Origin of the sequence: Bacillus sp. AFS077874, assembly GCF_002566505.1 — a bacterium.
Taxonomy (GTDB): Bacteria; Bacillota; Bacilli; order Bacillales; family Bacillaceae_G; genus Gottfriedia.
The window spans coordinates 28492-86162 of sequence record NZ_NUYF01000007.1; the positions used below are offsets into that span (position 1 = coordinate 28492).

At 33.5% G+C, this 57671-nt stretch carries 59 protein-coding genes, 1 pseudogene and 1 riboswitch (1 of these 61 running past the window's edge); of the genes and pseudogenes, 18 read left to right on the forward strand and 42 right to left on the reverse strand.

The features are described 5' to 3' along the window. Nucleotides 1-42: 42 nt before the first annotated feature. Nucleotides 43-492, reverse strand: a complete 450-nt coding sequence (locus tag COJ46_RS06240; protein ID WP_097976358.1) for a DUF86 domain-containing protein — start codon at nt 490-492, stop codon at nt 43-45. A 148-nt stretch (nt 493-640) separates the two neighbouring features. On the opposite strand from COJ46_RS06240, the pseudogene COJ46_RS25345 reads away from it, so the two are divergent. Both COJ46_RS25345 and COJ46_RS06245 read left to right on the forward strand, forming a co-directional pair. After that, a pseudogene (locus COJ46_RS25345) lies at nt 641-729 on the forward strand (fructose-bisphosphatase class II); the annotation flags it as partial. Between the two features lie 207 nt (nt 730-936). Further along, nucleotides 937-1206 carry a DUF3055 domain-containing protein gene (locus COJ46_RS06245; RefSeq protein ID WP_025672291.1) on the forward strand — a complete coding sequence of 90 codons (270 nt, stop codon included), beginning with the start codon at nt 937-939 and terminating at the stop codon, nt 1204-1206. A 419-nt stretch (nt 1207-1625) separates the two neighbouring features. Here COJ46_RS06245 and COJ46_RS06250 read toward each other — a convergent pair whose 3' ends face one another. Continuing rightward, complete coding sequence (locus COJ46_RS06250) at nt 1626-1901, reverse strand: YutD family protein (RefSeq protein WP_056468720.1); 276 nt, start codon at nt 1899-1901, stop codon at nt 1626-1628. A 91-nt stretch (nt 1902-1992) separates the two neighbouring features. Here COJ46_RS06250 and COJ46_RS06255 point away from each other — a divergent pair, with 91 nt between their 5' ends. Continuing rightward, nucleotides 1993-2604, forward strand: a complete 612-nt coding sequence (locus COJ46_RS06255) for a YhcN/YlaJ family sporulation lipoprotein (protein WP_097976356.1) — start codon at nt 1993-1995, stop codon at nt 2602-2604. 93 nt (nt 2605-2697) lie between these two features. Here the strand turns inward: COJ46_RS06255 and lipA are convergent, their stop codons facing one another. Then, the gene (gene lipA, locus COJ46_RS06260; protein WP_056468726.1) at nt 2698-3582 is read right to left on the reverse strand and encodes a lipoyl synthase; all 885 of its coding nucleotides are present in this window, start codon (nt 3580-3582) and stop codon (nt 2698-2700) included. 185 nt (nt 3583-3767) lie between these two features. Here lipA and COJ46_RS06265 point away from each other — a divergent pair, with 185 nt between their 5' ends. Beyond that, nucleotides 3768-4757 (forward strand): M23 family metallopeptidase, encoded by a 990-nt coding sequence (locus COJ46_RS06265; protein ID WP_097976354.1) that lies wholly within the window; start codon nt 3768-3770, stop codon nt 4755-4757. A gap of 81 nt (nt 4758-4838) precedes the next feature. Here the strand turns inward: COJ46_RS06265 and yunB are convergent, their stop codons facing one another. From yunB to sufC, 23 genes are all read right to left on the reverse strand, one after another. Then, nucleotides 4839-5663, reverse strand: coding sequence for a sporulation protein YunB (yunB, locus tag COJ46_RS06270; RefSeq protein WP_176522538.1), 825 nt, complete (start codon nt 5661-5663; stop codon nt 4839-4841). A gap of 113 nt (nt 5664-5776) precedes the next feature. Further along, entirely contained in the window at nt 5777-6880 is a 1104-nt protein-coding gene (locus tag COJ46_RS06275) for an HD-GYP domain-containing protein (RefSeq protein WP_176522537.1), read from the reverse strand. A 125-nt stretch (nt 6881-7005) separates the two neighbouring features. After that, nucleotides 7006-7308 (reverse strand): YunC family protein, encoded by a 303-nt coding sequence (locus COJ46_RS06280; RefSeq protein ID WP_069034827.1) that lies wholly within the window; start codon nt 7306-7308, stop codon nt 7006-7008. A 72-nt stretch (nt 7309-7380) separates the two neighbouring features. Further along, nucleotides 7381-8784: a bifunctional metallophosphatase/5'-nucleotidase gene (locus COJ46_RS06285; RefSeq protein ID WP_098565756.1), complete on the reverse strand. Its 1404-nt coding sequence runs from the start codon at nt 8782-8784 to the stop codon at nt 7381-7383. A gap of 17 nt (nt 8785-8801) precedes the next feature. Beyond that, on the reverse strand, nt 8802-9623 hold the full coding sequence (locus tag COJ46_RS06290) for a sulfite exporter TauE/SafE family protein (protein WP_097976391.1): 822 nt from the start codon (nt 9621-9623) through the stop codon (nt 8802-8804). A gap of 133 nt (nt 9624-9756) precedes the next feature. Continuing rightward, on the reverse strand, nt 9757-10278 hold the full coding sequence (locus tag COJ46_RS06295; RefSeq protein ID WP_097976346.1) for a DinB family protein: 522 nt from the start codon (nt 10276-10278) through the stop codon (nt 9757-9759). A 290-nt stretch (nt 10279-10568) separates the two neighbouring features. Continuing rightward, entirely contained in the window at nt 10569-11858 is a 1290-nt protein-coding gene (gene hisD, locus COJ46_RS06300; RefSeq protein ID WP_098565757.1) for a histidinol dehydrogenase, read from the reverse strand. Between the two features lie 241 nt (nt 11859-12099). Further along, nucleotides 12100-13107 (reverse strand): LacI family DNA-binding transcriptional regulator, encoded by a 1008-nt coding sequence (locus tag COJ46_RS06305; RefSeq protein WP_286145490.1) that lies wholly within the window; start codon nt 13105-13107, stop codon nt 12100-12102. Nucleotides 13108-13138: 31 nt separating this feature from the next. Beyond that, on the reverse strand, nt 13139-14113 hold the full coding sequence (locus COJ46_RS06310) for a 3-hydroxyacyl-CoA dehydrogenase family protein (protein ID WP_353652157.1): 975 nt from the start codon (nt 14111-14113) through the stop codon (nt 13139-13141). A gap of 10 nt (nt 14114-14123) precedes the next feature. Beyond that, a complete protein-coding gene (locus COJ46_RS06315; RefSeq protein ID WP_097976341.1) occupies nt 14124-14885 on the reverse strand; it encodes an SDR family NAD(P)-dependent oxidoreductase in 762 nt (253 codons plus the stop codon). Between the two features lie 53 nt (nt 14886-14938). Then, nucleotides 14939-16381, reverse strand: coding sequence for a GntP family permease (locus COJ46_RS06320; protein ID WP_097976339.1), 1443 nt, complete (start codon nt 16379-16381; stop codon nt 14939-14941). Nucleotides 16382-17135: 754 nt separating this feature from the next. Continuing rightward, nucleotides 17136-17543 carry a polysaccharide biosynthesis C-terminal domain-containing protein gene (locus tag COJ46_RS06325; protein ID WP_165347003.1) on the reverse strand — a complete coding sequence of 136 codons (408 nt, stop codon included), beginning with the start codon at nt 17541-17543 and terminating at the stop codon, nt 17136-17138. A 36-nt stretch (nt 17544-17579) separates the two neighbouring features. Then, nucleotides 17580-18551: an NAD-dependent epimerase/dehydratase family protein gene (locus COJ46_RS06330; RefSeq protein ID WP_235832825.1), complete on the reverse strand. Its 972-nt coding sequence runs from the start codon at nt 18549-18551 to the stop codon at nt 17580-17582. A 14-nt stretch (nt 18552-18565) separates the two neighbouring features. Then, nucleotides 18566-20164 (reverse strand): glycosyltransferase, encoded by a 1599-nt coding sequence (locus tag COJ46_RS06335; protein WP_098565758.1) that lies wholly within the window; start codon nt 20162-20164, stop codon nt 18566-18568. 63 nt (nt 20165-20227) lie between these two features. After that, on the reverse strand, nt 20228-21481 hold the full coding sequence (locus COJ46_RS06340; RefSeq protein WP_097976332.1) for a UDP-glucose dehydrogenase family protein: 1254 nt from the start codon (nt 21479-21481) through the stop codon (nt 20228-20230). Then, nucleotides 21478-22578 (reverse strand): NAD-dependent epimerase/dehydratase family protein, encoded by a 1101-nt coding sequence (locus COJ46_RS06345; protein ID WP_286145491.1) that lies wholly within the window; start codon nt 22576-22578, stop codon nt 21478-21480. Before COJ46_RS06345 ends, COJ46_RS06340 begins: the two co-directional genes overlap by 4 nt. A gap of 78 nt (nt 22579-22656) precedes the next feature. Next, nucleotides 22657-23445, reverse strand: coding sequence for a glucose-1-phosphate cytidylyltransferase (gene rfbF, locus COJ46_RS06350; RefSeq protein ID WP_097976330.1), 789 nt, complete (start codon nt 23443-23445; stop codon nt 22657-22659). Between the two features lie 233 nt (nt 23446-23678). Next, nucleotides 23679-24197 (reverse strand): P-loop nucleotide/nucleoside kinase family protein, encoded by a 519-nt coding sequence (locus COJ46_RS06355; protein ID WP_097976329.1) that lies wholly within the window; start codon nt 24195-24197, stop codon nt 23679-23681. A 189-nt stretch (nt 24198-24386) separates the two neighbouring features. Continuing rightward, on the reverse strand, nt 24387-25784 hold the full coding sequence (gene sufB / locus COJ46_RS06360) for a Fe-S cluster assembly protein SufB (protein WP_056468751.1): 1398 nt from the start codon (nt 25782-25784) through the stop codon (nt 24387-24389). Nucleotides 25785-25831: 47 nt separating this feature from the next. Beyond that, nucleotides 25832-26281 (reverse strand): Fe-S cluster assembly sulfur transfer protein SufU, encoded by a 450-nt coding sequence (gene sufU / locus COJ46_RS06365; protein WP_025671513.1) that lies wholly within the window; start codon nt 26279-26281, stop codon nt 25832-25834. After that, the gene (locus tag COJ46_RS06370) at nt 26271-27491 is read right to left on the reverse strand and encodes a cysteine desulfurase (RefSeq protein WP_098565759.1); all 1221 of its coding nucleotides are present in this window, start codon (nt 27489-27491) and stop codon (nt 26271-26273) included. Before COJ46_RS06370 ends, sufU begins: the two co-directional genes overlap by 11 nt. Beyond that, nucleotides 27491-28798, reverse strand: a complete 1308-nt coding sequence (gene sufD, locus COJ46_RS06375; RefSeq protein ID WP_097976324.1) for a Fe-S cluster assembly protein SufD — start codon at nt 28796-28798, stop codon at nt 27491-27493. The genes COJ46_RS06370 and sufD overlap by 1 nt, the downstream gene beginning before the upstream one ends. 19 nt (nt 28799-28817) lie before the next feature. Then, nucleotides 28818-29603 carry a Fe-S cluster assembly ATPase SufC gene (gene sufC, locus COJ46_RS06380; protein ID WP_091023520.1) on the reverse strand — a complete coding sequence of 262 codons (786 nt, stop codon included), beginning with the start codon at nt 29601-29603 and terminating at the stop codon, nt 28818-28820. 243 nt (nt 29604-29846) lie between these two features. Between sufC and COJ46_RS06385 the strand changes: the two genes are divergently transcribed. After that, complete coding sequence (locus COJ46_RS06385; protein WP_097976322.1) at nt 29847-30092, forward strand: DUF2164 domain-containing protein; 246 nt, start codon at nt 29847-29849, stop codon at nt 30090-30092. 767 nt (nt 30093-30859) lie between these two features. Here the strand turns inward: COJ46_RS06385 and COJ46_RS06390 are convergent. Together COJ46_RS06390 and COJ46_RS06395 are read right to left on the reverse strand one after the other, a co-directional pair. After that, nucleotides 30860-31576, reverse strand: a complete 717-nt coding sequence (locus tag COJ46_RS06390; protein ID WP_098565760.1) for a DUF3298 and DUF4163 domain-containing protein — start codon at nt 31574-31576, stop codon at nt 30860-30862. A 108-nt stretch (nt 31577-31684) separates the two neighbouring features. Beyond that, nucleotides 31685-32788: a serine hydrolase domain-containing protein gene (locus tag COJ46_RS06395; RefSeq protein WP_098565761.1), complete on the reverse strand. Its 1104-nt coding sequence runs from the start codon at nt 32786-32788 to the stop codon at nt 31685-31687. Nucleotides 32789-33131: 343 nt separating this feature from the next. Here COJ46_RS06395 and dltX point away from each other — a divergent pair, with 343 nt between their 5' ends. The 6 genes from dltX to COJ46_RS06425 all read left to right on the forward strand — a co-directional run bounded on the left by dltX (nt 33132) and on the right by COJ46_RS06425 (nt 38634). Beyond that, nucleotides 33132-33275 carry a teichoic acid D-Ala incorporation-associated protein DltX gene (dltX, locus tag COJ46_RS06400; protein WP_097976317.1) on the forward strand — a complete coding sequence of 48 codons (144 nt, stop codon included), beginning with the start codon at nt 33132-33134 and terminating at the stop codon, nt 33273-33275. An 11-nt stretch (nt 33276-33286) separates the two neighbouring features. Next, complete coding sequence (dltA, locus tag COJ46_RS06405; protein ID WP_098565762.1) at nt 33287-34801, forward strand: D-alanine--poly(phosphoribitol) ligase subunit DltA; 1515 nt, start codon at nt 33287-33289, stop codon at nt 34799-34801. Then, the gene (gene dltB / locus COJ46_RS06410) at nt 34798-35949 is read left to right on the forward strand and encodes a D-alanyl-lipoteichoic acid biosynthesis protein DltB (protein ID WP_098565763.1); all 1152 of its coding nucleotides are present in this window, start codon (nt 34798-34800) and stop codon (nt 35947-35949) included. Before dltA ends, dltB begins: the two co-directional genes overlap by 4 nt. Before the next feature lie 15 nt (nt 35950-35964). After that, nucleotides 35965-36204 carry a D-alanine--poly(phosphoribitol) ligase subunit 2 gene (dltC, locus tag COJ46_RS06415; protein WP_097976313.1) on the forward strand — a complete coding sequence of 80 codons (240 nt, stop codon included), beginning with the start codon at nt 35965-35967 and terminating at the stop codon, nt 36202-36204. Further along, nucleotides 36201-37418 (forward strand): D-alanyl-lipoteichoic acid biosynthesis protein DltD, encoded by a 1218-nt coding sequence (gene dltD, locus COJ46_RS06420; protein ID WP_098565764.1) that lies wholly within the window; start codon nt 36201-36203, stop codon nt 37416-37418. The genes dltC and dltD overlap by 4 nt, the downstream gene beginning before the upstream one ends. Nucleotides 37419-37662: 244 nt before the next feature. Then, the gene (locus COJ46_RS06425) at nt 37663-38634 is read left to right on the forward strand and encodes a 2-hydroxyacid dehydrogenase family protein (RefSeq protein WP_098565765.1); all 972 of its coding nucleotides are present in this window, start codon (nt 37663-37665) and stop codon (nt 38632-38634) included. A 441-nt stretch (nt 38635-39075) separates the two neighbouring features. On the opposite strand, the gene metQ is transcribed toward COJ46_RS06425, so the two are convergent. The 8 genes from metQ to COJ46_RS06465 all read right to left on the reverse strand — a co-directional run bounded on the left by metQ (nt 39076) and on the right by COJ46_RS06465 (nt 44178). After that, a complete protein-coding gene (metQ, locus tag COJ46_RS06430; RefSeq protein ID WP_098565766.1) occupies nt 39076-39897 on the reverse strand; it encodes a methionine ABC transporter substrate-binding lipoprotein MetQ in 822 nt (273 codons plus the stop codon). 22 nt (nt 39898-39919) lie between these two features. Further along, nucleotides 39920-40588, reverse strand: a complete 669-nt coding sequence (locus tag COJ46_RS06435; protein ID WP_098565767.1) for a methionine ABC transporter permease — start codon at nt 40586-40588, stop codon at nt 39920-39922. A 1-nt stretch (nt 40589) separates the two neighbouring features. Continuing rightward, a complete protein-coding gene (locus tag COJ46_RS06440) occupies nt 40590-41594 on the reverse strand; it encodes a methionine ABC transporter ATP-binding protein (RefSeq protein WP_098565768.1) in 1005 nt (334 codons plus the stop codon). Between the two features lie 139 nt (nt 41595-41733). Further along, nucleotides 41734-41844: riboswitch (SAM riboswitch) on the reverse strand. 78 nt (nt 41845-41922) lie between these two features. Further along, nucleotides 41923-42285 (reverse strand): hypothetical protein, encoded by a 363-nt coding sequence (locus COJ46_RS06445; protein ID WP_098565769.1) that lies wholly within the window; start codon nt 42283-42285, stop codon nt 41923-41925. Nucleotides 42286-42487: 202 nt separating this feature from the next. Beyond that, entirely contained in the window at nt 42488-42811 is a 324-nt protein-coding gene (locus tag COJ46_RS06450; RefSeq protein WP_056468789.1) for a thioredoxin family protein, read from the reverse strand. 15 nt (nt 42812-42826) lie between these two features. Further along, nucleotides 42827-43177 carry a ribonuclease M5 gene (locus COJ46_RS06455; RefSeq protein WP_098565838.1) on the reverse strand — a complete coding sequence of 117 codons (351 nt, stop codon included), beginning with the start codon at nt 43175-43177 and terminating at the stop codon, nt 42827-42829. Between the two features lie 214 nt (nt 43178-43391). Further along, entirely contained in the window at nt 43392-43775 is a 384-nt protein-coding gene (gene gcvH, locus COJ46_RS06460; protein ID WP_097976298.1) for a glycine cleavage system protein GcvH, read from the reverse strand. 46 nt (nt 43776-43821) lie between these two features. Continuing rightward, nucleotides 43822-44178 carry an arsenate reductase family protein gene (locus tag COJ46_RS06465; protein WP_097976296.1) on the reverse strand — a complete coding sequence of 119 codons (357 nt, stop codon included), beginning with the start codon at nt 44176-44178 and terminating at the stop codon, nt 43822-43824. Nucleotides 44179-44697: 519 nt separating this feature from the next. Here COJ46_RS06465 and COJ46_RS06470 point away from each other — a divergent pair. Both COJ46_RS06470 and COJ46_RS06475 read left to right on the forward strand, forming a co-directional pair. Next, entirely contained in the window at nt 44698-45021 is a 324-nt protein-coding gene (locus tag COJ46_RS06470) for a helix-turn-helix domain-containing protein (protein ID WP_098565770.1), read from the forward strand. Then, nucleotides 45015-45443: a hypothetical protein gene (locus tag COJ46_RS06475; protein WP_098565771.1), complete on the forward strand. Its 429-nt coding sequence runs from the start codon at nt 45015-45017 to the stop codon at nt 45441-45443. Before COJ46_RS06470 ends, COJ46_RS06475 begins: the two co-directional genes overlap by 7 nt. Before the next feature lie 67 nt (nt 45444-45510). On the opposite strand, the gene COJ46_RS06480 is transcribed toward COJ46_RS06475, so the two are convergent. The 3 genes from COJ46_RS06480 to COJ46_RS06490 all read right to left on the reverse strand — a co-directional run bounded on the left by COJ46_RS06480 (nt 45511) and on the right by COJ46_RS06490 (nt 50944). Further along, nucleotides 45511-47295 (reverse strand): acyl-CoA dehydrogenase family protein, encoded by a 1785-nt coding sequence (locus COJ46_RS06480; RefSeq protein ID WP_098565772.1) that lies wholly within the window; start codon nt 47293-47295, stop codon nt 45511-45513. Between the two features lie 70 nt (nt 47296-47365). After that, nucleotides 47366-48541 (reverse strand): acetyl-CoA C-acetyltransferase, encoded by a 1176-nt coding sequence (locus COJ46_RS06485; RefSeq protein ID WP_097976291.1) that lies wholly within the window; start codon nt 48539-48541, stop codon nt 47366-47368. Between the two features lie 21 nt (nt 48542-48562). After that, nucleotides 48563-50944: a 3-hydroxyacyl-CoA dehydrogenase/enoyl-CoA hydratase family protein gene (locus tag COJ46_RS06490; protein WP_098565839.1), complete on the reverse strand. Its 2382-nt coding sequence runs from the start codon at nt 50942-50944 to the stop codon at nt 48563-48565. 248 nt (nt 50945-51192) lie between these two features. Here COJ46_RS06490 and COJ46_RS06495 point away from each other — a divergent pair, with 248 nt between their 5' ends. Next, nucleotides 51193-51333 carry a YuzL family protein gene (locus COJ46_RS06495; RefSeq protein ID WP_091023494.1) on the forward strand — a complete coding sequence of 47 codons (141 nt, stop codon included), beginning with the start codon at nt 51193-51195 and terminating at the stop codon, nt 51331-51333. A gap of 175 nt (nt 51334-51508) precedes the next feature. Here the strand turns inward: COJ46_RS06495 and COJ46_RS06500 are convergent, their stop codons facing one another. Together COJ46_RS06500 and COJ46_RS06505 are read right to left on the reverse strand one after the other, a co-directional pair. Next, complete coding sequence (locus tag COJ46_RS06500; RefSeq protein WP_097976289.1) at nt 51509-52426, reverse strand: proline dehydrogenase family protein; 918 nt, start codon at nt 52424-52426, stop codon at nt 51509-51511. Between the two features lie 188 nt (nt 52427-52614). Beyond that, nucleotides 52615-52878, reverse strand: coding sequence for a DUF2573 family protein (locus COJ46_RS06505; RefSeq protein ID WP_097976287.1), 264 nt, complete (start codon nt 52876-52878; stop codon nt 52615-52617). A 263-nt stretch (nt 52879-53141) separates the two neighbouring features. On the opposite strand from COJ46_RS06505, the gene COJ46_RS06510 reads away from it, so the two are divergent. The 4 genes from COJ46_RS06510 (at nt 53142) to COJ46_RS06525 (ending at nt 56773) form a co-directional block, all read left to right on the forward strand. Then, nucleotides 53142-53945: a formate/nitrite transporter family protein gene (locus COJ46_RS06510; RefSeq protein WP_098565773.1), complete on the forward strand. Its 804-nt coding sequence runs from the start codon at nt 53142-53144 to the stop codon at nt 53943-53945. A gap of 144 nt (nt 53946-54089) precedes the next feature. Beyond that, a complete protein-coding gene (locus COJ46_RS06515; protein ID WP_098565840.1) occupies nt 54090-54878 on the forward strand; it encodes a GDSL-type esterase/lipase family protein in 789 nt (262 codons plus the stop codon). Then, nucleotides 54871-55788: an ABC transporter ATP-binding protein gene (locus COJ46_RS06520; protein WP_098565774.1), complete on the forward strand. Its 918-nt coding sequence runs from the start codon at nt 54871-54873 to the stop codon at nt 55786-55788. Before COJ46_RS06515 ends, COJ46_RS06520 begins: the two co-directional genes overlap by 8 nt. A gap of 25 nt (nt 55789-55813) precedes the next feature. Then, complete coding sequence (locus COJ46_RS06525) at nt 55814-56773, forward strand: ABC transporter permease (RefSeq protein ID WP_286133564.1); 960 nt, start codon at nt 55814-55816, stop codon at nt 56771-56773. Between the two features lie 61 nt (nt 56774-56834). On the opposite strand, the gene COJ46_RS06530 is transcribed toward COJ46_RS06525, so the two are convergent. After that, a protein-coding gene (locus COJ46_RS06530; protein WP_097976382.1) for a cation diffusion facilitator family transporter crosses the window boundary here: on the reverse strand, nt 56835-57671 show its 3' portion. It continues 48 nt past the right edge of the window; the window shows 837 of its 885 coding nt (coding positions 49-885); its start codon lies off the right edge, out of view — the gene reads right to left on this strand; the stop codon is at nt 56835-56837.

Consider the following 57671-nt stretch of genomic DNA (forward strand, 5'->3'; position numbering starts at 1 on the left):
AGCAACGAAGAAAGCGAGCGTTTGTCAACAGTCTGAAATAGATTATTTTTCCTCATCACTACTAAAAGCATTAATTACTCCTAGTTCCTTATCAAGAAAAGCTTGAACCGCAACCGGGAATTCCTTATATGCTTCTATATTTTCGCTTAATGTCGTCACTATTTTTTCTGTAATTGAAGATGTGTAATCTTGTAATAAATGTTTTCGAATTGGAATTAATTTTTTTATCGATTCCCCAGTTGATGCAGTAATAACTTTTTCATCCATTAGAATATCAACAATGTCATCATAACTTCCTGGGTCCCTCATTATAAAGCCATCAATCATTGTATTTCCAATATCTAACATACTGTCAATCAAAAGATGTGTCATTCTTTCCAAAGCTAATTCTTCTATTTTATTTTTTGGATGGCTGTTTGACTCATAAAATTCAAGCATTGAATTCAAAATTTCAATTCGATCTAATATGTTTTGACGATTTACAAAGTACATATGTACACTTCCTTCTCAATTCTATCTTCTACATTTTATGGACTTATATTTATTTTATAGCTAAATTCGAAAAAAATCGACAAATGAAAGCGTTTCTTACCGATTTTTGTTATATTATATAGGTGAATATTTTTCTGGGGTTGAACTTTTGGAGCGTGAACTAGCACTTAGATTGTAAGAGTTACTAAAGCAGCTGCCCTTACCTCTGCTCATTGGATGGGACGTGGTAAGAAAAATGTGCTAAAACCCAAGACAATTATTAACATTAAATGATTTAGTAAAAGGTGACGATGCAATTTTTGCTACTACAGGCGTTACTTTCTTAGGTGGAGACTTAGTCGAAACTCATTTAAATGTAACGAGAAAACTGTGTGACATATTAAAGCACATCACCATTTAAGATATAAGCCAAATCTTATTTTAGTATAATGGAGGAATTAAAAAATGTCAGAACGTTTTTTCTTATATGATGACACTATTCAAGCAAAGACTCGTTTTGTAAGCTTTATGGGAGAAGAGCAAAGACATGATCTTGCTTTAGTATATTCTGATCGCCATTATGGCAAAGTTATGATTATGGATATGCAAAGTAATCGATTTGCAATTATTGGTTCAGATGATTTAAAAGAAGAAGGTTACTTAGAATTTGCTTTCGGAATTTCTGAGGAAAAGGCTGCTGAATTATTAGATTTTCTTAGTGAAATTATTTTCTAATTTTTCAAACCTGTGGATAAATAATTTATTTTTACTAAATAATCTGAAAAATAGTGGATAACTAAAAAGTTGTCCACTATTTTTGTGATTAAGTCTTCAGTTATTCACATTTTTGTTGAAAGATTCAAACTTATCCACAAGGTTTTTATTCTTTCAAAAAATCAAAAAATATTTTATCCACAAAATTTGTTTATGTAATTTACGTAAAATAAAAAATGATGGGTTTTCCCATCATTTCAGTGTATAGACAAAGTTCTTTAAACCTGAATTTCAGACTGATTGCAAGCGTTTTTCTTTCGAGCCGCGAAGCCTGGTAAGGAGCGGAATTACCCTAGACGGTAATGAGCACCACAGACAGGCGAAGTAACGAAGAAAGCGAGCGTTTGACAACAGTCTGAAAAGATGGGTTTCCCCATCATTTAATTTTTTACTTTCTTAACCACAAAATATTTACATCCAAAATTACAATATTCATAAATATATTCACGTAATGTACTTATTTTTGAATCATATGGAACATTTTTTTGAGAATCGTCAAAAAATCCTCTAAGTCTTAGTTGCTCATAGCCCCAATCCCCAACAATGTAATCATACTTTGAAAGGATCTCTGCATATCTCGCTTTAAAAGCTTCTTCATTGAATCCTTCACGGTAATCTTCAACAACTTCATAGCAAATATTCTGTATGCAAACCAATTTGTATTCTCCTTCCTTTTACTCCCATAAATATGTAACTAATATTTTGGCATACTAATTTTACAATGATTATTAAAAGGTGGTATTTAATATGCGGAAATATTTAGTTTGTTTATTAACCTTATTTTTATTAACAGGATGTTCATTCGGTCCAAGTCATTCCAGACAATTCGATTATGAGGACGTAACATATAAAAATGAACATCGAACAAATCCAACACCTAAACAATTAAATACAAAGCCGATGGATTTAGGCGATGTAAATGCTAAAATGTCAAATAACTCTTACAAAGATTATGGCTTTTCTAGACTACAAAAGCAAGATGTTTTAGGTAAAGATGGTGATTATACTTTAACTATCGATAAACAAGAAGTGTCAAAATTCATTTCTTATTTAGTTGTAAAGCTTCCTGATATAGACGATGCAGCTACACTAGTTACAGACCAAGAAGTATTGATTGCTTATCGATCAGATGGTGATAAAAAACTAGCTAGAAAGCAAGTTGAAAAAACTGCTCAATCAGCGCTTCCTAGTTATTATCATATCTTTACTTCGAATTCAATAAAAAATATTAATAATATTGAGGACCTAAATAAATATGGTCAGCTTAATGATGGCCAATTAGAGCAACAAATAAAAGATTTAGCTTCAGGTTTTGATGTGGATAAACAAAGCATGCATTTTGACCAGATTTCAAAGTAAAAAATAAAAGCACTAGCATGGGCTAGTGCTTTTACAATGTAAAAATAATTTGATTTTCAGTCTGAAAACATTAGCTTAAGCTAGTGCTTTTTATTATGCTTGTTTAGCAGCTTCTACTTGTTCGTCAGCATGGTATGATGAACGAACTAGTGGACCAGCCTCACAGTGTGAGAATCCTTTTCCTAAAGCAACTTCTTTTAGAGCTGCAAACTCGTCAGGAGTATAGTATTTTTTTACAGATAAATGAGTTTTCGTTGGTTGTAAATATTGACCTAATGTAATGATATTTACACCTGCAGCACGTAAATCATCCATTGCTTCGTAAATTTGTTCATTTGTTTCACCTAAACCAAGCATGATGCTTGATTTTGTAGGGATGCTAGGGTTAATTTCTTTTGCTCTACGTAAAAATTCAAGTGATCTTTCATACGTAGCTCTTGCACGAACACGTGGAGTTAACTCTCTAACTGTTTCAATATTATGGTTCATAATATCTGGTTTTGCATCCATTAACATTTTAAGGTTTTCAAATTTCCCACCCATATCAGATGGTAAAACTTCAATTGTAGTAAATGGATTTGCTTTTCTAACTTCTCTAACAGTTTCTGCAAATACAGCTGCTCCACCGTCTCTTAAGTCATCACGAGCAACTGCTGTAATTACTACGTGTTTAAGGTTCATTTGTGTTACAGATTCAGCAACTCGAACTGGTTCTTGTAGATCAAGTTCAGTTGGTAAACCAGTTTTAACTGCACAAAAACGACATGCACGAGTACAAACCGCACCTAGGATCATAAATGTAGCTGTTTTTCTAACTGCCCAACATTCATGGATATTTGGACAACGAGCTTCTTCACAAACAGTGTGAAGATTTTTAGATCGCATCATTTTCTTTAATTCTGTGTAAGATTCATTTGTGTTTAATTTTATTTTTAGCCACTCGGGCTTTCTCAAATATTCTTCTTTTTTTGATGCCATTTGAAATTCCTCCAACGTTTATTCGTTTACGACATATTTCATTTTTTCTTCCAATAGTTTATATATTACTACATTTTTCGCGGATATGAAAAACTTTCGTTTGATTATTCCTATTATCCTATAATTTCCATTTATGAAAGTCGCTCCTTTAACCAAACTATAGATGTAAATCAATTTAAAGGATGATGGTTTTGAAAAAAATAATTGTACTTTTTTGTATGGTGGTTATCTTCATAATGCCATCATTTACAAATGCAGAAGAAATTGATCAAGCTCAGCTTAATAAAGAACGAATGGCCTTATATAAAAAAGGTGAAACACTAACCTTTATCCCTTGGTATTACTTTGCGGCTATAGATACTTATGAACGAAATGTACGTAGTGTTAGGAACGATATACCAAAACGCGAAAATGGGGTCCTTTCGATCTATATTAAACCAGAGGATTGGAGTGGCCTAACAAATCCCGTTAAGAAAGACACATACGCTCCTACTATCCATTTATTTAGCGGCATTGGTTTAGATGGAAATAATGACGGAAAAGCTTCATTAGAAGATGATGAGGATATTCTGTACACTTTCATTCATCGATTGCATTTCTATGGCCCATCCAGGCAATATATTCGAATGATGCTATGGGATTACTACCAAAGAGCAATAACTGTTGATATTATCGATGAATACGCTAGTTTGTATCGATATTACGGAAAATTAAATATAGAAGGTAATGCCTTCCCATTACCAATTCGCAGTACACATAGTTATCGTAGTACGTGGGGTGCACCTCGAAGCTTTGGCGGACGAAGAGTTCATGAAGGTACTGATATTTTTGCAAATTACGGTACTCCTGTAAGGTCTACTTGCTATGGAGTTATTGAGACAAAGGGCTGGAATCGAATTGGAGGATGGAGAATCGGAATTCGAGACTTATATAATAATTATCATTACTACGCTCATCTAGGTGGCTTTAACAAAGACCTTCAAAGAGGGCAAGTAGTCGAGCCAGGAACACTGATTGGCTATGTTGGAAGTACTGGATATGGACCTCCAGGGACATCTGGAAAATTCCCTCCACATTTGCACTATGGTATTTACAAAGACAATGGTTATTCAGAGTGGTCATTTGATCCTTATCCAAAATTACGTCTTTGGGAGCGTCAGGATCGAAGCAAATAAAGAAGGTAATTTAAAACCATTAGTCAGAAAAAGCAGACTAACTTTTCCTAATGTACTAAGTTAGTCTGCTCTATATTAAATTTATTTTTTTCCTTTTGTTGTTGATGGGATTTGTTGAGTATTTGGAGTAAATGGAATATAACTTGGAACTTCCCCATCGATAATTTCAGTAGCAATTGGGACTTCTACTTTCACCTTTGTTGATTTTGTACTAAACGGGATGATTACATTCATATTTACTTCTACATTCATAATAATTTCGACTACAGAATTATCAAATCCAAATGGCTTAACTTCTTGTGTAACATTAGCCACTGCATCACCGACTACAGAAAAGCGAACTGGTATAGTAGGTCCAAGCTTACCTAAAAGTACTGTATTTGTAACGACCCCAATCGGTACTTTTAAATAAAGCCCCTCATTATCCGCCTTCATTTTCTTCATTTCTGCTTTTGATAAAGATAAAAATGATAAATCCCCATTTTCAACTCTACGTATATTCTCTTCAACATGCTGAGTAGTAGAACCAATTATTTTATTGATCAAATATGTATTGGTACTTATTATCGCCTTCCCATTCTCATCAACATCCCGAATGATAATATCCTGCCCTTGCAGTTCCTTAGATGCCGATTCATACGCTTCATTGATCACTAATGAAGCAATTCGTCTTGTTTGTTTCTCAGAATATTTTAAGATCGTTGGGGTGAAAATTTTATCAATTTCCCAAAAAGCATATAATGAAAAAAATAATAGAACAATACAACTAACTACATATTTATTTGGAAATATATTACGAATTGTTTGGGTTATTTGAGCTGAATTAGTTTTAAATCCGTCAAAAGATTTTCTTTTTGAAACAAAAAATTTATTTTTTGGAACACGTCTGTACTTAAACCTCTTCATCGGATCCATGCCCCCTTTCTAATGGGTATGCATGTCAATGCCTGTTCATTCTTAATGGATTTGTACAAAAACAATAAAAAAGATGCTCCAGTCATTTCTCTGAAACATCCCATTTAATAATAAATGCTTTTTATTGTTTGATCACATTCGATAATCTCTAATTTTAACTCATTATAGAGATTCACTTCATAAGGAATACTTAACTTTCTTCCGTTTTCTTCAATTATCAGCACAACTGGACGATCTGTAGAAGCATCATTTTGACTAAAAACAATTCCTTGTCTACCATCACTCAATTTTACGTGTAATCCCGTTGGATAAACGGTTAGTAGATCGCTAAATATGCTGATTAATTTAGCATCATAAAATTTATCACTTCCATTAATTAATAATGTTAATCCTTCATGCGGGAGCATTGCTTTTCGATATACTCGATTTGAAGTAACAGCATCAAAAAAGTCAGCAATCCCAATGATCTTTGAGAACAGATGCATTTCCTCACAAACTAAACCTTTTGGATAGCCGCTCCCATTGATCCTTTCATGATGCTGTAAGGCACAGTCCGCAACAATTGGATGAATAGAAGATACTTGTCGTAGCATATCGTATCCAGCAATTGTATGTTGTTTCATGAACGCATATTCATCTTCAGTTAAACGGTCCCGTTTATTTAAAATCTTTTTTGGTATAGCCATCTTCCCGACATCATGTAAAAGTGCACCTAATCCAAGTAAATTAAGCTCGATTTTACTTAAATCTAATGCGGTTCCAATTCCTAAAGAATACATAGCTACATGTAGAGAATGGGTAAAGAGATACTCATCATATAGGAATACGTCAACCAATAAAGATAAAGCATCCTTCTGTTGCCATAATTCGTTTTGCAGTGATTTTATAATTTCTTTAAGCCTCAATGAGTTTTTTTCTAAAGATAGCCCCCTTAAATAAACATCTTCGCTAATTAATTTAACAAAAGTATCTTCTATTTTTTGTGTGATATCAGTGCGAAGTTCGTCTGAAATAATTGTCTTACCATTTAAATGTTCTGATGATTGAGCATGTACTAAAACAAATTGAATAGCTAATTTATGTATTTGATTAATCATCTCTTCTGTTAAAGGAATATTTGCATTAACGATCATTTTTCCATGTTCATTATAAACCGACTTTCTTAAGATCGTACCTGGGACAAGTGTGGATGCTTCAACAACTCTCATTGTTTTCTCCTTGAACAATTTTTTATTAAATATATGGCTCTTCATAACAGTTAATACGCTGTAAAAATCAATTTTTTTGTACTTCGTTTACACAAGAAGCCACTAAAAAAATTTAGTGGCTTTTTTTATATCATCTTTAATAATGCGTCCCTTCCAATCATTCCTTTTTGAATACCTAACTTTTCTGCTTCAACAGTAATGGATTCTAAAGGCGCATTTAATAATTCTTCTATTGTTTTCACACCAACTGCTCGGCCTGCGATAATTTGACGATCGCGCAATCTTTCATTTAATAAAGCTACATCTAATGCTCCGCACATAATATATCCGTTATCATTCATAACGACCAATAATGTAGTTTTTGGAAGTAAAACCGTAACAGCATTAAATGTATGATTATCTATTTTAATTGGGCTTAAATTGATCAAGTTCAACGCTCCTTTCTCATTCTAAAATATGAGAAAAAAACAAAAGTGTAACCTGTCTAATCTTGATAAATTTTAAACATCTTTTAAAGCCGAAAATAATACATCACGAATAAATTCAGGCATAAAAAATCTTTTATGACTAGCATCACGAATTGTAGGAATAAAATGGCCAAACGTAAATAAATCCAAAGTTCCGATCTCATACGTTCGATTTAAATCTAACATTTCTCCATTAATAAATAATTCTTCTTGATAAAAACGCCTTTTCTTATCCCTATTAACAATAGTGATTCCATCGTAAACCATTTTTCCGATTACTTTTCCTCTAAATCCAAAACCTTTCATCTTCAAATGAGTCAATTCTTTATCTTCACAACGATTTAAAACATCTAGCAATTCCTTGCCAGACAAATTAACGACACAAGGATTAATAGGATGTGGGCATATTCGATGAATGTCACCCTTTGTAACAAGTCCATGCGTTAAGCCGTCAAGTAAAATACCCGAATTTAGTATACTGATATCTGATTTTGTCCATTGGCGAAGTGCATTTGCTAATAATTTCGGCAATGGACTTTCTTTAAACCAATTCACACTCATGTTACTCGGTAGTTGAGTCACCGGTTCACTTAAAATTTCTTCACTTAGTCTCATTAAATTAGCCAGCATGAGTTTCGTTACTTCATCTTGGTAATATTTAGGAATTGTATGTACTTCAGTAACTGAAGCTTCGGTATTTATTATAATTTTCGTTTCTTTATTTACAGTAATTAAAACCTCGCCTAAATAGTTACCATGTTTACCTGTTCCACAAAGTAAAGTTTCACCAGCATACTCTCCATTTGGAAATAAATGATGAGTATGTGCGCCTAAGATAATATCGACTCCTGAAAATTGTTCAGCGATTCTCTGATCATCTCTCATACCTAAATGAGAAAGTATAATGACAATGTCTGATTGTGCTTTGACAATTGGCAATATGTTATTTAACATTTCAAACGGATCTCTTATTCTCCATCCTAAAGTTTCATAAAACACAGGATAAGCGACTGTTAAACCGATTATGCCTAGCTTTACTCCATTTTTTTCATATATTTCAAAAGGCTTGCTGAAATTCTCGGTACCTTCATCTGAAATGTTTAAATTACCAACTAATACATCAAACTTTGCATCTTCGTAAAGGTTTAACAACTCATCTTTTGATAAGGTAATTCCTTCATTATTTCCTATTGTAATTGCATCAAACTTTGCATCATTTAAAAGTTCCACATTACCTTTTCCCAAAGTGGCCTCCGAAATTGGATGAAATCGATCAACGAAATCTCCAATATCAAAAGTAAGTGTGGCCTCACCTTTTTCTTTAGCTAACTCTCTTTTAGACTTCAACAAACCGACAATTGTTGGCCACGTTTCAAAATGGCTATGAATGTCATTTGTATGGAACAACCGAATATTTAACGTTTGATTTGTTTCCATTGTTCCACCATCCTTTTTTAAATATTTTCTATAATTAATTTTATGCCATAAAATAACACAACTAACCTTAAAATTAATGCGATTGTTTCAGTTTTTAATTTTTGATTAATATATGCCCCAATTTTTCCACCAAACCATGCACCAGGGATAAGTAGAAGAATGTAATAGAAATTTACTTCTCCTAATGTTATGTATGAAATCGAGCTTCCAAGAGTCGTAAACATAACGACAAACATTGAAGTCGCAACAGCTAACTGAGGTGGAAAACCAAATAAAAACGCCATCATTGGTACTAACAATATTCCTCCACCAATTCCAAATAACCCTGAGATGATCCCGATACAAATGGACAAAGAAATCGCTAATGGAAGACTATAGCTATATGTATATGCATTGCCCTCATCATTTGTATATGTTCGTATAATCCCTTTATGTACTTCCTTTGATTTTCTATTTAATTTTGAAGAAACAAATAGAAAGACTGATATACAGATTAAAAATATACCAAAAAATAAAGTAAACCGCTCTGTATTTAAAAGCGAATTGATGTATGTACCTAGTAAGCTACCCGGAACACTACCTATTAAAAATAAAATACCACTCTTATAATCGATTCGTTTTTGCTTATGATACGAAAGGGTGGATGAAAGCGATGAAAACACAATTGTAATCAGTGAAGTTCCAACTGCAACATGAATTGGTACAGCCGAAAAAGCGGATAAAAAGTGATCAATATTAAGCAGCATTGGAACAATAATAATTCCTCCGCCTAAACCAATCAATGATCCGACTGTTCCTGCAGCAAGCCCTATACTGATGAGTATAAGAATTTGTAGAATGATATCCAACCTAAATTTCTCTCCTTTTTATTACACTAAAAATCTATTTTCTCTTTAGTTTAAATAGTATTTTAACATAAAAAAACTCGGAATTCTCCGAGTATAATTAATACCTTTTTATAAACACTGGCTATTATTTTAATATACTTAAATTTGCAATCCAAGGTCCTACGTCAGTTTTGTATCTTTTTGCCATCACTCTTGTAATTTGAGTTATATGGGTTAGATCATGTACGACGAAAGTAGATAGTAACTCTCTTAATTTAACTGTTCCAAGATCTGGGTGAATCCCTTCTAATTCTAAGTGTAATTCAGGATCAACCAATGATTGTAGTTTTGTAATATTTTCCGCTCTTAGATTCTTGAATTCAATCAATCTTTCTTCTACTGATTTTTTATGTTTTTCATTTAAATGCGAAAAACGATCGAATGGCGGAAAATGGTTACTTCCTTCTTTGTTAAGCATGCAGTTCAACCTGGGAATCCAATTTGTTTTTTCACACTCAATTAGATGGTCGATTACTTCAGAAGCATTCCAAGTTCCTTCACCTTCATTGCACTGTAACCAAGATTCTGATAAACCCGATAACAAGGACTCTAATGATTTCGGCGTTCTTTCTAAAATTTCGATAGCTTCTTTAAGATTAAAATTCATAAAAAAACCTCCCCTTTGATACAAAACTGAACTTACAAGTTAAATTCTACCATAAATAACTTAACAGCATAAAAAGCATGCTTATTTTGATTGATAGAAAAAAGCATGGCAAGAAGCCATGCTTTTAAGTAGTAGGTCCTATAATAGGGATTTATTCTTATTTCATTTTCTCTAACTCTGCTTTTACTTTTTCTAATGTTAAACCTTTATATTTTAATTTCGGATTTGGAGCATTTGTCATTGATGGATTTCTTAACTTGTAAAATGTTTTTTTTGTAGTGCCCATTTATTCATTGTTTTACAGCAACTTTGCTATATCGACGAACACGTAAGTTAGCTTGTTCTGCATGGCCAGCAAAATTTTCAAGGTTGCATAGACGTGAGCAATATTCACCAATCATTGCAGTTGCTTCTGGTGCAACTTTTTGGTATGTACAAGTTTTAATAAATTTACCAACCCATAATCCACCAGTATAACGAGCTGCGCCTTTAGTAGGTAGAGTATGGTTCGTGCCAATTACTTTATCGCCATATGCCACATTTGTTTCTTTTCCAAGGAACAATGCGCCGAAGTTTGATAGATTTTGACGGAAGTATTCAGGATCTTCTGTAAGGATTTGAACATGCTCGTAAGCTAGTTTATCTCCTTCAACAACTGCTTCTTCTAAACTATCAACTAAGATAATGATTCCATTGTCCTCCCATGCAACACGTGCAATTTCACCAGTAGGAAGAAGTTTCAATTGACGTTCGATTTCTACTAAAGTTTCTTGTGCTAATTTTTCCGATGTAGTGATTAACGCACAAGGTGAAGTAGGCCCGTGCTCCGCTTGTCCTAAAAGGTCTGTAGCAATCATTTCTGCATCAGCCGTTTCATCGGCAATAACAAGTGTTTCTGTTGGCCCTGCTAAAAGGTCTATCCCTACACGTCCAAACAATTGTCGTTTTGCTTCGGCAACAAATGCATTTCCTGGTCCTACTAACATATCAACTGGTGCAATCGACTCTGTTCCAATAGCCATAGCAGCCATTGCTTGAACGCCTCCTAATAGATAAATCTCATCTGCACCAGCTAATGCCATAGCTGTAATCGTATGCGCTGGAGTTTCTCCGTTAATTGGTGGTGTACATGCGATCACTCGTTTAACACCAGCAACTTTTGCAGTTAATACACTCATATGAGCCGAAGCAAGCATTGGGTAAAGTCCCCCAGGAATGTAGCAACCTACACTATTAACTGGAATATTTTTATGTCCTAAAATAACCCCTGGCAATGTTTCCAGTTCAAGGTCTAATAATGTTGATTTTTGTGCTTCCGCAAATCGGCGAATATTTGCTTGTGCAAATTTAATATCTTCAATATCACGCTCAGGAACACTTGCGATAATTTCATCAATTTGCTCTTGTGTTAAGCGGAAACTTTCTGGAGACCATTTATCAAATTTTGCGGAAAGTTCACGTACTGCCTCATCTCCGCGTTTTTCAACATCTTCGAGAATCTTTTGCACAGTTTCACGTACTTGTGCTTCTGCTTGTGCAATTTCTGCTTTACTTTTACCGCTTTTTAAAATTTTTGCCATGATGGCGCCTCCCCGTAAACCCTTAATTTGAATACGTATGCAAAGATAAGTAAAAAAATATTTGAATATTTAATATTGAAAGTTTTGCATAGGTATTCATTACTCTTTAATGTTAAAATTCTTAAACTCTATTGTCAAGCGCTTTCAAAATAAAAATTAAAATACTTGATGAAGAATGATATTGGGTAAGAAAAAAAATAAACGGGTGCCACTCAGGATAGCCCCGTCTTTTCTCGTTTTATTATTTTGTACGATCACAAACCGTACTTCTTTCGACTAATTTACCTTGAATGGATTTATTCTGTGGCTTACTATTTGATTCCTTCTGATCGATATCATTTAGCAATAGATTAATCGTTGCTTCAATCATTTCATTTACAGGTTGCTTCCATGTAGTTAGTGAATAAGCTGTCCATTCTGCTAAACTAATATCATCAAACCCAACAATTGAAACATCTTCAGGAATGCACACGCCTAATTTCTTCGCAGCATCAATTACCCCAAGTGCCATTATATCATTTGCACAAAAAATTGCGTCTGGGGGGTGGTTACTAGCTAGAAGTCGTAAAGCAGCTGCGTTTGCTCCCTCATAAGTGTAATCTCCATCATCCGTAATGAGGTTATAGCCACTTTCCACCAAAGCTTTACGAAAGCCTTTTTCTCGGTCCTTACTCGTGGACGTATTTTGTGTCCCCGAAATAAATGCAAACTTACGGTGTCCTTTTTCAATCAAGTATCTACCAATCTGGTAACCACCATCAACATTATCACAAGAAACCGCGTGAAATAGAGAATCTTGATTGTAACGGTTGAACATTACGATTGGGATCTGATTTTCCTTTAGGTAAGATGCAACAGATGATGGTAAACTTGCATCTGTGACTACAGCACCTTCCACATTGTATTCTAAAAACTGATTGACCTCATCACTGCTTAGCTTTTCATTCTCAGCATTTACAAATAAAACATGATAGCCCTTTTTGCTTAATTCTTTTGAAAACTTACTAAGAACATCAGGATAAAATGGGTTTCTTATATCGCCCATTACAATCCCAATAATATTGCTTTTTCTTGTGATCAAACTCCTTGCCAAAGCATTAGGTCGATAGCCCAATTCATTTGCAGCTTGGAGCACCTTTTTCCTTGTTTCTTCAGATACGCTTGCTCCCGGTGTAAATACTCGAGACACAGTTGACTGCGACATACCTAAAGACTTTGCGACATCTGAAGCGGTAATATTTTTTTGCACGAGTATTTTCCTCCATGCAGATTTTTTTTGATTATATCACAGGATCTTTCTTATGGTCTAGATTGTCCTGCTTTAACCATCTAATCAATTCTTTTTCACGTGCTTCATTCATATCTTTAGAGAATTCAGCCGACCATTGATAAAACCCACCGCCATTTTTTTGACCGTATTTTCCTTCATCAACCAAACTTCTCATAACCGATAGTGAAGCTGGTTCTACTGATAAATCCTTAAATAGATAGCTTGAAATATCGTCAAATACGTCCAAGCCTCCCATATCAGCACTCATAAATGGACCTGTTACAGGAAGACGGCGCCCGATACTATAACGAACAGCTGTATCAATATCTTCAATAGTAGCTACCCCTTGTTCGAGTATGTATTGTGCTTCGCGGAATAAAGCATATTGAAGACGGTTCCCAATAGAGCCAAGAATCTCCTTTTGAACGACTATTGGTTTTTTATTCATAGACTCCAACAAAGTTATGGCCCTATTTACTGTATCATCAGAAGTATATTTTCCTTTAACGATTTCCACAAGCGGGATGAGATGGCCTGGATTCCAAAAATGAGTCACAACAGTTCGCTCTGGGTATTTTGTATTTATAGCAATTTCTGATGGACTTAATCCTGAAGTATTACTTGCAAGGATTGTATTGGGACCACAAAGTTGATCTAGTTTGTGAAACCATTCTTGTTTCAACGACAAATTTTCCGGGATCGCTTCAATAATGAAAGTTGCTTCCAATAGACAATCTTCAAGAGCGTCAGTAAATGTGATACGTTGATAAATCTGGTCAGATTCCTCTCGACTAATGACCTCATAACGTTCAAGTACTTGAAGCTTTTCGGATAACCCTTTCTCCCCCCGTCCAATATCCTCAGAATTATTTCCCCACACCCTTACATGATGTCCTGTAAGTCCGGCTGACAGTGCAACGGAATGTCCCATCGTTCCAGATCCAATTATCGATATTTTTTCATTGATATACATAAAGTTCTTCACTCTCCTCTAATTAAATTGCAGTCCATCCACCGTCCACTTTTATGGTTTCTCCTGTAATAAAATTTGCGATGTCCGACGCAAGAAATAATACAGCTCCTGTTACATCATCTGGACGAGCGAGTTGTCCAAGTGGAATTCTACTCAAGACATCTTCATAAAAATGGTGGTCGTCAAACATCTTTTTCGTCATATCCGTTTCAACAAAAGTAGGGGCAACTGCATTCACTTTAATCTGATGTTCTGCCCATTCAATTGCAAGTGCTTTCGTTAACTGAACCGCTCCTCCTTTACTTGAACAATAAGCAGCTCGTTTAAAATAACCTACAAACGCCATTTGGGATACAATATTGATCACTTTACCACTTCTTTGTGGAATCATATGTTTTCCTGCTCGTTGGGAACAAAAAAATAATCCTTTTAAATTCGTATCAATAATTTGATCCCAATCTTGTTCTGTCACCTCAAGAGCTGGCTTTGGAAAATTGACGCCTGCGTTATTAATCAATATGTCGAGCCCACCCATTCTTTTAACAGCCTCGTCAACCATTGCATATACACTATTCACATCTTGCATATCTGCAATAATATAAGAGCATTTGTTTTGAATCTCCTTTAGTCTCCCAACTGACTCTTCCAGAACCGTTTCCTGCCTACCTGTAATAATTACATGTGCTCCATGAATGGCAAAGGCTTTTGCAATATCAAATCCGAGCCCTTTACTTCCACCGGTGATTAACACATTTTTTCCATTAAGATCTGCAAAATATGCCATAATTTCCCCTCTTTTCCAAAAAAGTAGAACACTAATAGCCCTGCTTGAAACGATTAAATAAGTCCAGTAAGTTGGTAAACTCCAATAACAAAGAAAACTGCTAATGTTTTAAAGATCGTTACAGCAAAAATATCACGATAAGATTGTTTATGAGTTAAACCACAAACAGCAAGCAAGGTAATAACTGCACCATTATGTGGTAAGGAATCCATCCCACCTGATGCCATTGCAACAACCCTATGCATAACTTCAAGAGGTATACCATGTTCCACTGCTGCTTGGACATACTTTTCTCCCATTGCACTTAAAGCGATACCCATACCACCTGAAGAAGACCCGGTAATTCCAGCCAGAATATTAGTCGTAACTGCCCCGTTCATAAGTGGGTTTGAAAATGTATGTGAAATACCATCTCGGACAACACCAAATCCAGGTAATGAAGAAATAACACCACCAAAGCCGTATTCAGAACCAGTATTCATCGCAGCTAACAAGGCACCTCCAATACTTGCATTAATACCAGTTTTAAAATCAAGAGTCACTGCCTTAAAGTTAAAAGCAAGTGTTGCTAAGATTCCAATGATTAACGCAAGTTCAACAGACCAAATTCCCACAACATTAGCGATCTCAACTTTCCCAAAAGCGTCCAAACCAATTTTTGAAAAATCAAATCCGTCGGGATACCATTTTGGAATATTTACAGTAAAAAATTTGTTCATCACTCCTACTAGTGTAAGAGGAACAAATGCCATGACTTGGCGTAGTTTGCTAGCTGGTTCATCGCTCGTTATTTGTTGGGTAGATAATTGAATCGCTTCTGCAGTAGCTGCCATTTCTTCTTTCGCATTGCCAAAGCCGAAATATCCCTCTCCAGCTTTTTTTGCTTTAATACGGCGTGATTCTAAGTAAAACATGCCAAAACCAAGTACAAATAAGGCACCCAGAATCCCTAATATAGGAGCAGCATAAATATCTGTTTTGAAAAAAGTTGTTGGAATAACATTTTGAATTTGTGGTGACCCAGGAAGTGCATCCATTGTAAACGATAATGCACCTAATGCAATCGTTCCCGGAATTAATCTTTTTGGAATATTCGATTCTTGAAACAACTTTGCAGCAAAAGGATATGCTGCAAACGCAACAACGAATAGACTCACGCCGCTATATGTTAAAATGGCGCATAAGAGTACAATTGCCAACATTGAGCGTTTTGCACCAACTAAATTAACAATCGTCTTTGCAATAGAATCCGCAAGACCAGACATTTCAACTAATTTTCCAAAAATAGCACCTAGCAAAAAGACTGGAAAATAGTTTTTTATAAAACCAACCATTTTTTCCATAAATATGTTAGAAAAGAAAGGCAATACATGCCCTGGATCTGTTAAAAAGACAGCAAAAAGTGCACATATCGGAGCAAATAAGATAACTGAAAATCCTCGATAAGCAATAAACATTAGTATTCCTAGGGCTAATAAAATAATGATTAGTTCCATAAATAGCCTCCATCGTGTTAATAGTCTTTTAGGATTGGAATACAAGTAACTTTGTTTTTCCTCTCCAAATTTGAATACGCATGCAATTAATCCCAAAAAAATTTCTTAATTTCTTTTTTTAATAATTTAATTTAAAGATAATCCATATTTCCTTTACGTTTGCAAACGTATTCATAAATATATATTCTGACAATTCTGCCATATTGTCAAGATAACATTTTATAAAAAATAAAATTATTTAAACTAGGTTATACTCTTTTAACACTGAACACTTATCTTAAAGTGAATTATAAAGAAAAAGAGACGAACTTTAAAAGTTCGTCTCCACTAAAAACTCTATAAACCAATTGAACCTTCCATCTCGAATTTAATTAATTATAAATAAAGTAGAATTAATATAATACAAATAATGGCTTTAAATCAATGTTTCAAAAATACACTCGTCAATATTCGATATTATAAACTAAACCGAAATCGGCACGAAAGTCACTCACCTATAAAAATAAACAAATTCGCAGACAAAATAAAATAGAAAAAGATTTATTAATAAAACCATTGATTTTGAATATTTACACCTTCTTAACTCAAAGAACAAACAGCTGCTAAAATTTCAAAAGTACATTAACATTAATTTCTGGTCAAATGTAATCAAAAAAATTTATATGTCACAAGCTATTTTTAGACACAAAAAAAAGATTCCCAACCACTGGTGATGGTAGTTTTTGTAATTTCCAGGCTATTAGATGAAAATTATTTATTGTATGATTTCCATATTGAATGTATCTGTATCAAGTTTATTATATTCCTTGGATGAAACGGCAAGCATGACTAACGGCAGATCCCCTTCGTTTTTAAAAGCATGCACTACATAAGGTGTAACTTTTAAAATCAAATTATCACTTGATGAAATATTGATTTCTTCCAATGTTCCTGTATCAAGATTCTTCAGTGCAACCTTCGCCTTCCCACTAACAATCACAAAATACTCTAAAGTTTTTTTATGATAGTGGTTCCCTCTAACACTTCCCTTTTCAGAATACAGTAAGTACACCTCTTCAATTTGGATATCTTCCTCTAACTGACTTTTCATTACAATTTTTTTTAGACTTCCTCGCTTATCTTCAAAAGGTTGAATGGAAATTAATTCAAATCCTTTCTCCATTATAACAACTCCTTCCCACCCCATTACCGTCTTCTTTTATCTACCTGTTCCTATAAATTTTTCTTTATTTCTTGTATACCAATCAATAGTTCGTTTTATGCCATCATGGAGGCTTATTTTAGGTTCCCATTTTAAAACGTTTTTTATTTTAGTGGTATCAGGCTGTTGTCTCCAAACTTCATTTTCCCTATAAGTAAGTGCACCATAATTTGGTTCTTTATTTGGGCTCATTTCCTTGTAAATCATGTCAACATAGTGCTTTAGCTTATAAATAGTACCACTGCCGATATTAAATATTTCGTTTTTAATAGTTTCATTTTGGGCAGCCAAAATAAAACCTTCAATAATATTTTCTATATAACAATAATCCCGGTATTGTTCACACGGAGTTAAATTAACTTCTTTGCCATCTAAATTAGATAAAATAATATAAGGAAAAAATTTATGGCTTCCCTCTTTCTCTCCAAATACACCAAAAGGCCTTAGAGTTACAATATCTATGTTATTTTCTGAAGCGATTTGATGGGAAATAATGGAAGATGAGGCTTTAGTACTTCCGTAAATACTATCGGGCTCTAAATGAGAACTCTCTTTAATTATTTCCTTTTTGTCACCGTATTCCATACAAGTACCTACATTAATAAATTTCTTGCATCCTACATCTTTTAAAGAATTTAACATATTCATTGTCCCTATGATGTTGGTGTTAACTGCAGTTAAATAATCCTTTTGTCTAGAATCTACACCATATGCACCAACATGAAAAATATATTCTGGCTTAATCTGTTTTACGCAATTGTCTATTGAAACGGAATCTCTTAAATCAATCAGATGGATGTCAATATGCTTTTTTAATTCTTCAATTCTCCATAAATCGGATGATTCCCTAACTATAATGGATACATCGGCTTTTTCATTTACCATTTTTTGCACGACATGAGATCCAATGAATCCATTTGCTCCAGTAATTAAAACCTTTTGATTATAAAAATAATTAGTCTCTGCCATAAATTCCTCCATTGTTATTTTTCTGGATCAAGAGTTCTAGTGGGACTCTCCATGACTTTTAAACCTGTAAACTGATTCGGCCATTGGTCTAAATACTTTTGGTCTAACCATAGCTCTACTTCCACTTTGTTAAAACACCAATTAATACAATCCTTCTTCCATTTGTACAGGCATTCTAGTGCGATTTCATCTCTGTTAAATCCTATTAGTCCAGCATCATACACACCATAATTCTTTTCTTCTTCAGTAGTAACTGGCCTCGTGAAAATTAAAAGAGAGTTCCCACGCTTCAATTCATCAAATAAGTTATTAAAATCTGTATAAAGGCTGTTATCAACATCGGTATAAACAAGAGAATTTACTTGATAATTATTTTTAAATATATATGAAATAAAGGAAGGTTTTAATGTCCGGATATATTCCTCAGGGCTTCGAGTATCTTTGATGCTTAATAACTCGTTGCCTTCAAGATTTTTTAAATTTATAAGAAGGACATGATCTAAACTCAATTTGTAAAAGAAGGAATAGGTGCTCTCATCTAGACAGCAAATCCATAGTTGAAAATTGGGTGTATTCATCTTAAGGGAGTTAAAAAGTGCTAAACCTTGTTCAAGAGATTCTTTCCCAATAATTGTACATAGGTTATTTTTTCCTTTATCAGTTGACAAATTTATTTCAAGGTTAAAATAATTTCTTATATGATTATCTTTTATACTCTTTTCTTGAACGAAGTTACTGTCCACTTCTTTTATATTATTCATCATTGCTATTGAGGCATTTATATAGGGAATATAAATATGCTTAGTGACGTCATCTCTGCAGTTCATTACATAATTACAAATATCAAAGACATTGCCATCATAGTATTTAAACCCATAAAAATGGAAAAATATTATTTTTTCATTATTTATAAATATATCTTTGTCATTTTTAATAACTGGACTTTCTATTAACCTGTAATTTATGATATAAGGAGTAAGATTGACACCTACATTCTCAATAATACCAATATTCTGAAATCTTATAGGCCAATCATTTGCATATACCTGGTCGCTCCAACGTCCTTTTTCCCATCTGTCAAAACACCATTCTATAAGCTTCTTTCTAAACCAATGAAGGCATACCATCGAATATTCATCTCTTTTAAAACCCATAAAACCGGTATTATAGATGCCGTTCGTATCGCCTAATATACTATGTTCCTTTAGCCATTTTTCGGCTGTTAACGTAACAGAGTATTCTCCCCATTCGGTAAAAATAGGTTCTGGATTCGAAAAAAAGAAGGTATCACCGTCCAGCCATACAATATGATCGATTTCTTCGAATTGTTTTAATAGATATATACATACCGACGCTTTAGAGGTCCAAATATATTCCTTGTCATTTCGAGAGCCTTTTACCGAAAGTAATTCTTTGTCTTCCTTTTCAATCTCTTCCAAACTTATTATAGTTGCATGAGTTAGATTCATTTTCTCAAATAATTTTTTTGCTTCTTCATGAAGACATATCATAAAAAAATGAAAATCTTTATCATGTTGTTCAATTGAGTTGTATAATAATAAACCTTTATAGGCGTAATCCTTACTAAACGTTGAGCAGTAATAATGTTTCAACTGTTCAAACTCCTTTCAAGTTTAAATTTTAGTCTGCAGCTTAGGTATCCCTTTAATTGTTAACTAATGGTAAATATAACGGTAATCGAAAACGTTCTTTTTCTTTATCGACTCTTCATTTTTAGTAAATTCATCCCAAGCTGTTAAAATTACAACATGATCAACCATTGAAAGCAGTGATGATAAGTTAGGAGAATATTGAATAGGAAAGCCATTTGCCTCTTTAAACTCTTCGTTTGCCATAGGATCATAGGCGATGATATTTGTGTATCCTTTTTGAAGTAAACCTTGAATTATAGCTTTTGCCGGTGTATCCCTAATGTCATTTGAATTTGGCTTAAATGCTAACCCGAGGATTCCTATATTTTCATTCTTTTCAACTTTTCTTTCTATATCAATGACAACAAATTCTTTAATGGCTTCATTTACTTTTAGGGTACTTGTTAATAGTTCTGGTGTGTAAGAATTCTTTAAGGACTGACTAACTAAAGCCATCGTATCTTTAGGAAGGCAGTAGCCGCCAAATCCACAACCCGGGAATACATAAGATGACATATTAGCTGGTGCGCCACTCCACCTTCTATCAAGATGTAAGACCTGAAAGGCTCTTTTTATATCAATATTTCCGATAGACCTAGCGATTAGTGACTGTTCATTTGCGAAACTGATAAGAGTAGCCAGCATCGTGTTAGATAAATACTTAATAAATTCAGCAGTATTTAAAGAAACCTGGTAAATAGGGGCATTAAAAATTTGGTATATCGTTTCGAGTATCCGTCCACTTTTATCATCCTCCTGGCCAACAACAATACGATCTGGATTCATAAAATCGTCCCAAGCATATCCTTCTCTTAAAAATTCAGGATTATTGGTTAGGCCAATTTCAACTCCAACCTTAAAACCTAAATTTTCCAGATATGGTTTAATCTTTTCACTTGTTGTGGATGGAGGAATAGTAGATTTGATCACTAATACTTTAAACTCAGGCTTTTTTATATAGCCTGTTACATTTTTAATTGCTTCGAAGATATATCCCAAATCCGCACTACCATCTTTTTTGCTCGGGGTTCCCACACAAAGGAAGATAACTTCACTGTTAATTACAGCTTCCTGTAAATCATCTGTAATCGTAAAACCTTTATTAAAGTGCTTATTTAATTTTTCATTAAGATTTGGTTCATAAAAGGGAATCTTACCATTTCTTAATTGCTCCTTCTTCTTTTGATCAATATCAAAACCGTAAACATGATACCCTTTCTCGCTAAATCCTAAAGCCGTGGTCAATCCAACAAATCCAAGGCCAATTACAGTAATCAATGAATTTCACCCTCTTCCTTCAAAAAGGTTAGAAAGCGATCGATACCTTCAACAATTGATATTGCTGGGGAATAGTTTAAAAATTTTCTTGCCTTTGAAATATCAGGACATCTTCTTAATGGATTATGTGTTAGATAGCTCTTTTCTTCCGATTCTTTAAATTCTATAGACTGATTAAAACCAAAAATTGCTGAGCCTGCATCCTTATAAATCTGAGCTAATTCTTTAATTGAAATTTCAGGTGTATCTATTCCTATATTAAAGTAGTCAAATGGTTCATATAGTAGCGCCTTTAAATAACCAGTGATTGCATCTGTAACATAACAAAATGTTCGAGTTGGTTTTCCGTCGGAGTGCATAATCAGTTTTTTATTCTCTATAATAGCTTTTGCAAAGTCAGCAGGCACCCTTTTATCATTAAGTCTCATTCCGGGACCATAATTATTAAATGGTCTGACAATTGAAATGGGCATACCAAATTTTTCGGCGTATAAGTAACATAGCGTCTCTCCGAATCGTTTTGCCTCATCATAGCATGCGCGTGGTCCTATCATTGCCACGTTTCCTCTATACTCCTCGGAAGTCGGAATGTAACTCGGAAATGGATCACCATAAACTTCACTGCTGGAGAAAAACAAGAACCCTTTAATGCTTTTATCCTTATAAAAGTCTAACAAAGCTCTTAGTCCAAATACATTAGCATCTAAGGTTTCAAGAGGATATTTTCTATAAAAGGTTGGCGAGGCAATCGAAGCCATGTGGATAATAAAATCAACATCGTTAATTTTATTAGTATCAAATAATGAAAACTCAGTAATATCAAAAATGTATAATTCAATCTTTGGATTTAATTTCCTTAAATCTGTAATCCATTTGGGTTTTCCTAGTTTAAAATTGTCAATTCCAATAATCTTTTTAATACCAAGTTGCGCTGAATAATTAGATAAAAATGACATGAAATAATAGCCTAAGAATCCGGCGCAACCCGTTATGAGGATTGATGAATCCTTAAGTTTTTCTATTTCTGTCTGATCAAGATTATTAAATATATATTGAAGATCTGACTGATAGATATTGTGTTTTTCATATAAATCCAAGTTATCTACCTCCACATTCACTCTTTTTAATAAAACGATTGCACCAATTACAGAGGCATACACTAAAAACTGTTGTTCTTAATTATTTTTATCCCATATTTTCCATGGAGCTTTATTGGACTCCCACATTTCTTGTAAATATGTCTTATCCCGCAAAGTATCCATTGGATACCAAAAACTATTATGTTTATATGCCATTAATTGACCATCTTTAGCCAGGTTTTCTAAGGGCTCCTTTTCAAATATGGTTTGTTCACCGTTGTTCAGGTAATTAAATACTTCTGGCTGCAATACAAAAAAGCCAGCATTTATCCAACTGCCATTTTCTGGTATTTTCTCTTGAAACTTCTCTACGTTCTGATCATCGGACAAGGATAAAACTCCAAACCTGCCTTGAGGCTGTGTAGTTGTTAATGTAGCCAGCTTCCCATGTAAGTGATGGAATTCTACTAATTCCTTAATATTTACATCACCTACTCCGTCACCGTAGGTCAACATAAAAGATTCATTACCAACATAATCCTGCACTTTCTTAATTCGGCCACCAGTCATTGTATTTAATCCAGTGTCAACCAAGGTAACCCTCCAAGGTTCAACCGAATTCTGGTGAATAATAAATTCATTTCCCTTCTGAAAATCAAATGTTAAATCAGAATTATATAGGTAATAATTTAAAAAATACTCCTTGATTACATGGCTCTTATACCCTAAACAGATAATAAAGTCGTTATAACCATAACTAGAGTAAAGCTTCATGATATGCCATAAAATGGGTTTGTCACCAATCTCTATCATAGGTTTCGGCTTTAAATGGGTTTCTTCACTTATTCTTGTGCCAAACCCTCCAGCTAAAATTAAGACCTTCACATTTTTCTCTCCTATCCTGACATTCTGCTTCTTGAATAAACATCTATTAGTTGCTATGTTAATTTCTTAATAACATATTCTTAATTTTCAAAATTGTTTAGACGTATCCAACATTCAAAAACGCATTTTAGAAAGGAAAGTTAAAATGAGACTTACTTGAAACGGGAAAAAGTATTTAAGAAGTACAGGAGAGGGCTAGGGTAAACTGACAAACAATGTTAGTGTAGTCAAAGTTATAGACAAAATTGATCAAAGCGCTTTTTTAAATCATGAATAATTTCAACAGGCTGTTTATTTGTTGTGTCATAGAGATATTTTTTGTTTGGCAAAAAGTTTTCAAGTTTGTTTTTTAAATATAAAGATCCTTCTATTAAATAATCATCCCCCCTTTGATTTAATCGACTAATAATCATATCATCATCTGCCCGTAATACCACATAATGAATTTTTACATTTAAATCCGATAAGTGCTTATATAACCACTCTAACTCACTTTCAACAACATAATCGATAATTACATTAATGTTATTTTCAAGAAAGTTCTTTGTTAATGAGAGAATATTTTTCCATATAATAGCTAACATTTCTTCCCACGGAGGTAGTATTTTTCCTCCGAACATTAATTTGATTAAGTCACCTTCTATTACTGCAGCATTTTCTAACTCCTGGGCAAGTGCCTTTGTAACTGTCGATTTACCTACACCATATGGACCTGAAATAATATAAATGGAGCTATTGTTTCTATTATTCATATTAAGTTTCCTTTCCAGAACCTAGTTAATAGGGAATTAAGGATTTCTATAAAGATTATGCGTATACATATCTTCTTGTGCTATGCTATGTAGACAAATTCAAGTTTTGTATAAAAAAAGACCCCCAACCAAATTGGTTGAGAGCCCTTAAAACGCCTCAAATGTTTGTTCAACAACATTTGTAGAGTTTTAACCAATAGAACCTTCCATCTCGAATTTAATCAGACGGTTCATTTCAACTGCGTATTCCATTGGTAATTCTTTTGTAAATGGCTCAATGAAGCCCATTACGATCATTTCTGTAGCTTCTTGCTCAGAAATACCACGGCTCATTAAGTAGAATAATTGCTCTTCAGACACTTTCGAAACTTTCGCTTCGTGCTCAAGAGAAATATTATCGTTTAAGATTTCGTTGTATGGAATTGTATCAGAAGTTGATGCATTATCCATAATTAACGTATCACACTCGATATTTGAACGTGATCCAGCTGCTTTACGACCAAAGTGTACGATACCACGGTACGTTACTTTACCACCATGTTTAGAAATTGATTTCGAAACAATTGTAGAAGAAGTATTTGGAGCTAAGTGAATCATTTTAGCACCAGCATCTTGGTGTTGTCCTTTACCAGCAATTGCAATAGAAAGTGTAAGGCCACGAGCACCTTCACCTTTAAGGATAACTGCTGGGTATTTCATTGTTAATTTTGAACCAATGTTTCCATCGATCCATTCCATTGTTGCGTTCGCTTCACAAACAGCACGTTTCGTAACTAGGTTGAATACGTTATTCGCCCAGTTCTGAATTGTTGTATATCGGCAGTATGCATCCTTCTTAATGATGATTTCTACAACTGCAGAGTGAAGTGAGTTTGTTGTATATACAGGAGCTGTACATCCTTCAACATAATGTACATGTGCACCTTCGTCAGCAATGATTAATGTACGTTCAAATTGACCCATATTTTCAGAGTTAATACGGAAATACGCTTGTAACGGCGTATCAACTTTAACACCTTTTGGTACGTAGATGAATGATCCACCAGACCAAACAGCTGAGTTTAATGCAGCAAATTTGTTATCCGTAGGTGGAATTACTTTTCCAAAGTGCTCTTTGAAAATTTCTTCATGCTCACGTAATGCTGTATCTGTATCAGTAAATAAGATTCCAAGATCAGTTAAATCTTGTTTCATGCTGTGGTAAACTACTTCAGATTCATACTGTGCAGATACACCTGCTAAATACTTTTGTTCCGCTTCAGGAATACCCAATTTATCAAAAGTATTTTTGATTTCTTCAGGTACTTCATCCCAAGACTTTTCTGTTTTCTCTGATGGCTTTACATAATAAGTAATTTCATCAAAGCGTAAATCAGACATGTCTCCACCCCATTGAGGCATTGGCATATCATAGAAATATTGTAAAGATTTTAAACGGAAATCTAACATCCATTGTGGTTCATTTTTCATACGTGAAATTTCTTCAACGATTTCCTTTGTTAAACCACGCTCTGAACGGAAGATTGATACGTCACGGTCATGAAAACCATATTTATAATCACTAATATCCGGCAAATTAGTAGACATTATTCATACTCCCTTCTAATAGAAGAGTAGGATTAAAGCTCAGAGGATTATTCCTCTGATTTTAAGCCCTTCTCCATCGCTTTCCATGCAAGTGTTGCACATTTAATTCGTGCTGGAAACTTCGAAACACCTTGTAGTGCTTCAATATCATCTAAATCAATTGATTCATCGTATTCTTTTCCAAGCATCATATCTGAAAATATTTGAGCAAGCTGTAGAGCTTCCTCTATTTTTTTACCTTTAATTGCGTGAGTCATCATTGAAGCTGACGCCATTGAAATTGAGCATCCTTCACCGTCAAAACGAGCATCTGATACAATTCCATCATCAACCTTTAAACGAAGTTCAATGCGATCACCACAAGTAGGGTTATTCATATTTATTGTTACATCGTTTTCTGATATTGCCCCTACCCCTTTGTTACGAGGGTTTTTATAATGGTCCATTATCACGCGACGATATAATGCATCTAGATCAATGTTTCGATTAATAGACATCGCTGAAATACTCCTTCGTTTTAACTAATCCTCTTACAAAAGCATCTACATCTTCTTTTGTATTATACAGATAAAAACTTGCACGAGCAGTAGCAGATACCTTTAACCATCTCATTAGTGGCTGAGCACAATGATGACCAGCTCGAACAGCAATTCCTTCTACATCTAATACAGTTGCAACATCATGTGGATGCACATCTTCCACATTAAACGTTACTAGTCCTGCACGATGCTTCGGACCATAGATTGTTACTCCTTTTACAGTAGATAACTGTTCAAGTGCATAATTCGCAATCTCATGTTCATGCTTTTCGATATTTTCCATACCGATTTCAGTTAAGAAATCAATAGCAGCGCCTAAACCAACTGCACCAGCAATGATTGGAGTTCCACCTTCAAATTTCCATGGCAGTTCTTTCCAAGTAGAATCTTGTAAGTCAACAAAATCAATCATTTCCCCACCAAATTCAATAGGTTCCATGTTTTCAAGAAGATGTTTTTTACCATAAAGTACACCAATACCCGTAGGAGCACACATTTTATGACCAGAAAATGCGTAAAAATCGCAATCTAAGTCTTGAACGTCAACCTTCATGTGTGGAGTACTTTGTGCACCATCAACAAGCATGATTGCTCCATGTTGATGAGCAATTGCTGCAATCTCTTTAACAGGGTTAATTGAACCAAGTACATTTGAAACGTACATAATCGCAACTATTTTTGTATTTGAGTTAATTGTAGCTTTTGCTTGCTCAACGCTGATTGAACCATCTTCTTCTAATGGTAAATATTTTAATGTTGCGCCAGTAGCTTTAGCAACCTGTTGCCAAGGAATGATGTTACTGTGATGTTCCATATAAGAAATCACAATTTCATCTCCAGCTTTTAAGTTCGTTCTTCCGTAGCTAGCAGCAACTGTATTAATTGCAGTAGTTGTACCTCTAGTAAAAATAATCTCTTCAATAGATGATGCATTAATAAATTTACGAACTTTATCACGAGCTCCCTCGTATGCATCAGTTGCTTTTGTTCCTAGAGTGTGTACACCTCTATGAACGTTAGAATTATATTCTTTATAGTAGTTAGCAACAGCTTCAATTACTTGAACAGGTTTTTGTGAAGTTGCAGCACTATCCAGATATATTAAAGGATGTCCATTTACTTCTTGATTTAATATCGGAAAGGCTTCACGGATTGCTTTAACATCCATTACTTAACCTTCCTCTCGATAACATCAACAAGCATTTTTTTAACTTCTTCAATTGGTAATTCCGAAACTACAGGTGCTAAGAATCCGTGAATAACTAAGCGCTCTGCTTCTTTCTTCGGAATACCGCGACTCATTAAGTAGTACAGTTGAGTTGGATCTACTTTACCAACAGAAGCAGCGTGACCTGCCATAACATCATTTTCATCAATTAATAGAATTGGGTTCGCATCTCCACGAGCTTTTTCACTAAGCATTAATACACGTGAAGTTTGTTGTGCATTAGACTTAGAAGCGCCGTGCTCAATTTTCCCAATACCATTAAAGATTGAAGTAGCAGCATCCTTTGAAACACCATGTTTTAAGATCCAACCTTCAGATCCTTTACCAAAGTGAATAATGCTTGTTGTAAAGTTTTGAGTTTGCTCACCACGGCCTACAGTAACCATTTTCAAGTCACCGAAAGAACCGTCTCCAATTAGGTTTGTAACATTTTCGAAAACTGAGTTTCCATCGTTCATAAGGCCAAGTGCCCACTCGATTTTGCTATCGCGACCAGCGTGACCACGGCGAACAACATAAGCAGTAACACCTTTAGCTAAAGTATCAACAGCACCATAACGAACTTTTGCATTGTCTAATGTAATTACTTCTGTAACAACGTTAACAACAGCCGCATCTAAATCAGCAGATGTAGAAACATAGTTTTCAACATAAGTAACTTCACTGTTTACATCTGCAACAACTAAAACGTGGTTATATGCAGGTACGTTTTCACCATCTACAACAAAAATAGATTGGATTGGTTTTTCTAATACAACATTTTTAGGGATGTATAAGAATGCTCCACCATTTACTAATGCTGCATGTAAAGCGATTAATTTATTTTCATCGACTTTTACAGCTTCTGTCATAAAATATTTTTTCACAAGATCTTCGTGATCTTTAATTGCCGTGTGTAAATCTACGAATACTACACCTTTTTCTTTTGCTTCAGAAGAAAGAGAGTGATATACAGCAGAACCATTATATTGTACATAAACTGATTGATCAGTGTCTTCATTCATTAAAGATGTTACTGACTCTGGTAATTGATCTTTTGTAGGAACATTTCCAGCTGTAACATTAAATTCTTTTCCAAAGAAATCCCATTTAGAGATATTTGTTTTATCTGGCTTTGGAAGAGAAAGTGATTCAGCTTTTGCTAGTGCATTTAAACGGAACTCTGTGAAATATGCAGGTTCATTTAGCAGTGCAGAAAGCTGCTTAACTGTTTCTTGACTAAATGGAATTGTAGTACCAGTTGTCATGAGAATCCCTCCTATCCGATTAAGCTTCTTGCCCAACAGTCTCGTCTTCGATACCTAACTCTTGTTTAATCCAGTCATATCCTTCAGCTTCTAAACGAGCAGCTAATTCAGGACCACCTGATTTTACAATACGACCTTGCATCATAACGTGAACGAAGTCAGGAGTAATGTAGTTTAATAAACGTTGGTAGTGAGTGATGATTAAGCAACCAAACTCTTCTCCACGCATTTCGTTAACACCTTTAGAAACTACTTTTAATGCATCGATATCTAAACCTGAGTCAATTTCGTCAAGAATAGCAATTTTAGGTTGGATCATCATCATTTGAAGAATCTCATTACGTTTTTTCTCTCCACCTGAGAAACCTTCATTCAAGTAACGTTGAGCCATTTCTGGATCCATTTCTAAGAATTCCATGTTTTTATCTAATGTACGGATAAATTTCATTAATGAAATTTCATCGCCTTCTTCGCGACGTGCATTCACTGCAGAACGTAAGAAATCTGCGTTTGTTACACCACTAATTTCACTTGGGTATTGCATAGCAAGGAAAAGACCAGCTTGAGCGCGCTCATCAACTTCCATTTCTAAAACATCGTTGCCGTCAAGCTCGATGCTACCACCGATTACTTCATATTTAGGATGACCCATAATAGCAGAAGATAAAGTTGATTTACCTGTACCATTTGGTCCCATGATTGCGTGAATTTCTCCACCTTTTACTTCAAGGTTTACACCTTTTAAAATTTGCTTTCCTTCAATTGCTACTTGAAGGTCTTTTATTTTTAATGTAGAAGCTCCCATTTTACACCCTCCATAATATTACATAAAAATTCTATAAAATAGAAAATGGCTATTTTAAGTTCATTCTCATTTTATTCTCATTCTAATCTTAAAGCAATTAAAAAGTATTTTCAAGCTGTGCACTATTTTACCAAAAAAGTTTTATTACGTGTAACTTATTTTCGCAAAAAAAGAATAAATAGAGATACTATATATATAGGAAATAAAAAAACTAATATCACAACTAAAAAAGAGGGGAATTTAATGTCTAAAACAACTAAGCTTTCACCAGATCAACAAAAATTTGCGATTAATCAACTACAAACGTATTTCTTACAAGAAAGAGACGAAGAATTAAGTGAATTAAGTTCGATGTTACTAGTAGACTTTATATCACAAAAACTCGGACCTTTGTTTTACAATAAGGGAGTTGAAGACTCACAAAGATTTATGTCCGAACGTGTTGAAGATCTTTATGCTTTATTATTAAAAGAACAGATTGAAGATTAAGTTGTTTTAGTAAACTTCTTTGCTTTTAGTTTTTAACGACCTTTAGCACACACTTTATTAATCGTACATACTCAATTTTAGATTATTCAATATTTATTTAGTTGTTCAACTTATTCTTATTTTGTTATAACAAATGAATGTTTTTAATGCAGACTCTACCATTATTTACGAAAAGGTTTAATTTCATTAATCAAATTTATTAAATAAGTAAATAAATAAATAAATATATAAAGAAATAAAGAAATAAAGAAATAAAGAAAAGAACCTTTTATATAATGAAGGTTCTTTTTTCACGTTGTTGAAAAACAATCACTCTCTTGTTTCGTAAAGGGAGTTTAGTGATGTTGATTTCCACTACAGGATGCTCGCTTTCCATGGGGCGAGATTCTTTNNGCCTCCTCGGCAAGCCTGCGGGGTCTCAGCCTTCCCGCTTATCCCATAGGAGTCGAGCATCATTCCGTTCCAATCAACTTGTTCATCAAAAAAAGTTAACGATAAAAAACTAATTTAATATCCTTTACTTTGACTTAGCGTAAAATAACAATTTATTAATCAGATTAAATGAATTTTCACATCAATAATGTTTTTTTCTAAAGACCGTTTTATATTTCAACACTCTAAGAAAAAGGATTATGCCAATTAAATAAAGTTATTTCTTGTTAATTTAAAAAAGTTTAAACGCTATAATAATCATTTATTTTTATAAAATAGTCTTTTTTTAATCTAGTTGAACACGTTATTCTATTGATGTAAGAAAAACGAGTTTATTATTGATAAACCTGTACAGGTATAAAGACCTCTGGCATGCCAGCAGCATATGCGGCTACTTCATATTCTTTAAAGATTAATTTAATTCCCGCATGGTCAAATGCCCATAGTCGGTTTTTGTCACTTAAGTCAATTTCGTTAGGGGATTTTATTAATACATATCCTTTATATTTCTTTTGTAATTGCTGATAAGCATATTCTTGTACGGATTTTGTATTTTCGTTTATTAACTTAGATAGTGGAACTACATCACCTGTTTTCACGTCAAAATTAAATGTAGTACCCATTGTCATCCCGTGTGCCCCACCTGTATATGAATACTCATTATAAATAACACTTAATTTATCAAGATTGTTGTACAGTACTTTATAAGTAAAAACATATTCATACGGTCTCCACGGCCCTTGGCTAGCATCCCATTTTGACTTAGCTTCTTTCTCGTCTTCTAATAGCTTTAAACGATTATTTTTCGCTAAATCAGCACCTTGTTTTAAGATGCTATTGACCTTTTGTTGTGCAGTTGAATTAGATGCTCCACTTATTTGTGGATACTTAAACGGGGCATCATTTAGTTTTTGTTCAATAATTTTAATATGTCTCGTTAATGAGTTTTCATTAAACCCGGCTTTCGTTTCCGCATTAACAAATTTAATAGAGCCCAAATTAATACTGCTAGTCATTATGATTAATAAGAAATAATATAGAAACTTTTTCACTAGACTCCTCCTATTTTCTTTATCAAAAAATAGTATGAGTATCTTTTATTTAATTTATGAAATATTTTATAAGAGTCTGGAATCTCACAATCAAACAACAAACTGTTCTCAACTAATTTTGTTAACTAGTTTAAATAAGTTCATTGCGATCGCAAATGTATTTGGCTTCATTATTTGACTATTAGAAAACACAATTACATATGTTTTCGAAACTGGATCGAATACATTCACACAATTAATTCCTGGAACTACCCCATGATTGTATAAATACTTTCCTTTATTATACATTCCATATGCATAATGATTTTGATACGGCTTAATAAATTGAGTAAAACTTTTAGCCAAAATAAGCTTATTCGAAATAAGTGCCTCGTCCATTTTTTGTATTCCTGAAACCGTTGAATAAATATCTCCACAGCCTAATAAATAGCTAAAATTGGGAATACGTAATTGCTTCGGATTATTTTTAGATTGAATTAATAAATAACCTAGTGCATGATTCCCTTTTTTATAAAAATCATTACCTTGTCCAATTTCAGTTATATTCGCTTTATCGAAAATATGTGTTTTTATATATTCTCCATAAGGAATTCCAGTTACTTTTTCTATAACGTAAGCAAGTAAAATATAATTTGTATCATTGTAATCCCATTTGTTTAACGGTTTGTAGTGAGCATTTGATTTAACGATTTTCTTTATTAAACCAGTTGATGAAATTGGATTAAATAACTCTTTTTCTCTCTTAATCCCTGAAGTATGTGAAATTAAATGAAATAATGTTAATTTTGATCCATTTGGAAATTCCGGTATATATTTTGAAATCGGATCGTTAAACGATATTTTACCTTCCTCATTTAATTGCATTAACAACGTTGAAACAAAAAATTTAGAAATTGAGCCAACTGGAAAGTACGTATTTGATGTGTTCTGTAACTGATTTTGTATATCTCGATAACCGTATCCCTTATTAAGGATATTTTCTTTATTCTTCCTAACAAGAACAACTCCGTTAAAATGAATTTGCTGTAAGTAGCGATCAATCTCTCCAGTATTCTTATTTTGATCATTAGTAAAATCAACTTTTTTCATAGTAGAGTAATTCGAAACTGTCACTTTCGAAGAGTTTTTATTCCAGATAAAACTACAAAATGGAGACATTATTAAAACAGTTAAGAAACTAGGAATCAAGAACAAAAAAATCTTTTTCATCATTTACCGATCTCCCATAGAGCAGGGCCAAGGACTTACCTATATTCCCTTTTCCCCATTATTTTTACCTTACCACTATTTTACTGTTCATTTTTTTAGATCCAATCACCTACTATCTTAAAGTTATGGTAAGTAATGAACTAAGAACAAAAGTTCATTTCATTTACTTTATCCTAATTGTATTAACAATCTCGTCCATTAATCTTTAGATTTTAATTAGAAAAAATTTACTTAACCTTTAATAATTTATTATCTGCCTGTAATTTTAAAAGGTGTTTTGTTAATTTTTCATCTTTTTTTCGGTGTTATAATACGTCTAGCTAAAAATTAAGAAAGGTGAAAACAAATGGGTAAAATCCATATTTTCCGTTCAAAGGCATTAAGATTTTTATTTTATACTGCGTTTTATTTATCAATTTTACTTGCACTACTCTACTTATATGGATTTAAAGATTCATTTACAGGGACCTTTATATATAACGATTTTTAGGATGTGAACTGATGAAATCAATTATTGAACAAATAGATTATTGGGCAATTAACACCCCAGACACTATCGCATTTCAAAATAGTGATTATTCGTTAACATATAAAACTTTAAAGCAACAATCAGATGCGATTGCTAGCTGGATGATTAAAAATAATTTTACAAATAAGCCCATTATTGTGTATGGCCATATGCAGGCAGAAATGATTTCCATTTTCTTAGGAAGTGTAAAAGCAGGTTGTGCTTATATTCCTGTTGATGAGTCTATTCCGTTTGAGAGGCTCAAAAAAATGATTACAAATTCTGGAGCTACTTTATTAATTACACCAAAAGATATTACTTTAGGGTTTGATTCAATTAATATCATAAATTTTGGAGAACTACAGAAGATTATTGATTCTACAAATCTAGTCAAACCTTTAACTGATTTCAATGTTAAAGACGATGAAACATTTTATATTATCTATACTTCTGGCAGTACTGGAGATCCAAAGGGCGTACAAATTACTGAAAAAAACTTACGTAGTTTTACCAATTGGATATTGAAGGATTTTAATATACACTATGGACAACGCTTTTTGAACCAAGCTCCTTTCTCTTTTGATTTATCAGTAATGGATTTATATCCATCGTTATTATCCGGTGGCACACTCATTTCTGTTGAAAAATCTTTGATTGAGCGACCAAAGGCACTATTCGATTATTTAATGGCAAGTGATATTGAGGTTTGGACTTCTACACCTTCATTTATAGAGATGTGTATGATGAATCCAAATTTCAGCGAATTGTTACTACCAAACTTAAAAACTTTTCTTTTCTGTGGTGAAGTACTATCGAATAATAGTGCTAAACAGATTTTATCTAGATTTCCTAAAGCAGAGATTTATAATACTTACGGTCCAACAGAAACGACAGTTGCTGTAACATTCGTCCAGATTACTGAGGAAGTTATAAACCAATACTCCCCATTACCGATTGGTACGCCGAAAGACGATACAATCATTTACATTATGGATGAATTGGGGAACCCACGTCCGGATGGTGAAACAGGAGAAATTATTATAGCTGGTCCAAGCGTTAGTAAAGGGTATCTTAATAATCAGTTAAAAACTGATGCAGCCTACAATCAAATAAATGGCATGCGGGCCTATAAAACTGGTGATTCTGGTTACTTTGATAACGGGTTATTGTTCTATAAAGGTAGGATTGATTTCCAAGTAAAGCTACACGGTTATCGGATTGAAATTGAGGACATTGAAAATAACATTAGAAGATTACCATTAGTTCATTCTGCAGTTATATTACCGGAGATGAAGGATGGTAAGTGTAACGATTTACATTGCCTAGTAGTCGTAAAAAAACACGATTTCGAAAAGGAATATCATTTAACACGTTTTTTAAAACAAGAATTAAATAAATATATGCCGACTTATATGATTCCAAGAAAATTTAGTTATTTACAAAGCTTACCAATGACAACGAACGGTAAAGTTGATCGAAAAAAATTATTGGAGCAAACCTACCAATGATTCCATACAGTAGTTTTACGTTTTTCGGTATTTTATTTGTTCTGCTAATCCCAGCAGTCATATTAGGGTTTATAGGAAAAAGATCAACTAACTACACAACATTTCTTTCTTTTGTGTTTTTATTAATAGTCTTTTCCTCTTCTAAAATACAAACCTTTTATTTAGTTGCTTATATAGTTTGGGTAGTTATTTTAATAAAAGGTTATAGTGTTTATCGGAAGAACTCAAACCATTCAACTGTTTATTACTTAAGTGTTTTTCTATCAATTTTACCTTTATTGATTGTAAAGGTTTCACCGATTTTTGAAAGTACTACACTTGTAGGCTTTTTAGGAATTTCCTATTTAACATTTAAAGCAACACAAGTCATTATTGAAATTCGTGACAACAGTATAAAGGAAATAAAAATTGTTGATTTCTTGAAGTTTTTATTATTTTTTCCAACGATTTCATCTGGACCAATTGATCGTTTTAGGAGATTTCAACAGGATTGTCAAAAAAAGCTAACGGCTATTGAATACAGGGAGTATTTTCAAATTGGTGTTCATAAAATTTTTATTGGTTTTCTCTATAAATATATAATTGGTTATTTAATTAACGTTCATATACTTGAAACACAGTTTACACTCGGGCATACATTTGTCTCAAATCTAACGTATATGTATGCATATAGTCTGTACTTATTTTTTGATTTTGCAGGTTATAGTGCATTTGCAATCGGCGTTAGTTATATAGTAGGTATTAAAACACCTGAAAACTTTAATATGCCATTCATTAGTCGGAACATAAAAGACTTTTGGAATCGTTGGCATATGAGCTTATCATTTTGGTTTCGCGACTATGTATATATGAGAATGGTATTCTTACTGACTAAGAAAAAAATGATTAAAAATAGAAGAACTATTTCTTATATCAGTTATACTACCTTATTTTTACTAATGGGTGCATGGCATGGGATCCAAATTAATTACCTACTTTATGGTTTATACCAAGCCATATTGATGTGTAGTTTTGATTGGTTTGAACAATTCAATAAGAAAAAAAAGATTTGGAAAAATACTAAACTAACACATGTATTGGCGGTTATTATTACATTCCATTTTATTTGTTTCGGATTTTTAATATTTTCAGGACATCTAGTTAACTAAAGGAGAATTAGTATAATGGAAAATTTAAGAGCAGAAGTTTTAAACATTTTAGCAGATTTATGTAATACAGATGAAGTGATTGAAAACCCAGATATTCTGATTTTTGAAGAAGGATTATTAGATTCATTTGGTACAGTTAGCTTATTAGTTGAAATTGAAGAACAACTCGGTATCAACGTGACGATTTCTGACTTCGATCGCGAGGAGTGGGCAACACCAAATAAAATCATTTCGATTTTAGAGGATAGAAAATGAAAAAAGTTCAATTTTTTGGGATGATAACAGCTATTCTCATTTTTTTACTAGCTTTGTATCTTCCAAATTCTTTTTACGAACTATTTATTACAAAAGAACGATTAAATAATACAGCAGCATCCTTAAACCCTGAAACATTTCAAGGGACCCTGCTTCAAGATAAAATGATAAAAGACCCAAAATTCCTACCTATTTTTGGGTCTTCAGAACTTGCTAGAAGAGACCCCTTCCATCCTTCTAGATTTTTTATGGGAGAAAAAAATGAATTTACTCCCTATCTAATTGGTCGAGGGGGATCACAAAGTCTCGTTCATTTTCTTGACTTGGCATCTTTAGGTGATGGAATAAAAAATAGAAAAATTGTGTTTGTTTTATCTCCACAGTGGTTCATTCCACATGGCATTGACGATACTCATTTTTCACCTAATTATTCTGCGCTTCAAACTTATTCATTCGTTTTTAATAATACAATTGATAATTCAGTAAAGAGACAAATTGCAAAGAGACTTTTAACGCTATCAATTATCAAAAAAGACTCTTTATTAGTAACCCAATTAAATGCTTTTATTTCAAATAGCAAAAAAATTAAGTTTGAAGCTATGGCTGAAAAACCGTTAGCTTACACTTATTTTAAAATACTTGAAAAGAAAGATCTTTTCGAGACCGTTATAATGGATCCTGATAAAAACTTCCGATTAAAAAAATCAAAATATGAAGATTTATCCTGGGATCGGGTAGCACAAGTTGCTGATAAAATTGGCAAACGTGAGTCAACTTCTAACCATTTCGGAATAATTAATAAATACTATATAAAGCACATTCAAAATCGTCTTCCAGTTTTAAAAAATTATAAACGAAATAGTAACTATGGTGTATCGCCAGAATATGATGACCTTCAAATGGTATTAGCATTATTAAAAAAAGAGCATACGCAAGCGTTGTTTATTTCCGTTCCAGTAAATGGACCATGGTATGATTACGCTGGATTCCCAAAAGAAGGTAGAGAAGTTTATTACAAAAAGGTAAGAAAACAAATTGAAGATGCTGGATTCCAAGTAGCTGATTTTTCTTCACATGAATACGATGAGTTTTTCTTAAAAGATACAATTCACTTAGGCTGGAAGGGCTGGGTATATGTAGATCAATCTTTAAATAAGTTTTATTCAGTAAAACATACTCCCCCTACTGCAAGTTTAAATCATAGATATCAATGAAAAAGCAGACTTGTATCTGCTTTCAGACTGTTGACAANNCAATCAGTCTGAAAATCAAGTTTTTTAGTACTTTGTCTACACACTGAAAGCAGACTTGTGTCTGCTTTTTTATGTTGCTGATAGACCTTAAAAATAAATATATTCTTTAAATTGCCAAATACTAAATTAAACAAAAACTTGAAACTTCATTTATAATAAAAACGTTATTATTCATTTATTAAACTGTTGAAAGAAGGTTTCTAATTTGGCACATATCTTGGTAGCGGGAAAAATCCCAGAAAAGGCTGAGGAATTATTAAAAGATCATCATGTCATTGTTTATGAAAATGAGAAATTAATTACAGAAGATGAATTGTGTGAGCTTGTTGGTGGGGTAGATGCAATTTTAAGTTTGCTATCGACTCCAATCACAAAAAGAGTAATTGATGCTGCTAAAAATGTAAAAATTATTGCTAACTACGGAGCAGGATTTAATAATATCGATGTAGATTATGCAACTAGTAAGGGGATCCATGTTACAAACACTCCTCTCGTTTCTACAGACGCAACTGCAGAGCTAACTTTAGGAATTCTCTTAGCTGTTTCGAGAAGAATAGTCGAAGGAGACGAACTTTGCCGTACAAAAGGTTTTGAAGGGTGGGCTCCATTATTCTTTAGAGGAACAGAAGTATCAGGAAAAACTTTAGGTATTTTCGGTTTTGGAAATATTGGACAAGCAGTAGCTAAACGAGCTAAGGCGTTTAATATGAATATTATTTATCATCAACCAAGAAGATTAAGTACTGAACTCGAACAAGAATTAAATGCCACATACGGATCAATGGATGAACTTTTACAGACTTCTGACTATATTACCCTTCATTGTCCTTACAAACCCGAGCTACACCATTTATTTGGAAAAGAAGAGTTTTACAAGATGAAAGATACTGCGTTTTTTATCAATGCAGCTAGAGGCCCTTTAGCGAACGAACAGGAATTAGTAGACGCATTAAAAGAAGGTGTTATTGCAGGTGCTGCTCTAGATGTATTTGAATTCGAACCAAAAATAACAGAAGAACTAAAATCACTTACAAATGTTGTATTAACACCTCATATCGGAAATGCAACATATGAAACTCGTGATGCTATGTCAGAAATAGCAGCTAAAAATATTATTGAGGTTATTGCTGAACGACCACCAATCTCACCTGTAAATCAAATCCTTGTAAAGAATTAAAAATAAAAAGGGGCTGTTTCATAAAGTTAGATTCACTGACTTATGTACAACCCTTTTTTATTATTAAATTACAAGTACTTTGGAGTCGGAGGTATTTTCGTTTATTTGTTGTTTGTAATCGGTCTTTTTATAAATAATTAGTAGTTTTTTATTCGATTCAGAAAGAACTGAGCGTATTTGCTAAACTTCCACATAAAAGTCTCTACAATTTTACAATTTTAAGGTCGTAATACCTTTACTAGTATAGGTAAATTTCTACATTATTTGCGGCTACCTGGGATTTAATTGCAAATTCCCAAACTTTATTTGCGATTCTCTAAATTTAATTGCAGTTTTGCCAATTTTATTTGCGATTTTCAAAATTTATTTGCAGTTACTAGTTTTTCAAATAAAAAAGAGGGTTCCCATATAATTTCAACTGGGATACCCTCTCTTTTCTTATTATTGACTTACAGGTACTACAGCACCTTTATATTTTTTAATGATGAAATCTTGAATTTCTTTAGAGTGTAATACTTTTACAAGCTCTTTAATTTCTTTTTTATCTTTGTCACCTTTACGAACAGCGATAATGTTTACATATGGAGATTCTTTACCTTCTAAAGCAATAGCATCCTTCATTGGGTTTAATCCAGCATCAATCGCGTAGTTTGTATTAATTAAAACTGCATCGCCTTCATTGTTTTGATAAACTTTTGGAAGCATTCCTGCGTCTACATCAGCTTGGAATTTTAAGTGTTTTGGATTCTCAGCGATGTCTTTAATTTGAGCTGTAGTTGGATCAATTCCTGCTTTAAGTTTAATTAATCCTTCATGTTGTAATAAGCTTAACATACGACCATGGTCAGCTACTGAGCTACTCATGATAATTTTAGCTCCATCTGGTAGCTCATCTAAGCTCTTATATTTTTTAGAGTAAACTCCGATCGGCTCGATGTGGATTCCACCAGCGTTTTCAAATTTATAACCATTTTCTTTCATTTGAGATTCTAAATATGGAATGTGTTGGAAATAGTTTGCATCTAATTCTTTTGAAGCTAGTGCTTTATTTGGTAATACATAATCTTGGAATTTAACAATTTTTAAGTTAATTCCTTCTTTTTTAAGGATCGGTTTAGCTTGTTCTAAAATAACTGCGTGAGGTACATTTGATGCACCAACCACTAATTCTTTGTTTTTATCTTCTCCACCTTTATTACATGCTGCTAAAGATAATGCTAAAACACCTGCTCCTAAAATTCCTACGATTTTTTTGAATTTCATTGTTAGTTCCTCCCTTATATGATTAAGCTCTTTTATCTATTTTTGTTGTTACTAAATCACCAATAAATTGAAGAATGAATACGATTAATAAAATAATGACTGTCGCAACAAGCGTTACTTGGTTATTAGAACGTTGGTATCCTTCCATAAATGCTAAGTTACCAAGTCCACCACCACCTACTACACCAGCCATTGCTGTATACCCAACAATTGCGATTGTAGTAACCGTTAAACCTGAAATAATTGCTGGCAATGCTTCTGGTATTAATACTTTTATGATGATTGTAAAGGTACTAGCTCCCATTGCTCTTGCAGCTTCGATTACACCTTTATCTATTTCACGTAATCCGATTTCAACCATCCTTGCATAGAATGGTGCAGCACCGATAATTAATGCAGGTAATGCTGCTTTTGCTCCAAGCATAGAGCCAAGTATAAAGATCGTAAATGGAATTAATAAAATAATTAAAATGATAAACGGTATTGAACGAAAAATATTTACAAACGCTGCTAGGATTGTATTAAAAAATTTATTTTCAAGTAACTGGTCTTTACTAGTTAAAAATAGGAATAAACCTATTATTAGTCCAAAAATGAACGTTGCAAGCGCAGCTATTACTGTCATGAATAATGTTTCTTGAGAAGCTAAAAGCATTGCATCCCAATCAACATTCGGAAAAAGTTGTGTCATCTTATGCTACCTCCACTTCAACTTGTTTTGATTCTAAGTAAGCAATTGCCTCTTTGATGTTATTTATGTCTCCAACAAGTTGAATCTTCATGGTCCCATAAGAGCCTTCAGCAGTTTGAACAATTTTTCCTTGCAAAATGTTAATCTCAATATCAAAGTGCTTAACTACTTCCGAAATATGCGGCTGATCTGCTTGACCATTCTTAAAGGTTAGCTTATAAGTATTATCCTTCCCATCACCTTGAGAAATTACTGCACCTTCATCATTGCCTTTGATTTGCGTCACAAATTTCTTTGTAATTGCTTGTTTAGGACGAGTAAATACATCAACAACATGGCCTTCTTCTACTACATTTCCGTTTTCCATTACAGCTACTCGTTGGCATATCTTTTGAATTACATGCATTTCATGGGTAATCAGAATGATTGTAATACCAAGCTGTTTATTAATATTTGTCAGTAAAGCTAATATTGAATCTGTTGTTTCTGGATCCAATGCAGAAGTTGCTTCATCACATAAAAGTACATCTGGGTTATTAGCAAGTGCTCTTGCAATTCCGACACGTTGCTTTTGACCTCCACTAAGTTCAGAAGGATAAGCATTTTCTCTACCTTCAAGACCTACAAGTTTAATTAATTCTTTCGCACGATCAATACTTTCCTTTCTTGAAACTTTTGCAATTTCAAGTGGGAAAAGTATATTTTCTAATACAGTTCTTGACCACAATAAATTAAAATGCTGAAAAATCATTCCTATTTTTTGTCTTGCTTTTCTTAATTGACTGGATGAGCATTTAGAGATCGATTGACCATTAATAATCACTTCACCTGATGTAGGGGACTCAAGTCCATTTAGCATACGTAATAACGTACTTTTCCCTGCGCCGCTATATCCGATCATGCCAAAAATTTCACCTGCTTCAATTGTTAACGAAACATTTTGTACTGCGGTAACTGTGCCCTTTTTACCTTTGTAAGTCTTACTTACATTATTTATTTGAATCATACACTTGATCTCCTTTCGAAACATTCTAACAACTTATCTTTCAATTTTTTGAAAGTAGGTACCTTTTTAGTCGCAAAAAACAAAAAAACCTTTCAACTCACATGAGCAGAAAGGTTTAACATACAAAAAGTATTCCTTTCTCTCATCTCTCAAAGCATATGCTTTGCAGGAATTAGCACCATTTCAATGACGATCATTGACGGTTGCTGGGTTTCACAGGGCACAGTCCCTCCACCTCTCTCGATAAGAGTTAATCTTACGATCTATTAAGTTGTTTCACGTAATTTCTTTAACGTAAGTCCAATTCTACAAAGTTAGACACTAGTTGTCAACAATTTTCTAAAAGTTTTTTTTCGTTTTCAACACTTGTATATTGAAAAATCGTTTCCATTAGTAGTAATAATCGATAGTTCCCTTCAAAAGAAGCATCTTTCAGTTTTAATAAAAGTCCTAATCTTTGCGAACCTGAATTTAAATATTCCCATCCATCTTTCGAAAAATTAACTCTAAGTTGCGGAATCGCACGATCAATTACCTCGATAAAAGGAGCCTTTTTACTTAACTTTATATAAACTTTTTCATTTAGACAGTTAAATTCTACAATTCTTTCTTCAATCGGCAAAATGATTTGTAAATATTCCTTTTTTATAAATAGGTTTCTTGCTTGTCCAATCCACTCCTTGATTTCCATAATAAACACCTCTCCCGAATTCTTTAATCTTATTTTCTCATAGATAAGGGGTGTATTCTTTATATTTCGCTCGACATTTACCTTGATAAAAATCTATATTTTAATTTTATTTCTACAGCATTCAACTCATTTCCCGAGAAATATGTCTAAAATCAGGAAATATTTTAAGCCAAATAAAAAGAGTGCAACATACAGTATGCACTCATCGTTTAATATATAAATTATATTTTTTTAACAATTCATGTAAATATGGTACAGACTGGAAAGCGTAGATTTTTTGTTTCATTTCCCCATTCTCAAAAATAAGTAAACAAGGTACACTTTCAACCTTCCAGTTTTGAGCTTCTTCCACTATTTCATTAATATTTACCTTGCTAATAGGTAAATTTGGCAGAATCTCATTGACTACTTCTAGCATTTTAGATGCTACTTGGCATGTACCACACATTGCGGTATAAATATAAATAACTGTCGTCTCTTTTGATTGAATTCTTTGCATTATTTCATTCTTTGTCCATTGCTGCATGATCATTATTCCTCTTTAATTTGTACGTAAATAATCTGTAAATACTAAAATATCCGCCCCTAATAATACACTAGCTAAATGTTGACTCGGAGCTGTTGCCACTTCTCGATAACTTCTATCAATGTACAGATGCTCTGCCTGTGGAAATTCTCTTTTTAACAGTCTTCTAAGCTTTTCACCGGCCTCATCTGCGTCTACTAACACGTAGATATCTCTTAAATCTAACATTTCAGCAAGCTCATCTAGCTTTGAAGTACCAACTGTACCATTCGTACAGATAATATCTACAGGCTCCTTTATAATCGTCTGTATTTTTCTCTTATCAGTAGTACCTTCGACAATGATAACTTTTCTTTGATCTTCAATATTCACTGGGCATCACCTAATGTATAGGACTCAAAAACTTTTGACTAAAAATCTTTTGTATATAGTATATTCGATTTTGCCTTTCTTGTTTCCTTTTTTTCCCTAAATGAAAATGTCCCTTTAAATAATGTTTTATGTAAATAAGTTAAGCTTTATTACTTTTATTATACACAAAAAATAAAAAAGCGCCCAAAAAGGACGCTTAATTAGATAATTAATCTTGATTAATCATTTCTTCGTATTGACCAGCAGTCATTAACTCATCAAGTTGAGCAGCGTTTGTAGCTTCAACAACTACCATCCATGCTTTTTCGTATGGAGATTCGTTTACGAATTCAGGGTTTTCATCTAGATCAGAGTTTACTTCGATTACTTTACCACTGATTGGAGCATATAGTTCAGATACTGTTTTTACAGACTCAACGCTACCGAATGGCTCATTAATAGTAAGTTCATCGCCTACTTCTGGTAGCTCAACAAATACGATATCTCCAAGTTCTGATTGAGCAAAATGAGTAATACCGATATAGTATTTGTTACCTTCAACTTTTACCCACTCATGTTCTTCTGAATAACGTAGTTCATTTGGAATTGACATTGTGAAATCCTCCTCTGATTAATTACCTAAAATTTTATAGTTATTTTTATAACCAAACCTTTTCAAATACTTCCTCATTAAAACCAACTGTCGCCTGATCTCCATTAAAAAGTAGAGGTCTTTTGATTAACTTACCATCTGAGCTTAAAAGTTCTAATAGCTCGTCCTCAGTTTTTGTTGGAATAACATCCTTCAATCCAAGCTCGCGATATTTAACGCCACTTGTATTAAATAATTTATTTATAGAAATTCCGCTTGCTTTATAAATATCAGCAAGTAACTCCTTTGAAGGTGGATTTAATGTAATATCAATTGCTTCAACCTGAACATTATGTTCCTTAAGCCAAGAAGCGGCTTTTCGACAAGTTCCACATTTTGGATATGTATAAAAAATGATACTCATTTTAGCAACTCCTCCCAAATTCTATTTTATCACAGGGAATATACGAGTTAAAATAGTTCCGTTCGAAAATTCTGTAATAAATTGTCGCACAACAACATTATAACAACATTCACTCACTCAAACTAGTATAATGTTCGTGTTTATAGGTGTTTTCGAATCGAAAATCAGATTATTTTTTTGATATAAAGTTTTTTCTAAATTTTTTCTACTGAAAAATTAAGCTTTTCTCAGCATTTACTAGTATGGCACAATTTATGGAAAAAATATCCTTTAAACTTTTATAAATAATAAATGAAGATACAATTGTTCATTTTAAAGGAAGGCTGACCGATCATTTTGGTCCTAGCACTATCTTCACAATTGTATTTTAATTTCCTAAACTTTCTTAACGTCAGAATATTATGAATTTATATTAAATTATAGTAAAATATAGCATTAGGTGCATTCACAGACTAATAATATTTAGATTCCTTTATATAAAATGATATAAATCATACTGAAAGAAAGAAGGAAACGAAAGTGAATAGTAAGTTGCTGTACAAGATCTTACGTCATATGCATGAGAATAATTTGAATAAGACAATGCTATCCAAAAAGTCCGGTCTTCATATAAGTGAAATAAGTAGAATTTTAAATAGTAAACAATCTCTTTCCTTACATAATTTAGATTCATTAACAAAAGCATTCGGGTTAGATGAAGATACATTCTATCTGTATTATATCGCTGAGTGTTTTCTTGAAAATGGATTTTTAAATAAACGAAGAAGTGAACCATTTTTATATACTTGTGCTGCAAAAGGATTCGAGTTGCCATTAGCTATTTTAGGAAATTTTATTTGGTAAGGGGTACTGAAGAAGAGCAACAATCTATAACACTAGCTTTAAAGCACTTGCAATATATGCCATACGATTTCCAAATATTAACTTATAAATGGATATCACAAGTGTATTATGAGAATAATCAGTGGAAAAAGACAATGTATTATGCGAAGAAATTAGAGCTCACAGCCAGAGAAGGATATTACTACGGAAGAGCGCTCGCTTACCAAGGTTATGCATTAATGCAGTTGGGTGGTACACTTGCTTTGTATCATTGCGCACAAAATAAATTTGATGAAGGTCTTCATGAACTTTTAGATGTAGCGAATAGAGCTTATGAATTCGAACACTTACAGAGATTTAAACAATGTCTTCAAATGTACTGGAAGTTTAAGTCTCAAATTAACATTGAACATGAAAAGAAATTTATTCAGTTATTAACTTAATCTTGCTAGTTTTTTCAATAATAAGAGAAAAAAACTGCCAATCAACAGATCAGCAGTTTTTTTATAATTAAACAGTATAACGCTCTTCATCTAAAACATTTGCTGCAATTTCGCGTTTCTTCGCGATGACATTAATTGGCGTATGACGTGTAAACTTACGAAGTGCTGAAGTCATCATTCTTAAAGTATCACCAGACTCCACAGCAACAAGTGTTTCTTTCGCATGAGCTTCGATTTCATTAAATGCTTCTTGGCAGAAAACTTGAGTATAAAGTAATTTTTGGTTTGATTTTTCTAAACCTACTTTATTGATCGCTTTTTCAGTACGTAGAACTGTCGATTCCATTGCGTAAATATTACTTACGATATCTGCAATATTTACTAGAATCTCTTGTTCTGTGCTTAATCCTTTACCAAATTTTTGAACTGCTAAACCAGCGATCATGATTGCGATTTTTTTCGCATTACGTACTAAATATTTTTCTTGCTCTAAAGGAGCGTCTCCAACTTCTTCAGGCATTAACATCATTAACTCTTCTTGAATTTGTTGAGCTTGTTGAAGTAATGGAAGCTCTCCGCTCATTGCTTTTCGAAGGTAAGTGCTTGGTACAATTAAACGATTAATTTCGTTTGTTCCTTCAAAAATTCGGTTAATACGAGAATCACGGTAAATACGCTCAATTTCATATTCAGCCATGAAGCCATAACCACCGTGGATTTGTACTCCTTCGTCAGCTACATAGTCTAATACTTCTGAACAGAAGAATTTATTTAATGAACATTCAATTGCATACTCTGCTACAGCAGCTGCTACTGCTTTTGGATCTTTTGCTTGCTCTTCAGTTAATTGACTAAAGCGATCCTCAAAAAGTCCTACAGTACGATATGCTGAACTTTCACTTGCATAAATTTTTGTAGCCATATTAGCTAATTTTTCTTGAATTAAACTAAATTTTGCAATTGGTGTTTTGAATTGTTGGCGTTGGTTAGCATACGTTGCAGATAATTCTAAAGCACGTTTCGATCCACCAACTGTACCAACAGCTAATTTATAACGACCAATATTTAAAATATTAAATGCAATAACATGACCTTTTCCAATTTCACCTAAAAGGTTTTCTACAGGAACTTTTACATCTTCTAATATTAATGTACGAGTTGAAGATGATTTAATCCCCATTTTCTTTTCTTCTGGACCAGTCGAAACACCTTCATAATCTCTCTCAACGATAAATGCTGAGAAGTGCTCCCCATCAATTTTTGCATATACAACAAATACATCTGCAAACGCAGAGTTTGTAATCCATTGTTTCTCACCATTTAAAATGTAGTGAGTTCCTTCAGCATTTAATTTAGCAACAGTTTTTGCTCCTAATGCATCTGACCCTGAACCTGGCTCCGTTAATGCATAAGCTGCAAATTTCTCACCTGATGCTAATCCTGGTAAATAGCGTTGCTTTTGATCATGATTTCCAAATAATACGATTGGAAGTGTACCGATCCCTACGTGCGCTCCTTGAGAAAGTGAGAATCCACCACCACGTGAAATTTTTTCTGTAATTAATGCTGAGCTAATTTTATCTAGTGCGATTCCACCATACTCTTCTGGCACATCTGCTGCTAATAATCCTAGCTCGCCAGCTTGTTTTAATAATCTTACAGTACGATCAAATTCGTGTTGCTCTAAATATTCTAATTCAGGTAAAACTTCATTAACTACAAAATCTTCAGTTGTTTTTGCAATTAATTTATGCTCATCTGAAAAATCCTCTGGTGTAAAAACTTTATCAAAAGTCACTTCTGTTGTTAAAAAGCTTCCGCCTTTAAGTAAGTTACCGATTGTTTTTTCCATCGTAAATTCCTCCTATTTTCTATTTACTTGTTTGAAGACATGATTCTACCAATCTATTTACGTACATCTATTACACTAATTCAAATACTCCAGCAGCACCCATTCCGCCACCTACGCACATTGTTACGATACCGAACTGTTCTCCGCGACGCTTCATCTCATGCAATAAAGATAAAGTTAGTTTAGTACCAGTACAACCAAGTGGATGCCCTAATGCAATCGCCCCACCGTTTACGTTTACACGGTCTTCATCAAGACCTAAGTGACGAATAATTTGAATTGATTGAGAAGCGAAGGCTTCATTTAATTCAAATATTCCAATGTCAGATAAGCTTAAACCTGCTAATTTAAGTGCCTTTGGAATTGCTTCAACAGGTCCGATTCCCATAACCTCAGGAGCTACACCAGCGACTGCAAAAGAACGGAACTTTAATAATGGACTTAGTCCTTCAGCTTCTGCTTTTTCGCGATCCATTACTAAAACTGCTGCTGCCCCATCACTTGTTTGAGAAGAGTTTCCAGCCGTAACTGAACCTCTTACATTAAATGCTGGTCTTAATTTAGCTAATACTTCAGAAGATGTACCTTCACGAACACCCTCATCTTGAGAGAAAGTAAAATTCTTTTCTTCTAATTTATTGTTTGCGTTAACTGAACGTAGCGTTACATCAACTGGAACGATTTCGTCTACAAAACGCCCTTCTTTAATAGCTGCTGCAGCGCGCTGATGACTACGTACCGCAAAAGCATCTTGATCTTCTCTTGAAATACCATAACGGTTGGCAACCTGCTCAGCAGTATGCCCCATACCCATATAATACTCTGGTGCATTTTCTACTAATCTACTATTTAAACGAGCAACATGCCCTCCCATTGGAAGTAAACTCATAGATTCTGCTCCGCCTGCAATAATAGCTTCAGAATGGCCTAACATAATTCGTTCACTTGCATAAGCAATACTTTGTAGACCTGAAGAACAATAACGGTTCACTGTAATTCCTGGAACTGAATGCGGTAATCCAGCTAGTGCTCCAATATTACGCGCCATGTTGAATCCTTGCTCAGCTTCCGGCGATGAGCAACCAAAAATAATATCATCGATTGGACCATCGTAATTTCCCGCGCGCTTTAATGTTTCTTTTACAACTAATGCTCCTAAATCATCTGGACGAACTGTTGCTAGTGATCCTTTTTTCGCTTTACCTACAGGTGTTCTCGCACCCGCTACAATAACAGCTTCTCTCATGTTCTTCCCTCCATCTTTAGATTAATTACGTAACGGTTTTCCTTTTACAAGCATGTGTTGCATACGTGCTTGAGATTTCATTTCAGAAATTAAACTTAAAAATGCTTCACGTTCAATATTTAATAAATACTCTTCGTCTACTAACGTTCCGAATGGTACTTTTCCACCTGCAATTACATACGCTAATTTCTTAGCAATTGTTAAATCATGTTCACTAATATAGCCAGAATAGTACATTGAGTTTGCACCAGCTAATAAAGTTGCATACCCAGACTCACCAACTACTGGTACTTTTTCACGAATTGGAGCGCTATAGCCTGCTTCATATAACTCAAGTACTCGTTGTTTTGCTTCATAAATTAAGTGATCTGCATTAAATACTTTGCGATCATCATGATTTAAGAATCCATTTTCAAATGCTTCTTGAGCAGAAGTCGATACTTTTGCCATTGCAACTGTCTCAAATACACGATTTGCAAGACCTTGCAAGTCAAACTCAACACCTTCTGGGAACTGTTTTAATTGTTTAATGTAAAGCTCTTTACTACCGCCCCCGCCTGGGATTAAGCCTACTCCAACTTCTACTAAGCCCATATAAGTTTCAGAAGAGGCAACTACGCTAGCAGCTGGTAAACAAATTTCAGTACCGCCACCTAGTGTCATACCGTAAGGAGCTACAACTACCGGCTTATCTGAGTACTTAATTTTCATCATTGCTTGTTGGAATCCTTTAACAACCATTTCGATTTCAAAATAGTTGTCATCTTGCGCTTCCATTAAAATCATTGCTAAATTAGCACCAACGCAGAAGTTTTTAGCTTGGTTACCAATAACTAAGCCTTTAAAATTTTTTGAAACTTCATCAACTGCGAAGTTAATCATTTGCGTAATATCCATACCAATTGCATTGCTCTTTGTATGGAATTCTAAACATGCAACTCCATCTCCAAGGTCAATTAAACTTGCACCTGAATTTTGTTTAATAATTCGACCTTGTTCTTTTAAAACACTTAATTTAACTTCTTTTTCGTTTCTTACTAGCTCTTCAAATTGACCATTATGATAGAAGCTAGTCACTCCATTATCTTGCTTATAAAATGTTTCGTTGCCACTATCGATCATATTCTTAACCCAATTCGGTACAGTTAGACCTTCGCTTTCCATTCGTACGACTGATTTAGATACACCAATTGCATCCCAAATTTCAAATGGTCCTAAATCCCAGCCAAATCCCCACTTCATTGCTTGGTCAATTCCGACGATGTTATCAGAAATTTCACCAGACAATTCAGCTGAATACACTAATACCGGGCTAATAATGCTCCATAAGAAATTACCTGCACGATCATCAGCGTATACAAGCGCTTTCAACTTATTCGCTAAGCCTTTAACTTGTTTGATGCTTTCAGTTGAAGCCGTTTTCAAGCTTTTTCTTTCTCCGTATTCAAATGTGCTTGGATCTAATTCTAAGATTTCTTTACCTTGCTTTAAGAAGAATCCTTGCCCAGACTTACTTCCAAGCCAATTACGATTTGCCATTTCCTTCATAAATTCTGGAACTTTAAATACTTCTTTCTCTTCGCCTTCTACAAGCTCATAAACATTGTTTGCAACATGGATAAATGTATCTAATCCAACTACATCCAATGTACGGAATGTAGCACTAGAAGGACGCCCAATCATTGGACCAGTAATTGAATCAACTTCTCCAACACTGTATCCGCCTTGTAGCATTTCTTGTACAGTTACAAGTAATCCGTAAGTTCCAATACGGTTTCCAATAAAGTTTGGAGTATCTTTTGCTAATACAACGCCTTTACCTAAAACGTCTTCTCCAAAACTTTTCATAAATGTAAGTACTTCTTCAGATGTATATTTAGTAGGAATAACTTCTAATAATTTTAAATAACGTGGTGGGTTAAAAAAGTGAGTGCCTAAGAAATGTTTCTTGAAGTCATCTGAACAGTCCTCAGACATTGCTTCAATTGAAATACCAGATGTATTTGAGCTCACGATTGAGCCTGGTTTGCGGTATGCATCTACCTTTGCTAATACTTGTTTTTTAATTGCTAAATTTTCAACAACTACTTCAATAATCCAGTCAACTTCGCTTAAACGACTCATGTCATCTTCAAAGTTACCTGCTTGAATTAACGTTAAGTTTTTCTTAGATGCAAGAGGAGCTGGCTTTTGTTTCAATAATTTCTGAATAGCCGTTTGACTAAATCGATTACGAAATTCTTTGGAATCAGTAGAAAGACCTTTTGCAGCGTCTTCCTTAGTTAGTTCTCTTGGGACAATATCAAGTAGTAATGTTGGAATACCTATGTTTGCCAAGTGTGCAGCGATACCAGATCCCATCACACCAGAGCCGAGTACAGCGGCTTTTTTAATTTTTTGGATCATATGCATTTCTCCTCCTCATATCTTGAATGAATACTCATTCACTTTCTGGATAAACCAATCCATTATCAATGAGCCCTCTTCTTCCACTATATGATAAATTCTTATTTTTCGCAATAAACAAAAAGTTCAAATTAATAAAATTTTATTTATGATTTAAATTCCTCCTCTGCTTTTTTTATTACACCCCATTTTTTACTAATAAGTTTATTTAAATAGGTTAGTCTAAGAAATGGAGGTGATAAGATATGAAACGTGAAAGAAATCCATCAAAGGGTGGAGTTAGTGCAGCAAGTGTTCAAGGTAATGCAAGCCATGGAGATCAAAAAGAAGAAAAAGGTAGACAAAGTAACAATCAGCAGTACGGTAAAAAAAACATGGGTCAGTAAGCTTTTTTCACTCAAATTTAATAGCAAAACTAGGACCTTGCTGACTAAAGCAATGATATGAATAATGTTGTTTTACTACTAACTACTTATCACAAAAAAATCCTGTATAAAGAGAAAAAGGCTGACTAAAAAGGATCCTCACTCAATCCTTTTTAGTTAGCCTTTAATTTTAAAATTATTTACTGAACATACCTTTTAATACGAACGCAACGTTTGCAGGACGTTCTGCAAGACGACGCATGAAGTATCCGTACCAGTCAGTACCATAAGGAACATAAACTCGCATATTATAGCCTTCTTTAACAAGCTCTAATTGACGCTCTGTACGAATTCCGTATAACATTTGGAACTCAAATTGATCATTAGGAATATTATGTTCTTTTACTAATTGTTTTGTATACTCAATCATTGCTTCATCATGTGAAGCGATTGCAGTAAAGTTACCGTTTAATAAGTGCATTTTAATGATTTTTTTGAAGTTTTCATCCACATCTTTTTTCTCTGGGAATGCCACTTCAGCAGGCTCTTTATAAGCACCTTTTACTAAACGTAAGTTTGGTTTTAAACTGTTTAAATCTGTAATATCGTTTTCAGTTCTGTATAAATAAGCTTGAATAACAGTACCGATATTATCGTACTCAGATTTTAATTGCTTAAAGATACGAATTGTTTTTTCACAACGAGTGAAATCTTCCATATCGATTGTAACGAATACGCCACTCTTTTTAGCTGCCTCTAAAATACGACGCATATTTGCTAATACTAACTCGTCAGAAATATCAAGACCCATTGAAGTCATTTTAAGAGAACATTGTGAATTTAATTTTTCTTTTCCAATCGCCTCAATTGCTTCGATACAGTGATCAGCCATTTCATTTGCTTCTTCAACCGTGTCAACGAATTCTCCAAGATAATCAATTGTTACTTTTAAATTCTTTTTATTTAAGTCCTTAATAACTTTTGTAGCTAAATCGATTGTTTCGCCTGCAACAAAACGTCCTGCACCAAATCTTAGGCCATATTTTTTAGCCATTTTAGTCAAAAACTTATTTTTAGACATAAATAAAAAAGCATTCTTCATAACTTGTTCCATTACTCTACCCCCAAAATTAAACTTTACTTTTCTCTCTATATATTACTAATGTATCATCTATTGAAATTTGTTAAAACAATTATTTAATAATTTGTCGAATTTTGTTTATTGAAAAATGTATGCCCTTACTTAATATTATATTATCATAATTTATATATGTCGTCATCTTTGAAAATTATGGATAAATATTATTGCTTATTTTTGTTAGCCATAGCTTCTCTATGCTGGTCATTTAACGTTTTAATCTCTTTAATTAAATTAACAACTTCATCTTTAGCTTGAGGATATGTATCATTCCAATGTTTTACTAAAGCGGGCATTGATTTTGATATGTATGTATACATAACCCACTTTTCCACTTTTGCTTGTTTTTCCTCTGACCAATCTCCTAATAACAATTCCGTATATTTTTTTAGTAACGCATCAAATTTTGCTTCAAATTCATTTTCCAATCGAAATCACCTCTCCATATTATTAGTAAGTTTTCAAAATCTAATTTGAATCTTTCCTTTTTTTCCCTAAACCTGTTTACTATGAAATTATATTATATCTTCAACCAGTAATAAGAGGATTATTTAAAAATGTAAAGTAAAAATAATAAATGGTATATAACTTGTTCAATTTCATAATTTGTTCATAATTTCACATACTTATCTACATTTTTTGTTTGTATACTATGTATGTGATTAATCGAGCGCATAGGGAGTGAAACCATTTGGAACGAGATAGTATCCAATATTGTATTGATTTAGCTCTTAAAAAAAAGAAAATACTAGACCAAAGCTTAATTAAATATTTAACTCGTGCTGCCTTAGCTTCTATTTATATAAGCTTTATTCTCATTGTCTGTTTAAAATTAGCCGAATTATTTAGATTGCAAAATTCACCATTTTCATCTGTAGCTTATCCACTTGTTTTCTCCACAGCATTAATTATGATTATTTATGGCGGAGGAGAATTATTTACTAGTAATACCATGTATTTTACGTTTTCAACTTTAGCTAAAAAAACTTCAAAACTAGATTTAGTAAAAAACTGGATTGCATGTTACTCAGGCAATATTATTGGAGCATTTATTTTTGCGATTATTTATTTTTTTACAGGTCTAGCAAAGGATTTTCCTACCGATCATTTTTTAACAGGTGTAGTTGACCATAAAATTCACGCATCATTTTTCCACTTATTTTTTAAAGGTATTTTATGTAATTGGCTTGTCTGTCTTGCTTGTTTTTTACCAACTAGATTTAAAGATGATTTAGCAAAAATGCTCCTGATCTTTTTATTAGTATTTGCTTTCTTTTTCTCTGGTTATGAACACAGTATCGCAAATATAGCTGTCTTTACATTATCTTATATTATGCCACATGATATAGCCTTTTCATTTAGTGATGTATTGCATAATTTAATTCCAGTGACACTTGGAAATATTATTGGTGGTTCAGTTGGTGTCGGAATGGCATATTACTTCCTAAATAATGAACAAAAATTAGAAGTAAAAGAATTAAAACGTGCCTCATAAAACGAATCTACCTGTCTTCTTTTTTTGAGGACAGGTTTTTTCGTGCAAATCTAATTTTATTATGGTAATAATGATTTTATAATGAAAATTTTTCCTTTTTTGGTGGTGTGAAATTTGAAATACAATCATTTTGTTCGGTTTATCATGTTTTTTTCATTGCTTTGTTTTCTCTTATTATCATATGGCTTCGTGAAAGGTGCTTATTCTGTTTTAAATCCTCAAAAAAGCAAACTAATTGTGGATAATAATGCACAGAAAAATAATCAAAATGACATTGTTCACAAAAACAATAAACTGAAGATTGTTGCATTAGGAGATTCACTTACGCGTGGTGTCGGTGATGATGAAGGAACAGGTTATGTAGGAAGATTAAAAACCATTCTACAAAAAGAATATAAACAACCAACAACGATCACTAATTTAGCTGTTAGTGGCGCAAAAACATCAAATTTACTTAACGATTTAAAGAAAAATAATATACAAGAAACGATTGGCACTGCGGACATAATTGTTCTTTCCATTGGAAGTAATGATTTATTTCCTGGCGCTAATCAATTAAATGAACAATTTTTAAAGACATATCGACCAGATGAAAAAACGTTTAAAAATAATCTACAATCAATTTTTAAACTAATACGTCAAAAAAATACTACAGCATCTATTTATGCGTTTGGTTATTATAATCCATTTCATAATGTTCAAGGTTTGGATGCATCGTCAAGCTTTGTATCTAGATGGAACAATCTACTCGAATTATCGGTACTTCAAACTAAAAATGCTTACGTCATTCCAACATTCGATTTATTTTTTAACGAAGAAAAGAAATATTTGTACACTGACCATTTTCATCCCAACAAAGACGGTTATATAGAAATGGCCAATCGCTTAACTAGTAAAATAGGAAGTCAGCTTCGAGGTGAGTCGAATGAATAAAGTTCTTAAATTAGAGGGTGTTACAAAGGGTATTAAAGGAAAAGTACTAGTCGATAACGTTTCATTTGAAGTTTATGAAGGTGAAGTATTTGGCTTTCTAGGTCCAAATGGAGCTGGAAAAACAACAACTATACGAATGCTAGTCGGATTAATCAAACCATCAAAAGGAACAATTGAAATCGCTGGTTATCCAGTTAAAACTCATTTCAAAGAAGCGATGCAACAAATTGGATGTATTGTAGAAAATCCAGAATTATACAGTTATTTAACTGGATGGGAGAATCTAAATCAATTTGCGAGAATGTTAGGAATTAAAGATGATAAAAAAATAAGTGAAGTCGTAAATTTAGTAAAATTAACGGATCGAATTCATGAAAAAGTAAAGACGTATTCACTCGGTATGAAGCAAAGATTAGGAATTGCTCAAGCGTTACTTGGAGGCCCTAAACTTCTTATTTTAGATGAACCAACTAATGGTTTAGACCCAGCCGGTATTCGTGAATTACGTGAATTTATTCATATGCTAGTAAAAGAGCAAAATATAAGTGTATTTATTTCAAGTCATTTATTAAGTGAAATCGAAATGATTTGCGATCGCGTAGGAATTATAAATAAAGGGAAAATGATTAGAGTTTCAACAGTAAAAGAATTAGTAAAGGAAGCTGCTGAAAGAGTTGAATGGCGAGTTTCTCCAATACAAAAAGGGCTAGATATATTAAAAAAGGATTCTACGATTCAAGATATCATAATAAAGGATGAGCTTATACTGTGCCGAATGTCGCCTCTTAATATAAATGAGGTCATTCAACAATTCGTAGCAGAAGATGTACAAGTGAATGGCGTTAAAACAATGTCTGAAACATTGGAAGATTTATTCATGGAAATGACTGGAGGCGAAGTTCGTGGCTGAACTAATTAGACTCGTCTTTAACGAAATTGAAAAAATGGTAAGGAAAAGAAGAATACTTGTTATTTTTTTCATTTTAGCAGTGTTAATCCCTATTTTTGTTTATGCTCAACTGCAGCAAACTGAAGAAACAATTAAAAGACTTGGTACTGATAATTGGAAAGTAGCACTTCAACAAAAAATAGTCGACCAACAAAATAGATTAAATTCATCAGGAATACCTGAAGAATGGAAAAGTTGGTTAAAGGTTCAAATTGATCAAGAGCAATATTATTTGGATAACGACATAAACCCTACTACTCCAGGTGCACCTACATTTATACGAAAATTAATTGAACAAAGTATTGGGTGGCTACTTTTACCTTTATTGGTCATGGTCATCACAATCGATATTATATCTGGTGAGCGAAGCGACGGTACGATAAAAATCCTACTTACCCGTCCAATCAAAAGATGGAAGGTGTTACTTAGTAAATACATATCCATTTGTTTATTAATCTCTTTTCTACTCGTTCTATACGGCGTATTGGCATATGTCGTTTCAGGATTTGTTTTCAGTTTTAAGGGCTGGACAGTACCTGTGTTAACAGGATTTGTCATCAAAAATAACCAGCTACTAACTGATTCGGTTCAACTGATTCCCCAATGGCAATACATTATTATGGCCTTTGGACTTGCTTGGTTTGTTTGTATAATAATCGGAACTCTTTCATTTATGGTATCCGTATTAGTACGAACAACACCCGCTGCAATGGGTATTATGCTAGCCGCTTTAATAACAGGAAGCGTTCTAAGCGGACTCGCTACATCATGGTCAGGAGCAAAATATTTCTTTAGTGTAAACCTTGGCCTAACTGACTACTTAGCCGGTCAACTCCCGTCCATCGAGGGATTAAACATGCACTTCTCTATTATGAATTTAGCAATATGGGGAATATCAGCATTACTAATCTCTTTCATCGTATTTATTAAGCAAGATATGAATTAAATAAAAAGGGGATTGAAAAAGTTTAAATTCTTTTTCAATCCCCTTTCCCGTTATTATCCAACTAATCCTTTCCTGCTCTCCCTGACCTTAATGGCTCAACATGAATGTGTGTATATTGGATTCCATGTTGTTCACTTAAGATCATTTCGATTTGGTCTGTGATACCGTGACTTTTACTCACATCTATTCCGCCGTCTACTTCAATGACTACATCTGCGATTGTTGTATTCCCGTACATTCTTGCTCTTAAATCTACAACTTTATGTACGCCTGGTACTTTATCAACTGTTTCTGTAAAGAGATTCATTTCTTCTGGATCGAATCCATCCGTTAATAGGAGGGTTGCATCATAAAAAATCTCCCATGCTGTTTTGCAAATTATCGCACCTACTAAAATGGCCGCGATTGGATCGATAATAGGAAAACCAATCGAAGCACCTAGAACACCAATCGTCGTTCCGAAGCTAACTAATGCATCGGAAAAATTATCTTTTGCTGAAGCCTCAAGCCCCTTACTCTTTGTTTTCTTGGCAACTTTATTATTATAAAAATAAATGCCAAACATAAAAATTCCAGAAGCAAATGCCACTACAGCTGCTAGTCTATTCGGAGTCTCATATTCTCCAACGAAAAGTGATCGAATATTTTCAATAATAACCTGTAAACCAACTGACATCATAATAAAAGATGCAATTAAAGTAGCTATTTGCTCTGCTCTTGAATGTCCATACGGATGGTCTAAATCTCTCGGTTTTCTTGCGATTCTTATTCCGATAAATACAGCCAAAGTTGCACCAATATCAGTCACATTGTTAAGTCCATCAGCTAAAAGAGCACTAGAATTTGTATAAAAACTAACAAGTATTTTTACACTCGCAAGAACTAAGTAGGAAATAAC

What these genes read in the sequence shown, in the direction of transcription:
- COJ46_RS06240 (WP_097976358.1), bottom strand. Translation starts at nt 492, where the DNA reads ATGTACTTTGTAAATCGTCAAAACATATTAGATCGAATTGAAATTTTG.
- COJ46_RS06245 (WP_025672291.1), top strand. Translation starts at nt 937, where the DNA reads ATGTCAGAACGTTTTTTCTTATATGATGACACTATTCAAGCAAAGACT.
- COJ46_RS06255 (WP_097976356.1), top strand. Translation starts at nt 1,993, where the DNA reads ATGCGGAAATATTTAGTTTGTTTATTAACCTTATTTTTATTAACAGGA.
- lipA (WP_056468726.1), bottom strand. Translation starts at nt 3,582, where the DNA reads ATGGCATCAAAAAAAGAAGAATATTTGAGAAAGCCCGAGTGGCTAAAA.
- COJ46_RS06265 (WP_097976354.1), top strand. Translation starts at nt 3,768, where the DNA reads ATGGTTTTGAAAAAAATAATTGTACTTTTTTGTATGGTGGTTATCTTC.
- yunB (WP_176522538.1), bottom strand. Translation starts at nt 5,663, where the DNA reads ATGAAGAGGTTTAAGTACAGACGTGTTCCAAAAAATAAATTTTTTGTT.
- COJ46_RS06275 (WP_176522537.1), bottom strand. Translation starts at nt 6,880, where the DNA reads ATGAGAGTTGTTGAAGCATCCACACTTGTCCCAGGTACGATCTTAAGA.
- COJ46_RS06285 (WP_098565756.1), bottom strand. Translation starts at nt 8,784, where the DNA reads ATGGAAACAAATCAAACGTTAAATATTCGGTTGTTCCATACAAATGAC.
- COJ46_RS06295 (WP_097976346.1), bottom strand. Translation starts at nt 10,278, where the DNA reads ATGAATTTTAATCTTAAAGAAGCTATCGAAATTTTAGAAAGAACGCCG.
- hisD (WP_098565757.1), bottom strand. Translation starts at nt 11,858, where the DNA reads ATGGCAAAAATTTTAAAAAGCGGTAAAAGTAAAGCAGAAATTGCACAA.
- COJ46_RS06315 (WP_097976341.1), bottom strand. Translation starts at nt 14,885, where the DNA reads ATGGCATATTTTGCAGATCTTAATGGAAAAAATGTGTTAATCACCGGT.
- COJ46_RS06320 (WP_097976339.1), bottom strand. Translation starts at nt 16,381, where the DNA reads ATGGAACTAATCATTATTTTATTAGCCCTAGGAATACTAATGTTTATT.
- COJ46_RS06325 (WP_165347003.1), bottom strand. Translation starts at nt 17,543, where the DNA reads ATGGAGAAAGGATTTGAATTAATTTCCATTCAACCTTTTGAAGATAAG.
- COJ46_RS06330 (WP_235832825.1), bottom strand. Translation starts at nt 18,551, where the DNA reads ATGGCAGAGACTAATTATTTTTATAATCAAAAGGTTTTAATTACTGGA.
- COJ46_RS06355 (WP_097976329.1), bottom strand. Translation starts at nt 24,197, where the DNA reads ATGAATAATAGAAACAATAGCTCCATTTATATTATTTCAGGTCCATAT.
- sufB (WP_056468751.1), bottom strand. Translation starts at nt 25,784, where the DNA reads ATGTCTACTAATTTGCCGGATATTAGTGATTATAAATATGGTTTTCAT.
- sufU (WP_025671513.1), bottom strand. Translation starts at nt 26,281, where the DNA reads ATGTCTATTAATCGAAACATTGATCTAGATGCATTATATCGTCGCGTG.
- COJ46_RS06370 (WP_098565759.1), bottom strand. Translation starts at nt 27,491, where the DNA reads ATGGATGTTAAAGCAATCCGTGAAGCCTTTCCGATATTAAATCAAGAA.
- sufD (WP_097976324.1), bottom strand. Translation starts at nt 28,798, where the DNA reads ATGACAACTGGTACTACAATTCCATTTAGTCAAGAAACAGTTAAGCAG.
- sufC (WP_091023520.1), bottom strand. Translation starts at nt 29,603, where the DNA reads ATGGGAGCTTCTACATTAAAAATAAAAGACCTTCAAGTAGCAATTGAA.
- COJ46_RS06385 (WP_097976322.1), top strand. Translation starts at nt 29,847, where the DNA reads ATGTCTAAAACAACTAAGCTTTCACCAGATCAACAAAAATTTGCGATT.
- COJ46_RS06395 (WP_098565761.1), bottom strand. Translation starts at nt 32,788, where the DNA reads ATGATGAAAAAGATTTTTTTGTTCTTGATTCCTAGTTTCTTAACTGTT.
- dltX (WP_097976317.1), top strand. Translation starts at nt 33,132, where the DNA reads ATGGGTAAAATCCATATTTTCCGTTCAAAGGCATTAAGATTTTTATTT.
- dltA (WP_098565762.1), top strand. Translation starts at nt 33,287, where the DNA reads ATGAAATCAATTATTGAACAAATAGATTATTGGGCAATTAACACCCCA.
- dltB (WP_098565763.1), top strand. Translation starts at nt 34,798, where the DNA reads ATGATTCCATACAGTAGTTTTACGTTTTTCGGTATTTTATTTGTTCTG.
- dltC (WP_097976313.1), top strand. Translation starts at nt 35,965, where the DNA reads ATGGAAAATTTAAGAGCAGAAGTTTTAAACATTTTAGCAGATTTATGT.
- dltD (WP_098565764.1), top strand. Translation starts at nt 36,201, where the DNA reads ATGAAAAAAGTTCAATTTTTTGGGATGATAACAGCTATTCTCATTTTT.
- metQ (WP_098565766.1), bottom strand. Translation starts at nt 39,897, where the DNA reads ATGAAATTCAAAAAAATCGTAGGAATTTTAGGAGCAGGTGTTTTAGCA.
- COJ46_RS06435 (WP_098565767.1), bottom strand. Translation starts at nt 40,588, where the DNA reads ATGACACAACTTTTTCCGAATGTTGATTGGGATGCAATGCTTTTAGCT.
- COJ46_RS06440 (WP_098565768.1), bottom strand. Translation starts at nt 41,594, where the DNA reads ATGATTCAAATAAATAATGTAAGTAAGACTTACAAAGGTAAAAAGGGC.
- COJ46_RS06445 (WP_098565769.1), bottom strand. Translation starts at nt 42,285, where the DNA reads ATGGAAATCAAGGAGTGGATTGGACAAGCAAGAAACCTATTTATAAAA.
- COJ46_RS06450 (WP_056468789.1), bottom strand. Translation starts at nt 42,811, where the DNA reads ATGCAGCAATGGACAAAGAATGAAATAATGCAAAGAATTCAATCAAAA.
- gcvH (WP_097976298.1), bottom strand. Translation starts at nt 43,775, where the DNA reads ATGTCAATTCCAAATGAACTACGTTATTCAGAAGAACATGAGTGGGTA.
- COJ46_RS06465 (WP_097976296.1), bottom strand. Translation starts at nt 44,178, where the DNA reads ATGAGTATCATTTTTTATACATATCCAAAATGTGGAACTTGTCGAAAA.
- COJ46_RS06480 (WP_098565772.1), bottom strand. Translation starts at nt 47,295, where the DNA reads ATGGAAAAAACAATCGGTAACTTACTTAAAGGCGGAAGCTTTTTAACA.
- COJ46_RS06485 (WP_097976291.1), bottom strand. Translation starts at nt 48,541, where the DNA reads ATGAGAGAAGCTGTTATTGTAGCGGGTGCGAGAACACCTGTAGGTAAA.
- COJ46_RS06495 (WP_091023494.1), top strand. Translation starts at nt 51,193, where the DNA reads ATGAAACGTGAAAGAAATCCATCAAAGGGTGGAGTTAGTGCAGCAAGT.
- COJ46_RS06500 (WP_097976289.1), bottom strand. Translation starts at nt 52,426, where the DNA reads ATGGAACAAGTTATGAAGAATGCTTTTTTATTTATGTCTAAAAATAAG.
- COJ46_RS06515 (WP_098565840.1), top strand. Translation starts at nt 54,090, where the DNA reads ATGTTTTTTTCATTGCTTTGTTTTCTCTTATTATCATATGGCTTCGTG.
- COJ46_RS06520 (WP_098565774.1), top strand. Translation starts at nt 54,871, where the DNA reads ATGAATAAAGTTCTTAAATTAGAGGGTGTTACAAAGGGTATTAAAGGA.